Genomic DNA, 57,671 nt, shown 5'->3' with positions numbered 1-57,671 from the left:
GCTGAGCTTTCTCGGTGTGATCCGGACAGGCGGGGTAGCCCGGAGCAGGGCGGATACCGCTGTACTGTTCCTTGATCAGTGCCTCGTTATCCAGCGCTTCATCCTTGGCATAACCCCAATAGTCTTTACGCACCTGCTGGTGCAGCCACTCGGCGCAGGCTTCGGCCAGGCGGTCGGCCAGGGCCTTGACCATGATCGAGTTGTAATCGTCGCCGGCGTCCTGGTAGGCCTTGGCCACTTCTTCGGCGCCGATGCCGGCGGTGGTGATGAAACCACCCACGTAGTCAGTCACTTCACTGTCCTTGGGCGCGACGAAGTCGGCCAGGGAGAAGTTCGGTTTGCCGTCGGTCTTGATGATCTGCTGGCGCAGGTGATGCAGCTTGGTCATTGGCTTGCCGTCATCGCCATAGAGCTCGATGTCGTCGTCATGCACCTGGTTGGCCGGCCAGAAGCCGAACACCGCGCGAGCGCTGATCAGCTTTTCGTCGATCAATTTGCGCAGCATTTCCCTCGCGTCGTTGTACAGCGAGGTGGCGGCTTCACCGACCACTTCGTCCTGGAGAATGCGCGGGAACTTGCCGGCCAGGTCCCAGGATATGAAAAACGGCGTCCAGTCGATGTATTCGGCCAGCACGTCGAGGTCGATGTTGTCCAGCACCCGCGCTCCGGTGAAGGTCGGTTTGACCGGCGTGTAGGACGCCCAGTCGAATTGCGGCTTCTTGGCGATGGCTGCGCCGTAGCTCAGGCGCTCGGTGCGGGCACTGCGGTTGGACGTGCGCTCGCGAACTTCGATGTAATCCTGGCGGGTTTTCTCGACAAAACCGGCCTTCAGTTCCTTGGACAGCAACTGGGTCGCCACGCCCACGGCGCGGGAGGCGTCGGTGACGTAGATCACCGCGTCGTTGCTGTATTTCGGCTCGATCTTGACTGCCGTGTGCGCTTTGGAAGTGGTGGCGCCACCGATCATCAATGGCAGGTGGAAGTCCTGGCGCTGCATTTCGCGGGCGACGTGGACCATCTCATCCAGCGACGGGGTGATCAGGCCGGACAGGCCGATGATGTCGCACTTCTGTTCCCTGGCCACCTGCAGGATTTTTTCCGCCGGCACCATCACGCCCAGGTCGACGATGTCGTAGCCGTTGCAGCCCAGCACCACACCGACGATGTTCTTGCCGATGTCGTGCACGTCGCCTTTTACGGTCGCCATCAGGATCTTGCCCTTGGCCTCCGGCTTGTCGCCTTTTTCCAGTTCGATGAACGGGATCAGGTGGGCCACGGCCTGCTTCATCACGCGGGCGGATTTCACTACCTGAGGCAGGAACATTTTGCCGGCGCCGAACAGGTCGCCGACGATGTTCATGCCGGCCATCAACGGGCCTTCGATCACTTCGATAGGGCGGGCGAAGGACTGGCGCGATTCTTCGGTGTCTTCGATGATGTGGGTGGTGATGCCCTTGACCAGTGCATGCTCCAGACGCTTGTTGACGTCCCAGTTGCGCCACTCTTCGGTCTCGGCTTCCTTGACGCTGCCGTCGCCCTTGTACTTGTCGGCGATGGCGAGGAGGGCGTCGGTGCCTTCCGGGGTGCGGTTGAGGATCACGTCTTCCACGGCATCGCGCAGTTCCACCGGGATCTGGTCGTAGATCTCCAGTTGCCCGGCGTTGACGATACCCATGGTCAGCCCGGAGCGGATCGCGTACAGCAGGAACACCGAGTGGATCGCCTCGCGCACCGGGTTGTTGCCACGGAACGAGAACGACACGTTGGACACGCCACCGGAGGTCAGCGCATACGGCAGCTCGTCACGGATGTAGGCACAGGCGTTGATGAAGTCGACGGCGTAGTTATTGTGTTCTTCGATACCGGTGGCCACGGCGAAGATGTTCGGGTCGAAGATGATGTCTTCCGGCGGGAAGTCCACTTCGTTGACCAGAATGTCGTAGGAACGTTTGCAGATTTCCTTCTTGCGCGCTTCGGTGTCGGCCTGGCCGGCTTCGTCGAAGGCCATCACCACCACGGCGGCGCCGTAGCGCTTGCACAGCTTGGCGTGATGGATGAACTGCTCGACGCCTTCTTTCATGCTGATCGAGTTGACGATGCCCTTGCCCTGGATGCACTTGAGGCCGGCTTCGATCACTTCCCACTTGGAGGAGTCGATCATGATCGGTACGCGGGAGATGTCCGGTTCACCGGCAATCAGATTGAGGAAGGTCACCATGGCCTTCTTCGAATCGAGCATCCCTTCGTCCATGTTGATGTCGATCACCTGGGCGCCGGCTTCGACCTGCTGCAGGGCGACTTCCAGGGCCTCGGTGTAGTTGTCTTCACGGATCAGGCGGGCGAACTTGGCGGAACCGGTGATGTTGGTCCGCTCGCCGACGTTGACGAACAGCGAGTTGCGATCGATGGTGAACGGCTCCAGACCCGAGAGGCGGCAAGCCTTCGGGATGTCCGGAATCTCGCGCGGCGCATAACCGGCCACGGCCTTGGCGATGGCCTCGATGTGGCCCGGCGTGGTGCCGCAGCAGCCGCCGACGATGTTGAGGAAGCCGCTCTGGGCGAACTCTTCGATGACCTTGGCGGTTTCCGATGGCAGCTCGTCGTACTCGCCGAATTCGTTTGGCAGGCCGGCGTTCGGGTGCGCGGAAACGTGGGTGTTGGCCTTGTTCGACAACTCTTCGAGGTACGGGCGCAATTCGCGGGCGCCGAGGGCGCAGTTCAGGCCGACGGAAATCGGCTTGGCGTGGGCCACGGAGTTCCAGAAGGCTTCGGTGGTCTGGCCCGACAGGGTGCGGCCGGAGGCGTCGGTGATGGTGCCGGAAATCATGATCGGCAGTTCGACGCCCAGTTCCTCGAACACGCCTTGTACGGCGAAGATCGCGGCCTTGGCGTTGAGGGTATCGAAGATGGTTTCGATCAGGATCAGGTCGGCGCCGCCCTCGATCAGGCCTTTGGTGGCTTCGGTGTAGTTCTCCACCAGCTCATCAAAGGTGACGTTGCGGTAACCAGGGTTGTTGACGTCCGGGGACAACGAGCAGGTACGGCTGGTCGGGCCGAGCACGCCGGCAACAAAACGCGGTTTGTCCGGGTTCTCGAGGGTTTTCGCATCGGCGACCTTGCGCGCCAGGCGAGCGCCTTCTACGTTCAATTCGTACGCCAGTTTTTCCATGCCGTAATCGGCCATGGAAATCCGGGTGGCGTTGAAGGTGTTGGTTTCCAGAATGTCGGCGCCGGCATCCAGGTAGGCTTTTTCAATGCCGCCAATCACGTCCGGGCGAGTCAGTACCAACAGGTCGTTGTTGCCTTTGACATCGCTTGGCCAGTCAGCGAAGCGTTTGCCACGGTAATCCTGCTCTTCGAGCTTGTAGCTCTGGATCATCGTGCCCATACCGCCATCGAGAATCAGGATGCGCTCTTTGAGGGCGTGCTTGAGAGCTTGAAGGCGAACGCTGCGATCGGACATTTGGACTACTCGGTAAGGCCATGACGAAGGGCCGGGATGATAGCAAACCTGTGCGCTTTTGGAGCGTGACTCGAATTTGCATGAATATCGTTCATGTTGGTTAGGGTGACAGACCGGTAGAATCGCGGCGTTTTTTCAGGATTCGGGACCAGGGACATGTCGTATCGCTTCGTCATCGGCACATTGCTGCTGTTTTTAAGCTGGGGCGCCGTGGCGCAAGGCCCGGCGATTTCCTCTGCCATTTCACCTGTTATTTCCTACAGCCGCGACATTCAACCGATCTTCACTGAAAAGTGCGTGGCCTGCCACGCCTGCAATGACGCCGCCTGTCAGCTCAACCTGGGCAGCGGTGAGGGCGCGGTGCGGGGCGCGACGAAAGTCCCGGTCTACGACGGTGACCGCCGCCAGGCGGTTGCACCGACCCGACTGTTCTATGACGCTTCCGGCAAACAGGCCTGGCAGCAAAAGGGCTTCTATTCGGTGCTCGATGCCCAGGGCAACCAGGCCGCACTGATGGCGCGGATGCTGGAGCTTGGCCACAAGACTCCGTTGCAGCCCAACGCGAAGCTGCCGGAAGACATCGTCCTGGGCCTGAACCGGGAAAACATGTGTGCCATGCCCGCGGAGTTCGACGGCTATGCCGCCAAGCATCCGAAGGAGGGCATGCCGCTGGCAGTGACCGGCCTGACCGACCAGCAGTACCAGACGCTGCAACGCTGGCTGGCGGCAGGCGCGCCGATCGATCAGCAGGCGCTGGCGCCCAGCGCCAGGGAAGCCTTGCAGGTGGTGCAATGGGAAAACCTGCTCAATTCACCGGGAGCCCGGGAAAGCCTGGTGGGGCGCTGGCTGTACGAGCACTGGTTCCTGGCCCATCTCTACTTCAAGGACGGTGACCCTGGGCATTTCTTCCAGTGGGTGCGTTCGCGCACCCCGACCGGCCAGCCGATTGACCTGATCAACACCCGTCGCCCGAACGATGATCCGGGCACGCAGTTTTACTATCGCCTGTGGCCGGTACAGGGCGTGATCGTGCACAAGACCCACATCACCTATCCGCTGGGTCCGACGAAGCTGGCGCGGGTCAAGAGCCTGTTCTACAGCGGCAACTGGCAGGTCGACGCATTGCCGGGCTATGGACCGCAGAGCCGGGCCAACCCGTTTGCCACTTTCGAAGCGATTCCGGCCCAGGCGCGCTATCAGTTCATGCTCGATAACGCCGAATACTTTGTGCGCACGTTCATTCGTGGGCCAGTGTGTCGCGGCCAGATCGCCACGGACGTGATCCGCGATAATTTCTGGGCGCTGTTCCAGGCGCCCGAGCACGACCTGTATGTCACGGATCCGAACTATCGCGGGCAGGCCACGCCGTTGTTGGCGATGCCGGGGCAGAACGATGATGTCGGCAGCGTCCTCAGCCTGTGGCACGACTACCGCGACAAGCGTAACGAATATGAAGCCTTGCGCCGGGACAGCTACGCCGATGAACCAGCACCGAGCTGGTCGACCCTGTGGGCCGGCAACGACAATGCGTTGCTGAGTATCTTCCGCCATTTCGACAGTGCTTCGGTGACCAAAGGCCTGATCGGTGAGGTGCCGCAAACGATATGGCTGTTCGACTATCCGCTGCTGGAGCGCACCTACTATCAACTGGCAGTGAACTTCGATGTGTTCGGGAACCTGTCCCATCAGGCTCAGACGCGCTTGTATTTCGACTTGATCCGCAACGGTGCCGAACAGAATTTCCTGCGCCTGATGCCCGCCGACTCCCGGGATGACTACCTTGATGACTGGTATCAGAATAGTGGCAAATTCAAGATGTGGCTCGACTACGAGACCATCGACGACGACAAGCCGACCGCGCTGAAGCTTGACGCGCTGGACCCCAAGCGCGACTTTGCCATGCAGTTGCTGGCCCGTTATGGCGATCTCAATGCAAGGCCCGACCCGATCAATCGCTGCGACGGCGCTTACTGTTCGCGGCCAAACATCGATCCGGACCTGCAAAGTGCCGAGCAGGCATTGAGCCGCCTCACTTCGCGTCCGGCCGCCGGACTGAAGGTCATCGATCAGTTGCCGGAGGCTACGCTGCTGCGTATTGAAACCGGCAGCGGCAAGCGTGAGGTCTACAGCCTGTTGCGTAACCGTGCCCACAGCAACGTGGCGTTTTTGCTCGGTGAATCATTGCGCTATCAACCGGGGCTCGACACCCTGACGATTTTCCCGGGTGTGCTCAGCAGCTACCCGAACTTCATGTTCAACATCCCGGCCGGGCAAGTTCCGGCGTTTGTGGATGCGATGGAAAGCGCCAAGGACACCGACAGCTTCGAGAAAATCGTCGAACGCTGGGGAATACGCCGCAGTCATCCGCAATTCTGGGCTTATTTCCATGACCTGAGCCGCTACATCCACGAAACCGATCCGGTGGAAGAGGGCGTGCTGGACATGAATCGCTACGAGAACCTCTGAACCACCGCAGATCCCCTTGTAGGAGCGAGCTTGTGTGGCGAGGGGGCTTGCCCCCGTTGGGTCGCGAAGCGGCCCTAAAAAATGGGACCGCTGCGCAGTCCAACGGGGGCAAGCCCCCTCGCCACATAAGCCCACTCCCATAAGGGGAATTGTCGGAATCTTTCCCGACAAAAATACTAGGACTTTGTCCGGCGCGTTGATTGGCGTAAACTGCGCCCAAGCCTGCGAGGAGTTTCCATGACCGCTATTACCATCACTGACGCCGCCCACGATTATCTGGCTGATCTGCTCTCCAAGCAGAACACCCCGGGCATCGGCATCCGCGTCTTCATCACCCAGCCTGGCACCCAGTACGCCGAAACCTGCATTGCCTACTGCAAGCCGGGCGAAGAAAAACCCGAAGACACCGCGCTGGGGCTGAAAAGCTTCACTGCGTACATCGACCACTTCAGCGAAGCCTTCCTGGACGATGCCGTTGTCGACTACGCCACCGACCGCATGGGCGGCCAGCTGACCATCAAGGCGCCAAACGCCAAGGTACCGATGGTCAACGCCGACAGCCCGATCAACGAGCGCATCAACTACTACCTGCAAACCGAGATCAACCCGGGGCTGGCCAGCCACGGCGGTCAGGTCAGCCTGATCGACGTGGTCGAAGACGGCATCGCCGTCCTGCAGTTCGGTGGTGGTTGCCAGGGCTGCGGCCAGGCCGACGTGACGCTGAAGGAAGGCATCGAGCGCACCTTGCTCGAGCGCATCCCGGAGCTCAAAGGTGTTCGCGACGTGACCGACCACACGCAGAAAGAAAACGCCTACTACTAAGGTGTTCGCTGCGAAATCAAAAAACGGCGCCCCGTGAGCGCCGTTTTTTTATGGGTGATTGGAAACCTGTGGCGAGGGGGCTTGCCCCCGTTGGGCTGCGAAGCGGCCCTGGTTTTTTTTACGGGTAAACAGGATTTGCGACGGCTACGCCGCCGAACGGGGCGGTGCGGCGATCCGACAAGCCCCCTCGCCACAGGGTTGGTGGTGAATCAGGGCCTGTAAAGATGCGCATGCCCTGCGCGATACAGCGATGACTCGCTGAAGTGGTCACTGCCCAGCACCCGACCCACCAGAATCAACGCCGTACGACGAAATCCCTTCGATTCAACCTTCCCGGCAATATCTGCCAGCGTGCCCACCACCCAATCCTGATCCGGCCAGCTCGCGCGGTGGACCACCGCAATCGGGCAATCGGCGCCGTAATGGGGCAGCAGTTCCTCGACGATCTTCGCCAGGTGACTGACCCCCAAATGAATTGCCATGGTCGCGCCGTGCTGCGCCAGGCTGGAGAATTCCTCTCCGGGTGGCATGGCGGTTTTGTCGGCGTAGCGCGTCAGGATCACGCTCTGCGAAATGTCCGGCAGGGTCAGTTCCGCGCCCAAGAGCGCTGCGCAAGCGGCTGCGGCAGTCACGCCGGGTACGATTTCGAACGCAATGCCCAGTTCACGCAGATAGCGAATCTGCTCGCCAATGGCGCCATACAGGCTTGGATCGCCAGAGTGCACCCGGGCCACATCCTGGCCTTTGGCGTGGGCGGTCTTGATCAGGTCGATGATCTGTTCCAGGTGCAGTTCGGCGCTGTTGACCACCTGTTCGGCACAGTGACCTTCCAGTACGGCGGCCGGCACCAGTGAGCCGGCATATATGATCACCGGGCAACTGCGAATCAGCCGCTGGCCCTTGACGGTGATCAGTTCGGGGTCGCCGGGACCTGCGCCAATGAAGTAGACGGTCATCGTCGGTTCCTGTGGGAAAAAGGGGCTGAACAGGCCTTCAGATGAAGAATGTTCATGATCAAAGGCGGGGATTATCGGTTTTTACGCAGCACCAGCCAATGCCAGGGTTGCCTGGGCATATTTTTGTCGTGGAATCAGCAGTTTTGCCGGGGCCTGGGCCAGTTGTTCGGCCAGGGCCAGTGCGGCGCTTTCCGCAACGCCGTAGCAACCGGTGCGCTCAAACGCTATTTGCGATTGATGGCTGAGTTGCGGTTCATAAGCGGCCAGTTGCTCACTGCTGAAATACGTCAGTTCCAGGCCGAGTTGCTGAGCCAGTTCGATCAGTGCAGGTTCGTCGCGCTTCGAATCGATGCTGGCCAGCGCCTTGATTTCATGACGAGCTATCTGGTGCGCCTCCAGCGCCTGATCGAGCAGCGCCAGCAACGTGCTGACGGGGCAGCCCCGTTGGCAGCCCAGGCCGACCACCAGGGTCGGCGCTGTGCTGACGTCAGTCATGCGTTGTATTGACCATCGCTTTTGCGACGGAACAACCAGGCGCTGATCAGGCCCAGGGCCAGCCAGAATGCCACGTTGGTCAGTTGCGAAGCGATTTTGAACCGGGTTTCCAGCGCCTCTGGAGCAAGCATCGAATGCACCTCCGGTTGCGGCGCGCCAATCACATGGGGAACGGCGAGGATCGCCGCGCCGAGGACTTTCATCAGCCAGTGACGGCTGAACACGATCAGCGCAATACCGACGGCGGTGGAGGCGGCGGTACCGACCCACCACAGTTGCCGTTGTGCCAGGTCGGCGGCGGCAGTGCCTGGCAATTCAGGTGGCAGGCCTAGGGTCGGCGCGAGCACGAAAGTCGCGTAACCAGCCAGGCCCCAGAGCAGGCCTTGAGAGGTTTTGGTCGGCGCACGCAAGGTGTACAGGCCGGCCAGCATCAGGGCGAAACCGACCGCCACCACCAGGTTGCCACCAGTGGTCGACAGCACGCGCTGCCAGCCATCTTCCGGCTCCCAGGCTTGTGCATCATGAGTGTGAGCAGCCATCGCACCGTCGGCGTGTTCATGCATTTCAACAGCGGCCGGTTCGGCTTTTTCGTAGGTCTCGGCCTGCAAAATCAGCGGGGCGACCCAGAAACTTTGCAGCAGAGTCAGCAACAGGGCGGCCAGCAGCCCGGTGAAACCTGCGGTTTGCGCAATACGCTTGATCATGTCGACAGCTCTCAATGGCACGGGAACGCGGAGCTGTGGCGGGTATCGTGGGCGGCGTTGTGCACCGCTTCGATGTGCGAGAAACCGGCGAAATACACAAGGCACGCGCCCAGGATCGACGCGCAGACGGCAGCGGCCAAACGTTGGGTCAGGGTTGAGGTGGTGCTTGCGGCTGTGTGTTCGGCGCTGCTGATGATCGACATGGCGTTTCCCTCTGGTCTGTCAGCGGGGAATAAGAGCGCATGCAAAACCCCGCACGACCAGGCGCGCAAGGTTTCAAACAGCGCCCGCCCACCGCGGGTTTGTTGGTTCAGTGATCGTACTGGTCACTTTGTGTTGCGGGCCGGTCTCCGGGCTCACGAGGGGCAAAGGCTTGCGCCTGGACCTGAAAGCATCACCTTCCCATGCCGCAGTGGCACAGTGGATCTGACGCTTCGCTCGCTTACCGTTGCGGGGGCAGCACCGGACTGACATGGCTTAAGAGTAAAGCACATGATTCACCGGTTTCCCGTTTCACCCTGTGAAGGGCACCCGTAACAAGGTGTGTAGGAGAGCATGGGCGGGGGTTGGGCGTCAATTGGCAGGGGTTCTCGTTTGAGTTTCTGTGGCGAGGGGGCTTGCCCCCGTTGGGCTGCGAAGCGGCCCCCATACTTTTATCCAGACAAAGCGTGCACTCTGGATTTGCGACGGCTTCGCCGCCGAACGGGGGCAAGCCCCCTCGCCACAGGGATCGCAAGCATTGACCCGCCCCAAGACCATGCGTAGCCTTGCGCTTTCGAGGTTCTTCGGCGTTTGTCGAAGCTAAGAAGGGAACGCGGTCAATGCCGCGGCTGCCCCCGCAACTGTGAACGGTGATGTTCGTTGCCACGCCACTGCTGACTCAATCCATGAGGCCGGCGGGAAGGCGCAGCGAATGCCAGGCTCAAGCCCGGCACACCGTCAGCCAGGAGACCTGCCTCGTCACAGATTCTCACTTTCAACCGGGCGGGGTGATCCGGTGGCGAACTCTTCAGGCACGCGCGTGCGCGTTGCCGGTCGTCGTCCCGTATGCCCGCCAGCTTAGCCATAGGGCATCCGATGAAAACACTGGCCAAACTCCCCGTCACCATCGTTACAGGCTTTCTCGGCTCGGGTAAAACCACGCTGCTGCGCCACATGCTCGACAACGCCCAGGGTCGCCGCATCGCGGTGATCGTCAACGAATTTGGCGAGTTGGGCATCGACGGCGAAATCCTCAAGCAATGCTCCATCGGTTGCACCGAAGAAGAAGCCAACGGCCGTGTCTATGAACTGGCCAACGGCTGCCTGTGCTGCACCGTCCAGGAAGAATTCTTCCCGGTGATGCGCGAACTGGTGGCCCGTCGCGGCGATCTCGACCACATCCTCATCGAAACGTCCGGTCTGGCGTTGCCCAAGCCGCTGGTGCAGGCCTTCCAGTGGCCGGAAATCCGCAGTGCCTGCACGGTGGATGCGGTCATCACCGTGGTCGACAGCCCGGCCGTGGCCGCCGGCACCTTCGCCGCGTTCCCGGATCAGGTCGACGCCCAGCGCAAACTCGACCCGAACCTGGACCACGAATCGCCGCTGCACGAACTGTTCGCCGACCAATTGGCCAGCGCTGACCTGGTGATCCTCAACAAAACCGACCTGATCAACCCGACGGACCTGGCCCGTGTGCGCCTGGAAGTCGCCGAGGAATTGCCGCCAGCGGTGAAAATCATCGAAGCCAGCAGTGGTCGCCTGCCGCTGGACGTGCTGATAGGCCTCGGTGTCGGCTCCGAAGAACACATCGACAGCCGCCACAGCCACCACGACCATCATCACGATGGCGACGACGATCATGATGACCACGATCACGACGCCTTCGATTCGATCTCCATCGAACTGCCGCAAGCCGACGAAAGCCTGCTGCTGGACGCGCTGACCCAGTTGGTGGTCCAGCACGGCATCCTGCGCGTCAAGGGCTTTGCGGCGATTCCGAACAAGCCGATGCGCCTGCTGATCCAGGGCGTGGGTACGCGTTTTGACAAGCATTTCGACCGCCAGTGGGGCGCCGAAGAGGCGCGAGTCTCTCGCCTGGTGCTGATCGGCCAGAAACTGGACGCCACTGTTCTCGAAGCGCAATTGCGCGCCGCGCTCAGCGTGTAAGCCATGCACCTGCTCAGGACCCAGCCCGGCGGTTTCGTGTCGGATGACAACATTGCCGACCTTGGACAAACCCCCGCCGAGCTGGTGGTCCTTTGCAGCGGCGATTCCAGCCTGGCGCTGCTCGCCGAAGCGGCGCAGCAGTTGCCCGACGATTACCCGAGCGTGCGCCTGGCCAATCCGATGCAGGTGCAGAACCATGCCTCGGTTGACCTGTACGTCGATGAAGTCTTGCGCCACGCCAAGGTCATTCTGATTTCGCTGCACGGCGGCATCGCCTATTGGCGTTACGGCATCGAGCGTCTGGTCGAGCTGTCGCAGCGCGGCGTGCAACTGATTCTGGTGCCGGGTGATGATCGCCCGGACCCGGAGCTCAGCGACTTGAGCACCGTCGGTGCCGAGGATCGCGACCGGCTCTGGCAGTTTCTGCGTCAGGGGGGCATGGGCAACGCCCTCGACTTCTTCCGCTGCCTGGCCAACCGCTGGCTGGCGCGTGATTACACCTGGGGCGAACCGCAAACCCTGCCACGCACGGCGATTTACCATCCGCACAAACATTCTGCCGCACTGAGCGACTGGCAGGCCGACTGGCACGCCGATCAACCCGTGGCGGCGGTGCTGTTTTACCGCTCGCATTTGCAGGCGGCGAACACCGCTTTCATTGATGTTTTTTGCCAACGGTTGCAGGCAGCGGGGTTGAATCCGTTGCCGATTGCGCTGGCCAGCCTGAAAGAGCCCGGCTGCCTCTCGGTGGTCGAGGACTGGCTGGATGAAGTCGAAGCTTCAGTGATTCTGAACACCACTGGCTTCGCTCAATCCAGTCCGGAAGCACCTCATCTGCGCCCGTTTCGCCGCAATATCCCGGTGATCCAGGCGATTTGCGCCCAGGACAACGAACCCGGCTGGCGCGCCAGCGAACAGGGGCTTGGCCCCCGTGACCTGGCGATGCATATCGCGTTGCCTGAGCTGGACGGGCGCATCATCAGTCGCCCGATCAGCTTCAAGGACCTGGCGTGGCGCAGTGAGCGTAGTCAGTCGGATGTAGTCTGCTACCGGCCACAACCGGAGCGCATGGACTTCGTTGCCGAACTGGCGTGGCGCTGGATCGATCTGGCGCGGGTGCCCAATGCAGAAAAACGCATTGCCTTGATTCTCGCCAACTACCCGACCCGCGACGGTCGCATCGGCAATGGCGTCGGCCTCGATACCCCGGCAGCGGCGTTGAATATCCTGCGGGCGTTGCATGCCGACGGTTATCCATTACCGGCTGAGTTACCAGACAGCGGCACCGCGCTGATCCAGCAGTTACTGGGCGGCGTCAGCAACGACCTCGATACCCTTGACCTGCGTCCGTGCCAGCAAAGCCTGGGCATGGATGATTATCTAGTGATGTTCAACGCCCTGCCTGAAGCCAATCGCGCGGCGGTGCTCGAACGTTGGGGGGCGCCGGAAAGCGACCCGATGTGTCGCAGCGGGCGGATGATGATCGCCGGCCTGCGTTTTGGCCTGACCTTCGTCGGCATTCAGCCGGCCCGGGGTTATCAGGTCGACCCGAGCGCGGTGTATCACGACCCGGACCTGGTCCCGCCCCACGGCTACCTGGCTTTCTACTTCTGGCTGCGCAACACCTATGGCGCCCACGGCGTGATCCACGTCGGCAAACACGGCAACCTCGAATGGCTGCCGGGCAAGGGCGTGGGACTGTCGGAACATTGCTGGCCGGATGCGCTGCTCGGGCCGCTGCCGAACATCTATCCGTTCATCGTCAACGACCCGGGCGAGGGCGCCCAGGCCAAGCGGCGTACCCAGGCGGTGATCATCGATCACCTGATGCCACCGCTGACCCGCGCCGAAACCTACGGCCCGCTGCGCAACCTCGAACTGTTGGCCGACGAATATTACGAAGCGCAGCTGCTCGATCCGCGCCGCGCCCTAGAGTTGCAGCGCGACATCCTGCAACTGGTGCGTGACACCCACATCGACCGTGAACTGCAACTGGACGAACAACTCGACAGCGATGCCGATGCGGCGATCTGGTTGCCGCGACTCGACACTTACCTGTGCGACTTGAAGGAGTCGCAGATCCGCGACGGCCTGCATGTGTTCGGCGAATCGCCCATCGGGCGATTGCGCATCGATACCTTGCTGGCGCTGTTGCGCATTCCACGGGGCGATGGCCGGGGTGCGCAGTCGAGTCTGCTGCGGGCGCTGGCCAAGGCCTTCGGACTAGGATTCGATCCGCTTGATTGCGCCTTGGCCGAGCCGTGGATTGGACCACGACCTGAACAACTGCAAGTGCTCGGCGACGAACTTTGGCGCACCACAGGCGATACCCGTGAACGTCTTGAGCTGTTCGCTACACAACTGATCTCACAGACATTGAACTGTAGGAGCGAGCTTGCTCGCGATGGTGTGTCAGTCGACACCAAGGTGGCTGACACACCATCGCGAGCAAGCTCGCTCCTACAGGAGTCGGGTTGGTCTGAGGTGCAAGCCATCCTCGACAGCCTGCGCGAAGTGGTCGCGCCAAGGCTGGACGCCTGCGGTCCGGCGGAAATGCGCGGTTTGCTTGACGCGCTTAGCGGTCGCTTCGTCCCGGCCGGTCCCAGCGGCGCGCCCAGTCGTGGTCGTCTTGACGTGCTGCCCACCGGGCGCAACTTCTATTCGGTGGACGTACGCAACCTGCCGACCACCACGGCGTGGCGCATCGGGTTCCAGTCGGCCAACCTGATTCTCGAACGGCACCTGCAAGACCACGGCGATCATTTGCGCCAGCTCGGCTTGTCGGTGTGGGGTACCGCAACCATGCGCACCGGTGGCGATGACATCGCCCAGGCGATGGCGCTGATGGGCGTGCGTCCGGTCTGGGCCACCGGCAGCCAGCGGGTCGATGATTTCGAAATTCTGCCGTTGAGTTTGCTCGACCGCCCGCGGGTGGACGTGACCTTGCGTGTGTCCGGTTTCTTCCGTGATGCCTTTGCCAATCTGATTCGTTTGTTCGACGCGGCGGTGCAAGCGGTGGCCGATCTCGATGAGCCGGACGACCTGAACCCGTTGGCGGCCAAGGTACGCGCCGAGCGTGCAGCCTTGCTGCAGGCGGGGCTCGATGAAGACGCAGCGCGACGTCAGGCCGGCTGGCGGATATTCGGGGCCAAACCCGGTGCCTACGGCGCGGGTGTGCAGGGCGCCATCGACGGTCGCCTTTGGCAGAGCCGCGAGGACCTGGCCGAGGTCTACCTCAACTGGGGTGGCTACGCTTACGGCGGTTCCGACGAAGGCACCGCCGCCCGCGAACAGTTCAGCCAGCGCCTGAGCCAGGTACAGGCGGTGCTGCAAAACCAGGATAACCGCGAGCACGATCTGCTCGACTCCAACGATTACTACCAGTTCCAGGGCGGCATGCTCGCGGCGGTGGAGAGCCTGAAAGGCGAGGCGGCGGCCAGCTATCATGGCGACCACAGCCAACCGGACCTGCCGAGGATTCGCACCTTGAAGGAAGAGCTGAACCGGGTGATCCGCTCCCGGGCGGCCAACCCGAAGTGGCTCGAAGGCGTTAAACGTCACGGCTACAAAGGTGCGTTCGAAATGGCTGCGACGGTCGACAACCTTTTCGCCTTCGACGCCACCACGCAGTTGATTGACGATCACCAGTACGCGTTGCTGGCCGATGCCTATTTGCTCGATCCGGGCACCCGGGATTTTGTCCGCGAACACAATCCCCATGCCTTGCGCGACATGACCGAGCGCATGCTCGAGGCGCAACAACGGGGAATGTGGAAGGAGCCCGGCGAGTACCGCGAGGCGCTGGAGAATCTGTTGCTCGATATAGAGGAAGACAGCTAATCACCGCAAATCCTGTGGGAGCGGGCTTGCCCGCGAAGGCGTCAACACAGTCGACATCGATTTCGACTGTCAGGCCGCCATCGCGAGCAAGCTCGCTCCCACAGGGTTTGAGGTGGCTGTGACGATCACCGACCATGACCGAGATAGAACAATGACCGACACCCCGCATTTCCCGCTCTGCGCCGTGGTCGGCGCCGACGATTTGAAGCTGGCCCTGTGCCTGACCGCCATCGACCCGAAAATCGGCGGCGTCCTGATCGAAGGCCCGCGGGGCATGGCCAAGTCGACGCTGGCCCGCGGTCTGGCGGATCTGCTGGCCAGCGGTCAGTTCGTCACCTTGCCGCTGGGCGCCACTGAGGAGCGGCTGGTCGGCACCCTCGATCTCGATGCGGCACTGGGCGAAGGTCGCGCACAGTTTTCCCCCGGCGTACTGGCCAAGGCTGACGGTGGCGTGCTCTATGTCGACGAGGTCAATCTGTTGTCCGATCATCTCGTTGACCTGCTGCTCGATGTAGCCGCCAGCGGCACCAATCTGGTGGAGCGTGACGGCATTTCCCATAGGCATTCGGCAAAATTCGTGCTGATTGGCACCATGAACCCGGAAGAGGGAGAACTGCGTCCGCAATTGCTTGACCGTTTCGGTTTGAACGTCGCCCTCGGTGGTCACACCGCGCCGGTCGAGCGCGGTCAGATCATCCGTCGTCGCTTGGATTTCGACGCCGACCCGCAAGGTTTCTGCGCCGAATGGGAATCCGCACAGGCGACTCTGCGTGACCGTTGCCAGAACGCACGCAATGCACTGGCAAGCATTCCCCTCGACGACCAGGCGCTGGCACACATCACCGAACGTTGTTTCGCCGCTGGCGTCGATGGTTTGCGCGCCGATCTGGTCTGGCTGCGCGCTGCCCGGGCTCACGCTGCCTGGCGCGGGGCGAACGCCATCGCCGAGGAAGATATCGACGCAGTCGCCGAGTTCGCCTTGCGCCATCGCCGTCGCGAACATTGCGCACCGACGCCTCAGTCATCCCAGGCGACGCAACACTCGGTGCCGCAGCACGCCAACCCGGGCGAAGGGCAGGGCCAGTGGGGCGAGTTGCCTGCCCAAGCGCTGGCGGTCGGTGCACGACGTGAAGTGCCGAGCTGGCCAAAAAAGCCCTAGGCATTCGCCCACGCTCCGATGCGGGGGCGAATGCCAGACCCCGAGCCGGGCGGCTGGACCACGGCAAACAGGGTAAGCGTCATACGGCCCGTAGCGGCTCGGTCAACTGGCCTGGCACATTGCTCAATGGCCGACCGCGTCAGCGCGACGACCTGTTGTTTCAGCTGCGCACTCGCTCGCCCCACGAACTGTGGCTGGTGATCGTTGATGCCTCTGCATCGACCCGCCGTCATCAGGCATTGAGCGATGCCAAGGGCTTGCTGGCGCAGTTGTTCGACGATGCCTATCGCCAGCGTGCGCGTCTGGCGCTGCTCACAGCCAGCGGTGCTACACCGAAGTGGCAGGTGCAGGGATTGAAGGCCTCGACCGGGTTGCGCCATTGGCTCGATGGCCTTGGCGCCGGGGGCGGCACGCCGTTACTGGCCGCGTTGGGCGAAGCGGGGCGATGGCTTGGTGCACGGCAAAAGCGTTTTCCGGCAGAGCAGCAGCGGTTGTTGCTGGTGACCGATGGACGGCTGAAGGACTGGCCGTTGTTGCCCGTGCTGGAGTGCCCGGGGTTATTGATCGACATCGAGCGCGGGCCGATCCGGCTCGGGCGCAGCAGGGTGTTGGCGACGCAGTTGCAGGCCGAGTATCGGCACATTGACGAGCTGCTTCCTGGCTGAAGTTTACTTTGTCTGCACGGGCCTCATCGCGAGCAAGCTCGCTCCCACATTGGTCCGGGTGAACACAAAGTCTGTGAACACCGAATGATCCCTGTGGGAGCGAGCTTGCTCGCGAAAGCGGAGGGTCAGTCAACATCAATTTCGGATTACTCCCACATTGGTCCGGGTGAACACAAAGTCTGTGAACACCGAATGATCCCTGTGGGAGCGAGCTTGCTCGCGAAAGCGGAGGGTCAGTCAACATCAATTTCGGATTACTTGCCCATCGCCTGCCGATACTGCCGGGTGCGCTTGCCAATGTACAACCGGTCGAGAATCAACGCCCACAACGCCGAGACTTCAGGCCGGGTTTTGCGTCCACGGCTCAAGCGATGCAGCTGGAATTTGACCACCGCCATGCTCGCCAGCGCCGCCAAGGGCTTGCGTTTCCAGCGGATCGGCGGCAGTTGCGGATGGCTGTCCTGGCCTTCGCGCCAGTGCTTGACCAGGTGTGGCTCCACAGCGAGCGCGGTGCCGATGCCGGCCATGGCAAGGCCGCTGTCGAGGACCTGTTCGACGATTGCCAGACGCCGGATCCCGCCAGTCACCATCACCGGCATCCGCGCCACGCTGGCCAGTTCGCCGGCCATTTCCAGAAAGTACGCCTCCCGCGCCAGGGTTCGGCCGTCGCGCGCCTCGCCTTGCATGGCAGGTGCTTCGTAACTGCCACCGGAGAGTTCCAGCAGGTCGATCGGTTGTTCGTTGAGCCACTGGATCACTTGCCGTGCATCATCGGCATCGAAACCACCGCGCTGGAAATCTGCTGAGTTGAGTTTTACCGACACACAAAATTGCGGCGACACCGCTTGGCGAACCGCCTCGACGACGGACAACAGCAGTCGCGCACGATTTTCCAGGGATCCGCCCCATTGATCGGTGCGCCGATTGGTCAGCGGCGAAAGGAACTGGCTGATCAGGTAGCCGTGGGCGGCGTGGATTTGCACGCCGGTAAAACCGGCTTTCTCGGCCAGTGCGGCGCTGGTGGCGAAACGTCGGATCACCTCCTGGATGTCGTCCGCGTTCATGGGTTTGGGTTCGGCGAACATCCTCGAGAACGAGCCCAGATCCAGCGCAACCGCCGACGGCGCCAGAGCTTGCTGGCCAAGGTTGGCCATGGTCTGGCGGCCAGGATGGTTGAGCTGCACCCAGAAATGCGCACCGCCGGCCCGACCAGCGCTGGCCCACTGGCGGAAGCGCTCCAGGTGGCGCTCGTCTTCCAGCGCTACTCCGCCGGGACCGGTCATGGCGCGACGGTCGATCATTACATTGCCGGTCAGCAACAAGCCGGCCCCGCCCTCGGCCCAGGCCTGATACAGACGAAGCAGGGCCTTGTCGGGTACTTGATCGGTATTGGCGAGGTTCTCTTCCATCGCGGCTTTGGCAATGCGATTGCCGATGGTCTGGCCGTTGGGCAAATTCAACGCTTGAAAGGGCGACATGCTTGGCTCCTCGTAGTGATGAGCAGAGGCTAACCTTAAAGTTAACTTTAATGTCAAGCAGATAATTGGGCCCGCAATGAAGATCGGTGAATTGGCGCAGTTGAGCGGGTTGACCGCATCGCGGATGGCCCCTGGCAAGGCGCAGTTGCCGGGCTGGATCGACACCCTCCAGGCCCGGCCCGAAGGGGATTTTTACTATTGAGCGGGCAAAACAGTTTGAGTGACAGGGTAGGCAAAAGACTCAGTGTTATCGATAGTCGCAAAAACGGTTTGCTCCTCTCCCGGCTTTATGGGAGCAGAAACGTTTCGTAAGAAGCTGATGTATCGGTCTGGCCTCCAGCGGGTTGTACTTAAACCCATGAAAGACGGGAGCAAGGTAGCCCCAGTATAAAATTCCCCAGGTGAAACAGAGAAAATGGTGGTAACGGAGGTTTTGATTGGAAAAAAGATCGCGCCGGGATAAGTGCCACATAACGGATAGCCCGGAGCTCCTTGTGAACATTTTGACGGTGGCTCCTGGCCGACTACCAGTTTGGTGGGCGGTGAACTTACACCCGTTACCACAACCGAAAATGAAATGCCCTTGCCTGGCAGGTTTTGCAGATTCAATTGTGACATCGTGAAGTTACCGTTAGACAGCGTGGATACCTGCTTCAAAATGACGTCATCGCTGGTTTTCGCCGTTACCATGAACGGGCCTGTAGCCGTGGTCCCAACGATCGTGCCCGAGATGGATGTGGCACTTTTTGAAAGCGGTGTCGTGATGCAAACTTCAGGGCCATTCTGGCCGATGTACTTTCCATTGACCAAGCTGCTGCACTCTTCGCTGACCGTGGAAACAGTCGCGTCCGGATCAATATTGCAACCCGTTAAACCCATCCCCAGCGTCGCGCAAACAAATAAAGTTCTCGCCGTATTCATGTTCGATCCCCTTTGGTTTCGATAGTCAGATGCGGCGCCAGTATTTCCTTGCCTACTCAGAAGCGTCTACTGTCATATTTGACAGTAGCAAGCAGATTGGTCGGGTTTAAACAGATCTTTTTTCGATGGCACACATCGCTCGGTTAGCGATGAGGAGGCGCTTTGCAGTAGGTGGGATAGATAGCTTTATTGATGAAATGTGTAGCGATCCTTCCCGGTATGTTTTGACTCATACAAGGCCGCATCGGCCTTGATCAGCGCCTGGTTCAATGTGTCACCGTCGAGCACCCGGGCCAGGCCGATACTGATGGTCACCGGGTGTCGAGTGGGTTGCTCGCGTACCACTCGACACAGGTCGCCGGCCAGCGTCTCGACGTCTTCGCGGCTAACCCCGGCCAGGTAAATCGCGAACTCCTCGCCACCCAATCGCGCATATTCGTGGTGGGCCGTCACCGACTTGATGTCCTGCGCGATGCGCTTGAGCACCTCATCGCCAATGTCGTGGCCGTAGACGTCGTTGACCTTCTTGAAGTTGTCGATGTCGATCATCGCCAGGTAGTGGTCGTTTTCCCGCGGCACGCTGTTCAACTGCAGGCTTGCGCGGGTCATGAACGAACGGCGATTGGGGATTTCGGTGAGGGTGTCGATGTAGGCCTGGTCCAGCAGCAGCCTGGACATGATGAAGTTGTTGAGCTTGGCCTTGTGCAGCGTCAGGAAGCTGTAGAGGGTCAGGCCGCAGATAAATGTCGTGTAACTGAGGGCCATCACGCCCCCCAGTTCAAACTGTTCGATACCGGTGTTGTAGAAGGGATTGAGAAACCACCAGGTCACCAACTGCGCGGCAAAGAATGACCAGCGGCTCAGCGGCAACACCGAGGCTGTGAACAGGGTGGCCGAAGCCGCCAGCAACAGCCAGGCCGGTTGGTGGTCGTTTCCCAGGCCTTCGATGAGCAGCCGCGTGCCGAAGGCAATGGTGAGCACAAACAGCAGGTTGAGTTTCTGGAAGTGCCGGGCGTCGCGGATAAACAGCAGAATGATGACGAGAATGGTGAAGACACCGAAGAACACCAGCGAACGCCAGGTGAATGGCTGCCCGCCGATGAAACTCAGGATCAGGTCGTAAGCAACCCAGACCACAATGCTGGCGATGTAGATCAGTACGCAAAATGTGTGCAGCCGATCGAATTCATGTTGGAGGAACTCGGCCTTGAGCTCAGCCGGCGCCGATTTTTTGAGCACTTCGTCTTCAATGGTTTTGTACATCGCCGACCTTGCCCTTGTGCTGGTTGTCGAGAATCACCTTGCCCCAGGGTCGGTAGCGCAGGGAGAAAACCGATGTCGGGTGGCAACCCGGTGAAGAGGTTTGTGGCGGCATCGGTTCGGCACGGAAGGGTTGTCCGGCAGCGCTGACTTGCCGGAAGGCTTCCCTGACGATGCCGATGGAGCAGGGCAGCGCATTGGCGTAGCCGGTGCGAATCAATGGTGGCAAGCGTCCGGTGCCGGCACCGTCTTGCCACCACACCTGGATTCCGGCGTTCGCCAATTCCCCCAGCCATTGGCCATTCACTTGTGGCGCGAGTTTGCCGACGTTGAACACGCTGATGTGCAATGGTGCGTCGAGCTTGCCGGAAAAATCCTTGAGCTGGCGTTGCAATCTTTGTCGGCGATCCAGCGCCAGAAAGTGCAGGTCATCCAGTTCCATGGGCAGATACCAGCCGCTGACGGGGAGTTTCCAGTCCTTGCGCAGTTTCTGCTGCCGGGCCAGCGACTGCCCCAGTTGCGTCTGCCAGTACGTTGCCAGCCCGGCACTGTCAAGCTCATTGATACGCTGGTAATAGGCCGGGTCCATGTACAGGCCCAGCACCAGTTTCAGGCCTTGGGCCTGGGCCTGTTTCAGGCTGCGGGCAAGCCAGCCGTCGGCACCGCCGAAGTCCGAATCGCCGTAGGCCGTCCACTGTACGATCACCGTGTGCACGCCCTGGCGGGCGCTGTCCTGCCAGATCCGCTGCCATTGCGCCTGGCTCAGGTTGGCATCGACATTGAGCGGTTGATAGAAAATCCGTTCGTCGGCATGGGTCGCCGCGGCGCCCAGCAACAGGCACAAAGCCAAAAGAAGTCGCTTCATCAGAAATTCAACTCCACGCCCACCAGCACGCCGTTGCCGCCTTCATACAGATTGCCACCCAACGCTTGTTGATACTCGGTGCGCACCGTCAAGTGCGCGCGATAGGCGTTGTAGACATCGTCGTCGAACCACCATTGCCAACGCAGGCCCAGACCGGTGCGCAGATCCTGGCGCCAGTCGTTGCTCGGGTCCTGGGTCGCGAATTCGAGAAAGCCGTACGGCATGATCGTTTGTGCGCCGTTGAACGGAAGTTTCCAGGTGTGCCCTTGCTGGAAGCGCGACAACCATTGATGGTCGCCGGCCTTGGTCCACCACGCCGCGTCGAGGTAGAGGAAGCGCTCCTCCCAGTTGCTTTCATCGACCCGCCAATCGTTGCGGAATCGACCCTGATCAAGGAACGACGCGGTTGTCCGCAGCAGGTAGTCGGTGGTGGTGTGGCCATCATTGCGGTGATCCTCGGCCTGATCGGACACCTTGTCGGGGACCAGCATCTGGCCGAGGCTCAGGCCATGGTTGTCCTGATCATCGAACTGGCTTTGCTTGTAGATCTCACCATAGAAGTTGATGTTGGCGGTGCCCCAGGGCTTGTAGCGCAGGCCGACGCCGGTACCCAGGGATTCGGCATAGCTCGACCTGCCCACGCCGCCAAGCAACACGCGGCCATAGACCGACAGCGTGCTGCCGGCGCGGCTGGGTTCATCGCCCAGTGCATGGTCCCACATGGCCAGTTGCACGTTCTGTGAACTGGAGCGTCGCTGTGTGCCGATGCTGTCGTCGGGACGCAGGATGTCGTTGGTCGATATCCCGGCCGGTGACCAGGTGCTGGCGATGGTGACTGTGTCGCGACGGGACAGGCTTTCGTGGGCGCGACGCTGGCGATAGCGGCGCGCTTCCATGCTGCCATCCTCGTCATCGGCGGCCACCGGGTTCTGCTCCAGATCGATCACCCGGCGCAGTTCCTTGCGCGCCGAAGCGCTGTCTTCGACCTCGTCATAACGCCAGGCCAGGGTTTCGCCGAGGCGATAGTCTTCCGGGAAATCCTGGGTGGCGCGTTGCAGATACGGGATGGAACCGGCGCGTGCTGCCTTGGTCTCGGCACCGGCCAGGCGCACGCCGTAGTCGGCCCGATAACGGGGATTGTCCGGTTCGCGGCGCGCCGCTTCGGCAAGCCATTCGGTACTTTGTTGCAGGTCGCCGGCCTTTTGCGCCGTGACCGAGGCCGCATAGTAATGCTCGGCATCCGGTACCAGCTGCAGGGCGGACCGCTGGCGTTGCAGCGCGAGGGTGTGATCGCCCTGGGCATCGGCAATCGCCGCGCCCAAGGTCCACTCATTGGCACCACGGGTGCGGCTTAGTTGCCAGTAGCGTTCAGCTGTTTGCGTGTCGCCGATATTCAGGGCGCCGCGGCTGGCGGTGAGGCGGGCATTGTCGCTGAGTTCGGTATCTGGAATGCTGCGCCAGATGGCCAGGGCACCGGCCGAGTCTCCGGCCGCCTCCAGGGCGTAGGCGAGTGGCAGGCGAGTGTTCTGGTCACCCATTTTTTCGGCGGTCTGGTAATACACTACTGCTTCGCCGGGGCGCTCGGGCATTGCACAACGGCCGAGGGCGCGGTAGTCGCCCGCAGCTTGCGGGAGATCACCGATGGCCTGTTGAACCGCGCCGCACTGGCCGTTTTCCGCCAGTTGCGCCAGCAGTTGCCCGCGAGTGGCGGGGTCGACGCGCTTGAGCAGCGAAACAATGCGTTGCTGTTGTGCCGCGGTCGGTGTCGACGCGGCATACAACCCCGCCAACCTTTGCAGCAGGGGCGTCGGCAGCTTGCCGCCGTGGCGGTCGAAGGCGCTCTCGAGCAACTGTTGCGCATGTTCACGATGGCCGGCATTCAGCGCCAGGTAGGTAGCCTGGTTGAGCGAATCGAGGTTGCCGGTCTGCTGGTAATGCCGCTCCCAGAATGCCGCCGCTTCGGTATCGTGATCCGATGCCTGGAGCAGTTCAGCGCGGCGTTTGACCACGTCGGCGGTCTGCGGCTGGCTGGCGAGGTAGGCCATGACTTTGTCGCTGCGGCCTTCCTCCTGCCAGACGTCGAGCAGGTGTTCGCGGCGTCGCGTGTCCCAAGGCTCCGGTAGACGGGTCGTTTGCAGCAGGTCGGTGGCTTGCAGGCGCTGGGCGAGGACCAGCCAGGCCTGCGGGTTTTCTTCGGGTTGGCAACTTTTCAATTGGCTCAGCGCAGCTTGCGGATCACGACGCGACAGCCAGTCGGCGGTCTCCAGGCATGGCCGCTGCAACTCACCACTCAAGCGTTGTACCGTGGCGCTGTCGCCGGTTTGCCGCGCCAGTTCCCACAGACGCTGGCGTTGCGCCGGGTCGGCAAGATCGGCAGGCGGCAGCGATTGCATCCAGCGCTGCGCCTGCTGGACCTGGCCCATGGCAATCGCCCGGTCGACCATGGCCAGCCGGGTCTTGCGCGCGGCTTCCGGGCTTGGCGCTGTTTGTAGCAGTTGCTGCAAGGATTGCTCGTCGAGGCGTTGCACGTAGGCGTTGGCCAGGCGTTGCCAGCTTTGGGCATCGAGTTGTTGGTTAGCGGCCAGTGGCGCCAGTTCCTTGATGGTGCCATCCCAATCGCGCAGTTGCTCGGACCAGTTGGCCCGGGCCTGTTGCAGCGCTTGCTCATCACCCTTGGGTGGCAGTTGCGCCAGCCAGTCATGAGCCGAAGCCGCGCCGCCGCGCTTGGCCAGGCTCGCGCTGTAGGCCTGCCACAGGCGCACGCGATGCTCCAGATTGCTGGAGGCTATCCATTGCTCCACCTGTTTTCTGTCCGGCGGATCCTGTTCGATCCAGGCCAGGCGCAGGTTGAGCAGGCTATCGCTGTTGGACGGGGTATCCGGCAGCGCTTGCAGGGCATCTTCGTAGCGTTGCTGCTTGACCAGCGATTGCACCAGTAACGCCCGTGCTTCATCGTTTTGCGGCACTTTGCTCAGCAGGTGGCGCATCAGCCGTTCGACTTCCTTCCAGTTGCCGTTTTTCGCTTCGCGGTAACTGCGGTCCATATAGGGGTAACTGCGGAACTGATCGAAATCGGTCAAGGGTTCGGCTTGCACCCACGCCGTGGTGTTCAGACAGAGCAACAGGCTACCGGCCATCAAGGTCTGACGATGGACAGGCTTCATGCGGCCTCCCGGGCAATGCAGTACGCTGCGTGCTGCTCGCTCGTCTGATCGACCAGGGCCTGCTCGAGGATTTCCTGTGTGATCATGCCGCGTTCAATCAAGTGTTCACCGAGAGACATTTTTTCCGCATCGAAATCGATCAGCGCCTGATTGAACAGGGTTGGCGGCACCATGCCGCGTACTTGCAACAGATTGCCCAGCAACACTTGGTGATGGCTGACGCGCTCAATCAGGTCTTCGTCGTCCTGATTTTGCTCAAGCACCTCAAGCATCTGATGCACTTCCTCGCTTTGACGAGGGCTGGCGTACCAGTAGCGGATCCCCAGCGTCACCCGGCCTTGTGGTGCAAGTCGGCAACGCACCGGGCGTTTCAGTTGACGGCTGATGGCGCCCAGGGACACCTGGCTCACCGGACCTTCGGAGGCCAGCACCAGGGTTTCGTTCTCCTCGGCGACCGGCAACACGCCGTAGTGTGTAGCGATTTTGCGCGGCACGGCTTCGATCAGGCGTTTGTCGAGCTTGAACGGATTGAGTGGCGCCCATTCCAGGTCCAGTTGTTCGGCCAGGGCCTGCACCAGTTGCGTGGTGTCGATGTGCCCGCGCAGCAGCAGTTCCTGACCCAGGCGTCGGCGTACCGGGTTGGTGATCGCGGCTTCGAGTTGATCTTCAGACAGCAGGCCTTTTTCCACCAGACGATGGCCCAGCGGGGTGCGCTGGGCTTCAGCCAGGGCCGGAAACTCATGGGTGGTCTTGTCCCAGGCGACGCGACGCGAATCGCCCATTTCCATCACCTGGCGCAACGCCCGAACGTTGGCGAAAAAATTCACGAAATTGCTCCACACCATCCGGGGCGCCGACAGCAGTCCTTCGCCGAGTCCGTAAAAACGGGTGACAAACCAACCGCGCTGGAATAGCCGGTTGAGCAGCATGAAGCCATTGAGCCACAGCAGGCCCGCCAACAACGTGCTATCAGAGAGGATCGACGGGAACCGCCAGACGTTCGGCGAGATCACGGTGACCAGCCACATCGCCAGCAACACCACCAGCAGTATGTTCACCAGGAAGCTCAACAGGTACGCAATCAGGCCACGGCGGTCGCGCCACAGAAAATAATTGAGCAGGCCTTTGCTGCTCCAGCCCAGATTCTTGGTGCCCTGGAACACGATGCCGACGATCCAGCGCGACTTCTGCCGGATCGCGTACTGCAAGTCCCGGGGAAAGTGCTCGCGCACACAGATCACCTGGGAAAAGGCGCGGTCCATGCCGAACACCCATGGTTGTTCCAGTGCCAGTTTCGGGTCGGTCACCGAATAGCGGGCAAAGATGCACTTCATGCCTTTTTGCTTGAGGCGGAAACCGATGTCGTAGTCTTCGGTGAGGCTCTGCACGTCGAAGGCGATACCGTCACCGTCTTCGAGCAGGGCACTGATGGCCTTACGGCTGAAACAGGTGCCGACCCCGGCACTGGGCACTTGCCCGGTCAGTGCTTCACGCACGATGACGTCCTTGCCATGGTTCTCGGCGAACTCGTCGACGTAGTGCCCGGCAGTGAAGCCATGCCATTCCGGCGCGTAGGGATAGACCGGAATCTGGATCAGGTCCTTGGCCGGCAGCAGGTAGTTGAACAGGCGCAACTCCATGGGCGAAATCACGTCCTCGGCATCGTGCAGGATGAAGCCGGCGAACTGGATCTTTGCATCGTTTTCAAAGCGCAGGATGGCGTCGATCACGTTGTTCAGGCAGTCAGCCTTGCTGGTAGGACCGGGACGGGCGCACACCACTTTGTGCACGTTGGGATAATGCAGGCACACCGCATCGACGTCGGCCTGGGTCTCGGCGTCGTTGGGGTAGGTGCCGACGAAAATCTGATAGTTCTCGTAGTCGATGGTCGAGGCGGCCAGGCGCGCCATTTCACCAACCACGCCGACTTCGTTCCACGCCGGCACCATGATCGCCAGGGGTTTTTCGCCGATGGAATACAGCCGTTGCTCATCGGCTCGGTCGAATTTTTCATAGATCCGCCAGCGCCGGATCAGCTTGCGGGTCCAGTACACCAGGTCGATGAACAGGTCATCGAGGCCGAGTATGAACATCAGCAGGGCCAGGGTAATCGCGAGGTATTTGAGACCGAACAACACATAGGCAAAGAAGTCGACAAACACCAGGCTCATACGGCTTTACCCGCCGTGCGGTGTTTGAGCCAGATGCCGAGGCGATTGGCGATGCGTTCGCTGGCGTGTCCGTCGCCATAGGGGCTATGGACCCGGCTCATTCGCTGGAAGGTGGCTTCATCATCGAACAACAGGCTCGATTCCCTGACGATGCGGTCGGTGTCGGTGCCCACCAGCACCACGGTTCCGCCTTCGAGCGCCGATGGCCGCTCCGTGACATCGCGCAGCACCAGAAGCGGCTTGCCAATGGCTGGTGCTTCCTCCTGGATGCCACCGGAATCGGTGAGAATGAAATAGGCGCGGTCCATCAGCCAGACGAAATGCTGGTAATCCTGCGGTGCCACCAGATAGATATTGGGTTTGTCCGAGAGGACGCTGTAGACCGCCTTTTGCACCTGCGGATTGAGGTGCACCGGGTAGACGAATTGCGCATCGGGATAACGTTCGGCAAGGGTGGCCAGAGCCAGGCAGATGTTGCGAAAACCGCCGCCGAAATTCTCCCGGCGATGCCCGGTGATCAGCACCATGCGCCTGTTGTCGTCGAGCACCGCCAGCGGCGAGTCGGCGGCCGGGTGCCAGTGGATTTCCTGTTGGTGTTTGCGCATCCATACCAGCGCATCGATCACCGTGTTACCGGTGACCTCGATGTTGGCCTTGGACACACCTTCGCGCAGCAGGTTGTCCTGGCTGATGGTGGTCGGCGCGAAATGCAGGTCGGCGATGACACCGGTCAGGTGCCGGTTGGCTTCCTCAGGCCAGGGTGCACGCAAGTTACCGGTACGCAAACCTGCCTCGACGTGGCCGATGGGTATCTGGCGATTGAAGGCGGCGAGGGCGGCAATGAAGCTGGTGGTGGTGTCGCCGTGTACCAGCACGATATCCGGATGCACCCGCTCGTAGGCTTTGTCGAGATGCCCCAGCAATTGTTCGGAGAGACCGTTGAGGGTCTGGCCCTGGGTCATCACCTGCAAGTCTTCATCGACCGTCAGCTCGAACGAGTCGAGGACCTGCTTGAGCATTTCCCGGTGCTGGCCTGTGGAGCAGATGTTCAGGGTTATACCTGGCCAATTGCGCAGGACCCGTGCCAGGGGGGCCATCTTGATGGCCTCCGGACGCGTACCGAAAACCATCATGACTTTAAATGACATCAACCCTCCTGGGACCGCGCACGCCGAACACGTCACGGCTGCTAAAACCGGTAATTTCCTGAACATAGAATAAAGCAGTCGGGTGGGCGGTTGTCCAATGAAGCTGCTCTGAGTCGCGGGTGTTGCTTCGAGTGGGGTCATGTGCACCCAATTGAGAACCAGATACCCGTCCCTCTGATTCAAAACAAACTTCAATCCCTCTCACATTCCCTCCACATCCTGTGGCACACTTTCTGCCGCTTATTCCGTTATTGCACAATTAATTCCGCTATAGCGGAACAATAACTTCCAGTCAGGAGAAACACCCATGAGCATTACTCGTTACGGCACCGGCAGCACCGCCGGGGGTGGTCAGCCTCGTCCATTCGCCCGCGCTGTCGAAGCCGATGGCTGGCTGCACGTGTCCGGCCAGGTGCCGGCGCTGGATGGCGAGATCATTGTCGGTGGTATCGTCGAGCAGACTCACCAGACCATGAAGAACCTGATCGCTATCCTTGAAGAGGCCGGTTATGGCCTTGAAGACGTGGTGCGTACCGGCGTGTGGCTGGAAGACCCGCGGGATTTCTGGAGCTTCAACAAGGTGTTCTCCGAGTACTTCAAGCCAGAACATGCCCCGGCGCGGGCCTGTGTGCAGGCGAACATGATGGTCGACTGCAAGGTCGAGATCGACTGCATTGCGTACAAGAAAAAGGCTTGAACCGAGTCGCGCCCATCGCGGGCAAGCCACGCTCCCACAGGTTTGTGTGCTGCCACAGATTGCAGACACACCACCATTGCCTGTGGGAGCGGGCTTGCCCGCGAAGGCGGCCTAACGATCAGCGCGGCACACTGGGTAAACTCCCGGCGACCATGAATGGGAACCACTGAAATGACCGAAGACACCATCAAGCGCCGGGCACGCGGGCTGGACCGGGCGTTCGATATCCTCGATTTCCTCAAGGAGATCGGCCAGCCCCTGCGCCCGAACGACATCGCCAGCGGCATCGGCAGCCCCAAATCCACGGTCTACGAACTGGTGGCCTCGCTGCTGGAACGACGCATCCTGGAGCCGGTGGGCAAGGATGGTCATGTCTACCTCGGTCGCCAGTTGTACTTTCTCGGGCAGGCACACCTGCGACATTTCGACCTGACTCGCGAGGCCGATCACGCCTTGCAGGAAATCGTCAGCCAGACCCGTGAAACGGCGCAGATGTGCCTGCTCAACGGGCGCAAGTACACCGTTGCGCTGATGAAGGAGGGGGAGCGGCATTTCCGCATTTCCTCGGACATCGGTGAAAACGCGCCCATCCCCTGGACCGCATCCGGGCGCTTGCTGCTGGCGCACCTGAGCGACCAGGCAATCGTCGACCTGATCGACCACGACGACTTCATCCTGCCCAACGGCGAACGCTTGGAACTTGCGCAGTTTCTCAAGGAAATCCGTCAGGCCGGAATCGATGGTTTCTTTTCCTTCGATAGCGTCGCCGACACCTTTACCCATTGCTTCGCCGCACCGGTCAAAGACCCCAACGGCGTGGCCATCGCGACCCTGTGCATCGTCGCCCCCCGGGCCGATGCCAAGAACAACTACAACGACTACCGCCGGGTGCTGATCGAAAGCGCCAATAGCCTGGCCCGTCGCATCAACGAATAACAGCGGCTGCCTGCGGCCGCGTGAACGAGGAGTTCGACCATGTCTTCTGCCCCCAATACCGCCGCCGTGGAAAAAGGCACCGCACCCAAGGGCGCCAGCCTGGTGCGTGACGTCAGCCTGCCTGCGCTGGTACTGCACCGCGAGGCGCTGGAACACAACATTCGCTGGATGCAGGCGTTCGTCAGCGACAGCGGAGCGGAACTCGCGCCCCATGGCAAAACCAGCATGACCCCGGCGCTGTTCCGGCGCCAACTGGACGCCGGTGCCTGGGGCATCACCCTGGCCAGCGCCACCCAAACCCGTGCGGCCTACGCTCATGGTGTGCGCCGGGTGCTGATGGCCAACCAGTTGGTCGGTACGCCGAACATGGCGCTGATTGCCGACCTGCTGGCCGACCCGACGTTCGACTTCTATTGCATGGTCGATCACCCGGACAACGTCGCCGACCTCGGTGCCTATTTCGCCTCCCGTGGCGTGCGTTTGAACGTCATGATCGAATACGGCGTTGTCGGTGGTCGCTGCGGTTGCCGCAGCGAGCAGCAAGTGCTCGACCTGGCCAAAGCCATCGCCGCGCAACCGGCTCTGGCCCTGACCGGGATCGAAGGCTACGAAGGGGTGATCCACGGCGATCACGCAGTGACCGGTATCCGCGATTTCGCCGCATCACTGGTGCGCCTGGCGGTGCAGTTGCAGGACAGCGGTGCCTTCGCCATTCCCAAGCCGATCATCACCGCGTCGGGTTCGGCCTGGTATGACCTGATTGCCGAGTCGTTTGAAGCGCAGAACGCCGCCGGGCGTTTCCTCAGCGTGCTGCGTCCCGGCAGTTACGTGGCCCATGACCATGGCATCTACAAGGAAGCGCAGTGCTGCGTACTCGACCGTCGCAGTGACCTGCACGAAGGCCTGCGTCCGGCGCTGGAGGTGTGGGCGCACGTGCAGTCGCTGCCGGAGCCGGGGTTTGCGGTGATTGCCCTGGGCAAGCGCGACGTGGCCTACGACGCCGGTTTGCCGGTGCCATTGCTGCGTTACAAGGCGGGCGTCGTGCCGGCCGAAGGCGATGATGTGAGCGTCTGCAAGGTGACTGCGGTGATGGACCAGCATGCGTTCATGACCGTGGCACCGGGGGTTGATCTGCGGGTGGGCGACATCATTTCGTTTGGCACTTCGCACCCGTGCCTGACGTTCGACAAGTGGCGTGTCGGTTGCCTGGTGGATGAGCAACTGAACGTCATCGAGACGATGGAAACCTGTTTCTAAGGGTTTGAGATCGGGTTGCGGCCATCGCGAGCAAGCTCGCTCCCACATTGGATCTATGGCGTTTACAAAATCCCTGTGGGAGCGAGCTTGCTCGCGATGGCGGCCGACCAGACAACACCGAAACACCAGAGACCCCACAACAATGAACACCATCAACACCCTGGGCCCCAACACTCCACGCATCGCCCTGATCGGCGAGTGCATGATCGAGTTGCAGCATCGCGCCGACGGCAGCCTGCAACAGAGCTTCGGCGGCGATACATTGAACACGGCCGTGTACCTGTCCCGGGAACTGGGAGAGGACGGCTCCGTGGACTACGTCACCGCCCTGGGCGATGACAGTTTCAGCGACGCGATGTGCCAGAGTTGGGCGGCGGAAAATATCGGGCTCGCCATGGTCCAGCGTCTGCCCGGACGCCTGCCGGGTTTGTATTGCATCCAGACTGACGCTGCCGGTGAGCGACGCTTCCTGTACTGGCGCAACGAAGCGGCCGTCCGCGATTGCTTCACCACCCCGGCCGCCGCGCCGATTCTCGCCGCGCTGCCGGATTATGATGTGCTGTACTTCAGCGGCATCACCCTGGCGGTACTCGGTGCGCAAGGTCGGGAAAAACTGCTGGAAACCCTGATCGAAGCCCGCCAGCGCGATGCGCGGATCGTGTTCGACAACAACTACCGGCCACGGCTGTGGGCATCGGTCGAGGACGCCCGGGCGGCATATCGCAGTGTGCTGGCGTATGTCGACCTGGCGTTGCTGACGGTGGATGACGAACAGGCGTTGTTTGGTTATGCCGATGGTGACGCGGTGTTTGCCGCGTATGAGCAGATCGGTACGCCGGAAGTGGTGCTCAAGCGCGGCGCACAAGCGTGCCTGATTTGTTGTGATGGAGAGTCGTTCGAAGTGCCGGCGCAGAAGGTCGAGCGGGTGGTGGACACCACGGCGGCGGGGGATTCGTTCAGCGCGGCGTATCTGGCTTCGCGGCTCAAGGGCGGCAGCCCTTCGCAAGCCGCCGAGGCCGGGCATCGGTTGGCGAGCCGGGTGATTCAGGTGCCGGGGGCGCTGATTCCCAAGTAAAAGTTGAATGGCCGCTGGCTGCGCCATCGGATCGCGAGCAAGCTCGCTCCCACAGTGGTAGTCGGTGTGGCTGCAACCTATTGCAACTCACAAATCCCTGTGGGAGCGAGCTTGCTCGCGATGGGGCCCGAAAGCCAACAGAGCATCAATCCCGGTAAAACACCTGCACCAGGTGATACCCGAACTTGCTCTTGATCGGCCCATGCACCACCCGCAGCGGTTTCTTGAAGATCACCGCATCAATCACGCCGACCATCTGTCCCGGCCGCACTTCACCGAGATCGCCGCCGCGCTTGCCCGATGGGCAGGTCGAATACTTCTTGGCCAGTACGTCGAACGCTTCGCCCTTGGCGATGCGTTGTTTGAGCTGCTCGGCTTCTTCCGAGGTTTTCACCAGAATATGGCGGGCTTGAGCTTTCATGTGGCGGTTACCTTGCAACGGTGGTGGCTATGTGGGTGGCAGCGGGGGGCGCGCGATTATGCCTCAACTCAGTCCGGTTGACTGATCATCGTGCGAATCTTGTTGGCCAGCAGATCGATGGAAAACGGCTTGGCTACCATGTCCATGCCCTCTTCGAGAAAACCCTGGCGCTCGGCGGCGATCTCGGCGTAACCGGTCATGAACAGCACTTTCAGTTCGGGACGATGCTGACGGGCGATTTCCGCCAGTTGGCGGCCGTTCATGCCCGGCAACCCGACGTCGGTCACCAGCAGGTCCACCCGCAGGTCCGACTCCAGCAGCGGCAGGGCGCCCTTGGCATCTTCGGCTTCATGGGCTCGGTAACCGAGCTCATTGAGCAGGTCCAATACCAGCATGCGCACCGCCGCATCGTCCTCGACCAGCATCACGGTTTCGCCGGCAATGGCCGCCGGTGCCTCGCCGATGACGGGCGACAAAACTTTTTCCGACTCGGTCGAATGCAGGCGCGGCAGGTACAAACGCACGCTGGTGCCCCGTCCCGGCAGGCTGAACAGACTGACGTGCCCCCCCGATTGCTGGGCGAAACCGTAAATCATCGACAAGCCCAAACCGGTGCCCTGGCCGATGGGCTTGGTGGTGAAGAAGGGGTCGAATGCCTTGGCCAGCACCGAGGGCGTCATGCCGGTGCCGTTGTCGCTGACGGCAATCATCACGTAGTCACCGGCCTTGACCGGTTCCAGGGTCGTCATGTCACTGCCGTCGAGGAACACATTGGCCGTTTCGATCTGCAACTCGCCGCCATCGGGCATGGCGTCCCGGGCGTTGATCACCAGGTTGAGCAGGGCGTTTTCCAGTTGGCTGACATCGGTGTTGACCCGCCAGATGTTCAAGGCCAGTTGCAGGTTGAGCTCGATATGGTCGCCCTTGGTACGCCTGAACAAGTCTTCCAGAGAGTGGATCAGCTCGTTGGGGTTGAGCGGCTTGCGATTGAGTGATTGGCGGCGGGAGAACGCCAGCAAGCGATGGGTGAGGGCGGCGGCGCGGTTGGCCGAGGACACGGCCGCTTCGGTGAATCGACCGATCTCGCTGGCGCGGCCGTCGGCAATGTAGCGTTGCATCAGGTCGAGGCTGCCGATGATGCCGGTGAGCATGTTGTTGAAGTCATGGGCGATGCCGCCGGTAAGCTGGCCGACCGCTTCCATTTTCTGCGCATGGCGCAAGGCGTCTTCGGCACGTTCGCGCTCGAACATCTCGTTTTGCAGGCGCTCGTTGGCTTCGGCCAGTTGGCGGGTGCGGGCGGCAACCCGTTCTTCAAGGGTTTCGTTGAGGTTACGCAGGGCTTCTTCGGTCTTTTTGCGCTCGGTTTCGTCGATCACGAAGATGTAGAAACCGTTCACGGCGCCATCCGCGCCGTGGCGTGGCAGGTAATTCATCAAGGCCTGGCGGATGCTGCCGTCGCGGTGTGGCGTGCTGATGCTGAAACAGCAGGGCCGGCCAGACAGCGCCTCCTTGATGTGCGGAGCGCGCAGCGCATAGGCTTCTTCGCCGAGCACTTCAAGAATGGTTCGCCCGTAAAGCTCTTGCGGCGTCAGCCCGTACCAGTCGAGGTACGCCGCATTGTTCAGGCGAAAGCGCTCTTCGCGGTCGACGTAGCTGATCAGGACCGGCATGGCGTTGATGATCAGTTGCAGCTCGGTCTGGCTTTGGCGCAGGGCCTGTTCGGTGTGTTTGCGCTCGGTCAGGTCCAGGGCTGCGCCGAGGAAGCGCACCGGCCGGCCATGGTGATCCTTGTAGCAGCGGCCGCGGGCAAATACCCAGCGCATCTGGCCGTCGGTTTGCAGCAGGCGATACTCCTCGGCGTATTCGGTGCCATGGGTGATGCAATGCTTGATGCTGCGGGCGATCAGGGCGCGGTCTTCGGGGTGTACGCCGTGCAGGTATTCACTGATCGGCAATTGACTGGCCATGGCCGGGTCGATGCCATGCAGTTGGGCAAAATGCGCATCGGCGATGAAACGGTCCTCGCTGATGTCCCAGTCCCAGGTACCGACCGCATCGGTGGCGGCGAGGGCCAGTTGCAGGCGTTCCTCGGTTTCACGCTGGGCCTTGAGGCTGGCCGCCGAGCGCTGTTCGAGTTCGAGGGCGATGCGCCGGCGTTCGTTGGTTTCGATGGCGGTGACCAGGATCCCGGACACCTGGGCACCTTCGTCGCGGATCGGGCTGTAGGTCAGGTCGAGCCAGAAGTCAGACTCCCGGTCCCCGCGTTGCAGGGTAAAGCGCTGCTCACTGTAGGTGCGCACCTGACCTTGCAGGACGGCGCTGTAGATCGGGTCGGTGAAGTCTTGCAACTCGGGCCAGATCAGGTGTGTCGGTTGTCCGAAAGCGTGCGGATGCTTGCTCCCGGCGAGCAGGGCGAAGCCGTCGTTGTAGATTTGCGTCAGTTGCGGGCCCCATAACAGCAGCATCGGCATCGGTGAATGAATGACGATGTCCACGGCGGTTCGCAGGCTTTGTGGCCAAGTGCTGGCAGCGCCCAGCGGGCTGCTTGCCCAGTCGATTCTGGCGATCAAGGCCTGGGCATCGCTGGCGGTTGGTATTGCGTTCATCTGGGAGTCCTGCACATGAGTCGCTTTGGCTGGGACTATTCTTGCACAGGTGATAGGTGCAGGTTGATTCGAAGGCTTGAGCGGTTACTGTGGGAGCGAGCTTGCTCGCGATGGCGTCGGGTCACGTTGCATTGATGTCAACTGACACTCCGCTATCGCGAGCAAGCTCGCTCCCACAGGTAATCCCATTTCAATCCATCAGTTCGGGCCGGTCACGAAATTGCTCCAGCGCCTCGGGATTGGCCAAGGCATCAGTGTTCTTCACTTTCTGCCCATGCACCACATTGCGCACCGCCAGCTCAACGACCTTGCCGCTGATGGTCCGGGGAATGTCCGTCACTGCCACAATCTTCGCCGGCACATGACGCGGCGTGGTATTGGCGCGAATCACCTGGCGGATCTGCTGTTGCAGGGCCTCGTCCAGTTCGAGCCCGTCGCGCAAGCGCACGAACAGCACCACCCGCACGTCATCCTGCCACTGCTGACCGATCGCCACGCAGTCGAGCACCTGGGGAACTTTCTCCACCTGACGGTAGATTTCCGCCGTGCCGATGCGCACGCCGCCGGGGTTGAGCACGGCATCGGAGCGTCCGTGGATCATCATCCCGCCATGGGGCAGTTGTTCGGCGTAATCACCTTGGGCCCAGACGCCGGGGAACAGGCTGAAATAGGATTTGCGCAGTTTTTCGCCATCAGGATCGTTCCACAGGCCAATGGGCATCGCCGGGAAATGCCGGGTGCAGACCAGTTCGCCTTTTTCACCGATCACCGGGTGGCCTTCGTCGTTCCACACTTCAACGGCCATGCCCAGGCTCTTGCCCATGATTTCGCCGCGCCGCACGGGCGACATCGGGTTGCCGTTGACGAAGCACGAGACGATGTCGGTGCCGCCGGACATCGAAGCCAGGCACACGTCAGCCTTGAAGTCGCGATAGACGAAGTCGTAACTGTGCGGCGACAGCGCCGAGCCGGTGCAAAGCAATGTCTTGAGGCTGCTCAGGTCATGACTTTCGCGGGGCTTGATACCGCTGCTTTCCAAGGTTGCGAGGTATTTGGGACTGGTGCCGAAGACGCTGATGCGTTCGTCGTCGATCAGGTCGATCAAGCGTTGTGGCTCGGGCTGGAACGGTGAGCCATCGTACAGCACCACGGAGCTGCCTGTGGCCAGTGCCGACACCAACCAGTTCCACATCATCCAGCCGCAGGTGGTGTAGTAGAACAACCGTTCACCGGGGCCTAGATCGCCATGTAGGCCGTGTTCCTTGACGTGTTGCAGCAACACGCCGCCGGTGCTGTGGATGATGCATTTGGGCACGCCGGTGGTGCCGCTGGAGTAGAGGATGTACAGCGGATGGGCGAAGGGCACGGGGACGAAATCCGGCTCGCCGCCGGGTTCGTAGAAATCGTCCCACAGCGTCACGTTGGCCTGGGTGTGGAATTCTTCGATGTGCGCCTGTGGCCGAGCGTAAGGCACGACGATCAGCTGTTGCAGCGAAGGCAGACGCTGGAGGATCTCGTTGACCTTGGCGGTCTGGTCGATCTCCTTGCCGGCATAGCGGTAGCCGGCGCAGGTCACCAGTACTTTCGGTTCGATCTGACCGAAACGGTCAACCACCCCCTGGGTGCCGAAGTCCGGTGAGGAGCAGGACCAGATAGCGCCAAGGCTGGTGGTGGCGAGCATGGCCACCAGTGTCTGCCAGGTGTTGGGCATGCACGCGGCGACCCGGTCACCCACACCGACGCCGGCGGCGATCAAGCCATTCTGAAAACCGGCGACCTGTTCGGCGAGTTCAGCCCAGGTCAAATGTTCACGCTGACCGTTTTCGCCGACGGCTATCACGGCGATCGCATCGTCGCGACGCTGTAGCAGGTGTTCGGCAAAGTTCAGCGTTGCACCGGGGAACCATTGGGCGCTGGGCATCCGGGGGCCTTCGAGCAGCACGGCGTCGGGCTGCTCGTGGAAGCGGATGTCGAAGAAGTCGACGATGGCCTGCCAGAAGTCCGGGCGCTGATCGATGGACCACTGGTGCAGGGCAGGGTAGTCGTCGATCTTGAGGTGGTGTCGCTGATTGATGAAGCGCCGAAAGGCTTCCATGCGGGTCTTGCCAATGCGTTTGGCGTCGGGTTGCCAGAGGATGTCGGACATGGTTTGCCTCTTCTTTTTTATGCCTTCACACAGGCTGATGTGGCGCCGGCTTTTGTGGCGAGGGAGCTTGTGTGGCGAGGGGGCTTGCCCCCGTTCGGCTGCGAAGCAGTCGTGAATCAGACAACCTGAATCGTCTGTGAGTTTTTGGGGCGGCTTCGCCACCCAACGGGGGCAAGCCCCCTCGCCACAAGGGTCTATCAGCCAGTCACTGCGCCAACCACCCACCATCAACATTCCACGCCGCGCCCCGCACCTGGCTGCCGGCTTCGCTGCACAGGAACAAAACCAGTTCCCCCAGTTGCGGCGGTGTCACGAATTCCAGCGATGGCTGCTTTTCAGCGAGCAAATCGTGCTGCGCCTGCTGCGGGTCAACTCCACTGGCGGCACGATCATCAATCTGCTTTTGCACCAGCGGCGTCAATACCCAGCCTGGGCAGATCGCGTTGCAGGTGACCTGGGTGGTTGCGGTTTCCAGCGCGACCACTTTGGTCAAGCCGATCACCCCATGCTTGGCGGCGACATAGGCTGACTTGCCCGCCGAACCGACCAGACCATGCACTGACGCAATGTTGATCACCCGGCCCCAGCCCTTGGCGCGCATGCCCGGCAGGCTCAAGCGGGTGCTGTGGAACACCGACGACAGGTTGATGGCGATGATCGAATCCCAGCGCTCCACCGGAAACTCATCCACTGCTGCCACGTGTTGAATGCCAGCGTTGTTGACCAGGATGTCGACGCCGCCGAACTCGCGCTCGGTGTAGGCAATCATGTCGGCAATTTGCACCGGATCGCTGACATCGGCCGGGTGATGGCCGACCTTGCCCCCGAACTGTTGCACCTGGGCGATCACTTGGGAGGCGTCGCCAAAGCCGTTGAGGATCAGGTTGGCCCCGGCCTTGGCCAGACTGAGGGCGATCCCCAGGCCGATGCCGCTGGTGGAGCCGGTGACCAGTGCGGTCTTGCCCGAAAGAGTCGTCATGAATACCTCACACAATGCCAGTGGCGTAGAAAGTGCCGATCACCACAAAAACCGCCAGGGTCTTGATCAGCGTAATACAGAAAATATCTTTGTAAGCCTCGCGGTGGGTCAGCCCGGTGACCGCCAGCAGGGTAATCACCGCGCCGTTGTGTGGCAGGGTGTCCATGCCGCCGCTGGCCATCGCGGCGACCCGGTGCAACACTTCCAGCGGAATGTTCGCCGCGTGGGCTGCGCTGATGAACTGCTCGGACATTGCCGCCAGAGCGATGCTCATGCCGCCCGAGGCGGAACCGGTGATGCCGGCCAGCAGAGTCACGGTAATCGCTTCGTTGACCAGTGGGTTGGGAATGCTCTTGAGCCAGTCGGCCAGTACCAGGAAACCCGGCAGGGACGCGATCACCGCGCCGAAACCGTATTCCGAGGCCGTGTTCATCGCCGCCAGCAAGGCACCGCTGACCGCACTTTTACTGCCTTCGGCCAGCTTGCGGCTGATCGCCTTGTAGCCGAACACCAGCACCATGAGGATGCCGACCAGCAAGGCTGCCTGTACCGCCCAGATCGCCGTGAGCTTGGCGATTTCCGTGGTCACCGGCGTGGCCATGCCCGGCAGCGCGAGGCTGTGGGTCGTGCCGTACACCTGTGGAATCCAGTGGGTGAACAGCAGGTTCATGATGCCCACCGCCAGCAGTGGCGACAGCGCCAGCCACGGGTTGGGCAGCTTCAGGTCGGGGGCGGTTTCCGGCTCGTTGCGCAGGTCCGAACCATAGCCTTCACCGGTACGCTGGGCCTTGTTGCGCTGGCGCTGGAGAAACAGCATGCCGGCGCAGAACACGAAGATCGTGCCGATCACGCCCAGCCACGGCGCTGCCCAGGCGGTGGTGTTGAAGAAGGTGCTGGGGATGATGTTCTGGATTTGTGGCGTGCCGGGCAGGGCGTCCATGGTGAACGAGAAGGCGCCCAGCGCAATGGTCGCCGGGATCAGTCGCTTGGGGATGTTGCTCTGGCGGAACATTTCAGCGGCAAACGGATAGACCGCGAACACCACCACAAACAACGATACGCCGCCGTAGGTCAGCAAGGCGCAGACCAGCACGATCACCAGCATCGCCTGGCGAGTGCCGAGCAGGCGAATGGCTGCCGCGACGATAGAGCGCGAGAAACCGGACAGTTCGATCAGCTTGCCGAACACCGCGCCGAGCAGGAACACCGGGAAATACAGCTTGATGAAGCCGACCATTTTTTCCATGAACACCCCGGTGAAAGCGGGGGCGACGGCAGACGGGTCAGTCAGCAGGACAGCGCCGAGGGCGGCAATCGGGGCAAAAAGGATAACGCTGTAGCCACGGTAGGCAGCCAGCATCAGCAGCGCGAGGGCTGCCAAGGCAATGATCACACTCATGGTGTGTCTCCTGGGTTGTTATTTTTGTTGGGTGAAGCCTGGTGGGAGAGGCGTATAGCGAGTTTTGTGCCATCTTGTTAAGTTGTTGAAATATAAGGGTATATTTGATTTGCGAGGGTTGAGTTCGGATGCGTTGTCTCTAATTCGAGACTTTTGGCGATGGTGCCGGCCTCATCGCGAGCAAGCTCGCTCCCACAGGGGGACGGAGTAGTTCAGTAGAACGCGGTCTACTGTAGGAGCGAGCTTGCTCGCGATGGTTTGTCTAACAATGGAGACTAATGTCTCTTTATTGAGACTCGACAATCCCCAGCGCCACCATTTTCTTGTACAACGTCGACCGCCCCAGCCCCAGCCGCGCCGCAGCATCAACCACCTTACCCCCGCATTGCGCGAGGGTGGTTTCGATCAATTGCCGATCAAATCGCTCCCGCGCCACACTGAACGTCTCGTGGGCAAGCGGTTCGATGGTCAAGGGCGCCACGCGTTCCACCGGTATGAATGTACCGATCGCCCCGCGGATGTCCGCCACCGTCAGGCGCAAATCATCACTGAGCAGCGCGGCCCGCTCCAGCACATTGCGCAGCTCCCGGATGTTCCCCGGCCAGGCGTGTTGCCCCAGCAGTTCCAGGGCTTCGTGGTGCAATTCATGCTGGCTGCGCAGTTCTTCGAGAATGGCCTCACTGAGCGCCGGCACGTCATCGAGGCGGTCACGCAGGGGCGGAACCTGGATCGGCAGCACGTTGAGCCGGTAGTACAAGTCGGCGCGGAATTCGCCGCGCTTGATCGCGGCTTCCAGGTCCGTAGAGGTCGCGGCGATCACCCGCACATCGCTCTGGATCACTTCGTTGGAGCCCACCGGCTCGAATTCCTTTTCCTGCAGCACACGCAGCAGTTTGCTTTGCAGGGGCAGCGGCATGTCGCCGATTTCGTCGAGGAACAGCGTGCCGCCCTGAGCGATCTGCAATTTGCCGGCGCGGCCCTTGCGGTCGGCACCGGTAAACGCGCCGGGGGCAGTGCCGAAGAATTCGGCTTCCAGCAGCGATTCAGGAATCGCCGCGCTGTTGATACTGACAAACGCCTTGTGCGCGCGGGGCGAGGCGTTGTGGATGGCCTGGGCCAGCAACTCTTTGCCGGTACCGGTTTCTCCGAGCAGCAATACCGGCGATTCGGTACTCGCACTGCGCCGGGCGCGGCGTTTGACTTCCAGGCTGGCGGCGCTGGTGCCGATGAAGTGGGCGAAGTTGTATCTGGTCTGCCGCGCCCGCAGCAGCGAGCGGGTGGAGGCAAGTTCTTCCTGCATGCTCATATAGCGCTTGAGCATCGGCGACAGGCTACGCAACTCGTCGAACAGGGCGAAACCGATGGCGCCGATGACTACGCCGGCATCGTCGTGAATCGGCAGGCGCATGACCACCAGCGGTTCTTTGGAGGTGTCTTGCATATCCAGCAGAATCGGCCGGCCGGTGCGCACCACCTCACGCAGCAGGCTGCCGGGGATCACGCTTTCGCAGGGCTTGCCGATCGCGACTTCGGCCGATTGCAGGCCGAAGCGCCGGGCATAGCGCTCATTCATCCAGACGATGTTGGCATCGCGGTCGACAATCACCGTGCCCTCGCTTGATTGTTCGATGATTTCGAACAGCGAACGGATCGCCAGCAAGCGAACGCGCTGGTAGTCCTTGAGGCTTTCGGTGGTGTTCATGGACACTGATCCTGATTGTGTATTGCCTGTGGTGGCCTCATCGCGAGCAAGCTCGCTCCCACAGTTGATCTGTGTCGTTCACAAATCCCCTGTGGGAGCGAGCTTGCTCCGGGCGGCGTTCCGACGATGGCCGCGATGCGGTCTAACAGTCAGATTATGCCTGCCCCAACATCGCCGCCGCCAATAGCTCCTTGGTGTACGGATGCTGCGGTGAGTCAAACACCTCATGGCTGGCGCCGCGTTCCACCACTTTTCCGTCCTTGATCACGATCATGTCGTGGGCCAGGGCGCGCACCACTGCCAGATCATGACTGATGAACAGATAGGTCAATCCGTACTTTTCCTGAAGCTGACGGAGCAGGGCGACCACTTGTTTTTGCACCGTGCGGTCCAGCGCCGAGGTTGGTTCGTCGAGCAGGATCAGTGCCGGTTTCAGCACCAGCGCCCGGGCGATGGCGATACGTTGACGCTGCCCGCCAGAGAACTCGTGGGGATAGCGATGGCGACTTTGGGGGTCAAGGCCGACTTCGTTCAGTGCCCGGATCACTTCGGCATTGCACTCTTCAGTGCTCAACTGGCTGTGCACTTCCAGGCCTTCGCTGATGATCTGTGCGACCGACATCCGCGGGCTGAGGCTGCCGAAAGGGTCCTGGAACACCACCTGCATCTTTTTGCGCCACGGCCGTAGCTGTTTTTGCGTCAGGCCGTCCAGCGCCTGGCCTTGAAAGCGAATACCGCCTTCGGAGTCGAGCAAACGCAGGATCGCCTGGCCAAGGGTGGACTTTCCCGAACCGGACTCGCCGACGATACCCAGGGTCTTGCCGCGTTGGATATTCAGGCTGATGCCATCCACTGCACGCAGCCAGGTCTTGCGCTGAAACAGGCCACCACCGACAGGAAACCGCACCTGTAGGTTGTCCACCTCCAGTACGTTTTCGCGCTCGTCCCGGGGCAAGGCTTCGCCCTCGGGTTCGGCGTGCAGCAGTATGCAGCTATAAGGGTGCCTGGGTTCGGTGAACAGGGTTTCGCACGGCGCCTGCTCGACGATTTCCCCGGCCTTCATCACGCACACGCGCTGGGCGATGCTGCGCACCAGATTGAGGTCATGGCTGATCAGTAGCAGCGACATGCCCAGCCGCTGTTGCAGGGATTTGAGCAGCAGCAGGATTTTGCGCTGCACCGTCACATCCAGCGCGGTGGTCGGTTCGTCGGCAATCAGCAGTTCCGGTTCACACGCCAGGGCCATGGCGATCATCACCCGCTGGCGCTGTCCGCCAGACAATTGATGGGGATAGGCCTTGAGGCGCTCTTCGGGTTTCTGGATGCCTACCAGATGCAACAATTCGAGGATCCGCGCTTGCGCCGCCTTGCCCGCCAGGCCTTTGTGCACCAGCAAGGTTTCACCGATCTGTTTTTCGATGCTGTGCAGCGGGTTGAGGGAGGTCATCGGTTCCTGGAAGATCATCGCGATGCGATTGCCGCGCAGTTTGCGCAACTTGCCGGCATCGGCGCCCACCAGTTCCTGGCCGCGATAGCGGATGCTGCCTGTCGTCTCGGTATCGGTTTGCGGCAGCAGTTGCAGGATTGAGTGGGCCGTCACCGACTTGCCCGAGCCCGATTCGCCCACCAGCGCCAGGCATTCGCCGGGGCGGATGTCCAGGCACAGATTGCGCACCACGGTCTGGCCACTGAAGGCCACGCTGAGGTCACGGATTTCGATCAGGTTGGTCATATCAACATCCGCATCAAGATCGGGGGTCAAAAGCGTCGCGCAGTGCTTCGCCAATGAACACCAGTAAAGAAAGAATCAGCGCCAGGGTGAAGAACGCCGTCAGGCCCAGCCATGGCGCTTGCAGGTTTTGCTTGCCCTGACCGATCAGTTCACCCAGGGAAGCGCTGCCGGCAGGCATGCCGAAGCCGAGGAAGTCCAGCGCCGTCAGGGTGGAAATCGCCCCGGTCAGAATGAACGGCAAGTAGCTCAAGGTCGCGTTCATGGCGTTGGGCAGAATGTGCCGCACGATGACTTTGCGGTCGGTCAGGCCCAGCGCGCGCGCGGCCTTGACGTATTCCAGGTTGCGCCCGCGCAGGAACTCGGCGCGCACCACGTCCACCAGGGCCAGCCATGAAAACAGCGCCATGATTCCCAGCAGCCACCAGAAATTCGGCTCGACGAAGCCCGACAGGATGATCAGCAGGTACAGCACCGGCAACCCGGACCACACCTCCAGCAGACGCTGGCCGAGCAAATCCACCCAGCCGCCGTAATAGCCTTGCAGGGCTCCGGCCGCGATGCCGATCAGGGCACTGACAAAGGTCAGCATCAAGGCAAACAGGATCGACACCCGTGCCCCGAAGATCACCCGGGCCAGGACATCCCGTGCCTGGTCGTCGGTGCCCAGCCAATTGACGCTGGAGGGTGGGCTGGGGGCAGGCTTGTTCAGGTCGTAGTTGGGGGTGTCGTCACTGAACGGAATCGGTGGAAACAGCAACCAGCCGCCGTCCTTCTTGATCAGTTTCTGCACGTAGTCGCTGCGGTAGTCGGCCTGGAACGGCAGTTGCCCGCCGAAGGCCTGTTCGGTGTGGCGCTTGAAGACCGGGAAATACCACTGGCCCTGATAGCTGACCACTAACGGTTTGTCGTTGGCGATCAGTTCGCCGCCCAGGGTCATCAGGAACAGGCCGACAAACAACCAGAGCGACCACCAGCCCCGACGGTTTTTCTTGAAGCGCTCGAAGCGGCGACGCGCCAGCGGTGAAAGCTTGAGCATCAGGCGTTCCTCGCGGCGAAGTCGATACGCGGGTCGACCAGGGTGTAGCAGAGGTCGCCGACCAGTTTTATCAGAAGGCCAAACAAGGTGAAGATGAACAGCGAGCCGAACACCACCGGATAGTCCCGGGATACTGCCGCTTCGTAGCTCATGCGGCCGAGACCGTCGAGGGAGAAGATCACCTCGATCAGCAGGGAACCGGCAAAAAACACACTGATGAACGCCTGGGGAATGCCCGACACCACCAGTAACATGGCGTTGCGGAACACGTGCCCGTAGAGCACCCGTCGTTCACTCAAGCCCTTGGCCCTGGCGGTGACTACGTACTGGCGGGTGATTTCATTGAGGAACGAGTTCTTGGTCAGGATGGTCAGCGTGGCGAATCCGCCGATCACCAGGGCGGTCACGGGCAACACCAGATGCCAGAAGTAGTCGGCCACCTTGCCAAGGGTCGACAGCGATTCGAAGTTGTCCGAGACCAGCCCGCGGACCGGAAACCAGTTCAGCGAAGTGCCACCGGCAAAGATCACGATCAGAAACATCGCAAACAGGAACGCCGGCATGGCATAGCCAATGATGATCGCGGTACTGCTCCAGATGTCGAATTGGCTGCCATGGTGCACGGCCTTGCGGATACCCAGGGGAATCGACACCAGGTAGGTGATCAGCGTCGCCCAGAGTCCGAGGGAAATGGTCACGGGCATTTTTTCGAGGATCAGGTCGGTGACGGTGGCACCGCGGAAGAAACTTTTGCCGAAGTCCAGGCGCGCGTAGCTGGTGAGCATTAGCCAGAGGCGTTCGTGGGCCGGTTTGTCGAAGCCGTACTGTTTTTCAATGTCCTTGATCAGCTGCGGGTCGAGCCCGCGACTGGCCCGGGACTTGCCGCTCACGGATTCGCCGGAACCGCCGCCGACCGCGGCGCCGCCAATGCCTTGCAGGTGCGCGATGGCCTGTTCGACCGGCCCGCCCGGCGCGGCCTGGACGATGACAAAGTTGACCAGGAGAATAATCACCAGCGTCGGAATGATCAGCAGCAGACGCCGCAATATGTAAGCCCACATCAGTGCGGCCCTCCGGGTTTGCCTCGGCTGATACGCTCGGCCGTCATCTGTTGGTTGGTCAATGGCGTGGTGCTCATCTCCCACCAACTCTCGATGGCTTCGTCATTACTCGCTTGCACGTTCGGGATGCCGAAGCGGTTCCACCACACCGTTGAGGTGCCCGGCGGGTAATAGTTGGGAATCCAGTAGTAATTCCATTGCAGCACCCGGTCCAGGGCATGGGCGTAATGCAACATGTCAGCCTGGGTATTGGCGCGGATCAGCCCGGTGATCAGGGTGTCCACCGCCGGGTTCTGCAACACCATGTAGTTGTTGGAGCCAGGGTCGGTGGCCGCCTCCGAACCGAAGTAATTGACCAGTTCGCCCCCCGGAGAGGTGGTGACCGGGTAGCCGGTGACGATCATGTCGTAGTCGCGGCTCATCAGACGATTGACGTACTGGGACGAGTCGATGCGGCGGATGTTCAGGTCGATGCCGATCTGTTTCAGCGTGCGTTTATAGGGCAACAGCAGGCGGTCCATGCCGTTTTGACTGACCAGGAACGTGAAGCTCAGCGGTTCGCCGTGGGCATTGACCAGTTGGTCGCCATCGGGTTTCCAGCCGGCCTGTTCGAGCAAGTCCAGGGCCTGCAACTGCTTGTCACGAATCACGCCGCTGCCATCGGTCTTCGGCGCCTCGAACACCTGGGTGAAGACCTCGTCGGGAATCTGCCCGCGCAGCGGTTCGAGAATCGCCCGCTCACCGGCATCCGGCAGTTGCCGGGCCGCGAGATCGGTATTGGAAAAAAAGCTCTGCTGGCGGATGTACATGTCGCGCATCATCTGCCGGTTGCTCCACTCGAAGTCCCACAGCATCACCAGCGCCTGGCGCACGCGACGGTCCTGGAATATGGGCTTTTGCAGATTGAACACAAAACCCTGGGCTGGCTGCGGCGCCTCGGTGGCAAGGTGGGCTTTTTGCAGGCGACCATCGCTCAGGGCCGGGCTTTCGTAGCCGATGGAGTAAGCGGTGGCGGAAAATTCCCGGTTGTAGTCATAGGCGCCCCCGCGCAGGACCTGGCGCGCCACGTCGGTATCGCCGAAGTACTCGATGCTGAAATGATCGAAGTTGTACAGGCCACGGCTGACCGGCAGATCCTTGCCCCACCAGTCGGGATTGCGTTCGAACGTGATGCTGCGCCCCGAATCGATCTTGCCTACTTTGTAGGGGCCGCTGCCCAACGGCGCTTCATAGCCGCCGCCACCGGCGAAATCGCGGCTCTTCCACCAGTGTTCGGGAAACACCGGCAAGGTTGCGATATCGAGGGGCAGGGTGCGATTTTCGTTGTTCTTGAAATCAAAGCGGATGGTCAGTGGCGATTCCACTTCGACGCTTTTGACGTCGGCGAATTGGGTTCGGTAGCGCAGGCTGCCCTGGGTCATCAGCAGGTCGAAGGTGTAGCGCACGTCTTGGGCGGTAATCGGTTTGCCATCGGCAAAACGCGCCTTGGGGTTGAGGTAAAAGCGCAGGGACAGGCCGTCCTCTGAACGCTCCATCTTCTCAGCCACCAGACCGTAAACGGTATAAGGTTCGTCCAGCGAGCGTTGGGCCAGTGGCGAGTAGATCAAGCCGTCAATCTGTGTAACGCCGATGCCTTTGTCGATGTAAGGCAAAACATGGTCGAACTGACCGATTTCGATCGCCGAGCGCCGCATCGTGCCACCCTTGGGGGCCTGCGGGTTGGTGTAGGCGAAATGACTGAAGCCGGGAGGGTATTTCGCCGGTTCGCCGTACACGGTCATTGCCGGTTGCGGTGCCGCATGCACGCCCGCGGCACCCATCAGCAGGGCCACGGCCGTGAACAGCAAAGTAGGGAAAGCCAGTCGCATTGTCAGCCTTAGAGCCGGAGGTCGTTAACGACAATTTGTACGCTAGCGGCGCGTCCCTCGCCAGCCGTATTGCGCGTTGAAAACACAACGGCCCACCAATAGGCGGGCCGTTGAGTGAATAGCTCAAGCGTCGATCAGTCCTGACGGCTGGTCACTTCCAGCAGGTGGAAACCGAACTGGGTCTTGACTGGGCCCTGGACCACGTTGAGCGGTGCGCTGAAGACCACGGTGTCGAATTCCTTGACCATCTGGCCCGGACCGAACGAACCCAGGTCACCGCCCTGGCGGCTGGAAGGGCAGGTGGAGTTTGCCTTGGCAACTTCGGCGAAATCGGCGCCAGCCTCGATTTGGGCCTTGAGTTCGTTGCACTTGGCTTCGGAGGCAACAAGGATGTGACGGGCAGTGGCTTTAGCCATGGGAAAATACTCCTTTCAATACTCGATAAAGTGCTGAGCCTACCGGATTCAGTGAGCTATTTCTCCTCAAAGTTCCGTTCCACGCGGGATCCGCGGCAGTCGCACCTCAAAGGCCGGCGTCCCTCAAGCGCCTGGCGTGCTGGACATACAGTTCAATCGGGTTGACACCTTTACGCAGTTGACCGGCCGGCTGGCCAATGGTGTCCAGATGATCCAGTGAATAGTCGGACCGGATAACCGTTCCCAGATGGGAGCTGAAACGACCGACCAAACCGTCGTTCTGCTCGCTTTCCGTGACGAAATAACCGGAAAGGGCTCGACAGAAGACGTTGAACGGATCGAGCGCATAAAGCCCTTCTTGGAGCGCATTCGGCGGCAGCACGCCGCTCCACGAGTAGTAATGAACACCGTTGACCCGTTCGCACCCCTTGCCACCCCAGGTGGCAGGCAGTCCTTGTGGGTATTTGTCGTTGAATGCGCCTACGCCTTCGGTGGTCAGCGCGTTGAGGGCGGCAATGGCGTTCCGCGGTAGATACTGATTGTCGCTTAATGCCGCGAGGAAGTCGGCGAACAGGGTCACCACTGTCTCGGCCACATGTTCCGGCAGGCAGCCCGGTGTCAATGCCTTGCGCAGGAAGTCGGCCAGTTCCGAACCATGGTTCGGCCCGCTGACAGAGGTGACCGATGCCACGCTGTGTGGCGCAATCGCCGCGGCATAACGTGCGGTCAGTGCGCCCTGGCTATGACCTATGAGGTTGACTTTGTGTGCACCGGTTCCTTCCAGTACCCGCTCGATCTGTGCGAGCAATTGGTCTCCGCGTACCTCGTTGTCATGGATGGCCGACAAGTGGGGAACGAACACCCTGGCTCCGGCGTTCCTCAGCGCCTGTCTGATGTCGTGAAAGAGCTCGAACTTGCCGATTCTTTCGAAGCCGAAAAGGCCGTGGACCAGCAGTATTGGGTAACAAGTGCTTGCATTCCTTTGCATGTTCATACCTTTACGCAGAAGTTCATTGGGACTGCATGGCGCTTCACTCTAAAACACTCGAGGTTGGCGCGATGTATGAAAAGTCCGGCGAAACTTGCGGAAAACGGAATAGAACAAGTGCGAATACCCAAGAGTGGCTGAAGCCTTGTTCGGAATCCTTTGAGGACTTTTCGCGGCAATCAGCTTGCTGCTGATCAAAGACCTACTTTGCGTGTATCGACTTTCCGAGCGGGTCAGCGTTTGAGGCCGACATCGCGGTTGTTTGCCATGGGGTTAAATAGCCGTCCAGAGCCGGCCACCTGTCCGGTGTCTATTCCAGGGAATGGAGCGAATGAATGACTGTTTATGAACCCGATACCTTGAATCTCGCGCAGCAACCATTACCACCTCCCATGCTGGAGCAGGCGCAAAACGGTGTTCTGAACCCTTCTGACAAAAAAGCCGTCATCAGGGTCCAGCCGTATCCAGGCATGACCTGCGGCGACAAATTACTATTGAGTTGGGCGGGGCTGGATGCCGATGGCCTCGCCTGCAGGCATCAGGTGGCGCGTTTTGTCAGTGAGGAAAGGGTCGGCGAGGACATCATCTTTGCCGTAGGTGGTGCACATATCGCGGCGCTTGAGGGTGGCTCACTGGAAATCGGTTACTCACTCACGAGCACTCGATTTTCCGAGCCCGTGCATTCCCATCGTCTGCAGCTGAGTGTCGGTGACGTGCAATGCAACCTGTTGCCCGCGACGGTGAACGATGCGGTGGGTACAACGCTTGATCCGGATAGGGTGAAAGAAGGGGCGATCGTTACGATCAAACCCTATGCGCGCATGGCGGCGGGCGACTGGGTGTTGCTGACCTGGGCGGGCGTTTCGGTCGACTCAAGTTTCAGTGATGCACTCAAGGTCGAGTCCTTCGCGGTGGGGGACGAACTGTCGTTTTGGGTCAGTCCGGAGTGCATTACGCGGGATCTGGGCTCCTCAGTGTCCGTCGATTATTGCGTCAAGCAAGCAGGGCAGGGGCCTCGTTATTCTGAAGTAACGGCACTGATGATTGGCATCCTGGAGCGCCGACCACTGCAAGCACCCACTGTGCTGGAAGCCGACGAAGGTTGGGTGGACCTGCAGGATGCGCAGGATGGCGTGACCGTCGTCATCGAGAACGCCAGCGCTGAAAAAGGAGAACGGATTTACCTGGAGTGCGATGGGGAGAAACTCAATCACCATGACGACCGCGAAGTAACCAGAGACACCGCTGGCGAGCCGTTGGTGTTCATCATTCCCTACCCGTTCTGGAGGGAGCATCGAGATTCGGCGATCCGTGTTTCCTATTCAGTCGAGCGCCTTGACGGTACCCGACAGCAATCGGGGGTTACGCTGGTTCAAGTGCAGTCCCTGATGGGACATTGATTGCCATTTGCCCTCCAGTCTTCCCATGAAGGCCGGAGGGCGCACGGATGATGCCGATTATCACGCGTCGTTTGACGCTCGCAGCCGATCTGCCGCATCAAGCAACAGTTGTTCTGTCCCGACCCAACCGAGGCAACCATCGGTCACCGACACACCGTATTTCAATGACGAACTCAATGGCTGGCAGCCTTCGAACAAATGGCTCTCGATCATCATGCCGATCAGCGAACGATCACCTTGCAGGCGTTGTTCAAGTACATCGTTGAAAACGGCTGGCTGGCGCAACGGGTCTTTGCCGCTGTTGGCATGACTGCAATCGACCATGATTCGAGCCGGAATCCTGAGCCTGGTCAGGTCGCTGTTCACCTGGGCGATGCTGGCGCTGTCGTAGTTCGGGCCGCGATGGCCGCCGCGCAGTACCAGGTGCGTGTCCGCATTACCCGGGGTTTGAATGATCGCCGGATGCCCCTGGCTATCGACACCGAAATGGCGATGGGGATGGGCGGCGGAGCGCATGGCATCGCTGGCGACGCCGACACCGCCGTCTGTCCCGTTCTTGAACCCTACAGGCATAGCCAGCCCGCTGGCCATTTCCCGATGGATCTGCGACTCCGTGGTCCGGGCGCCAATTGCGACCCAGCTCAACAGATCATCGAAGTAGCCGGCCGCCATCGGTTGCAGCAGTTCAGTGGCAACGGGCAGACCCAGGCGGAGCATTTCGCGCATCAGCTCCCGGGACAGCGTCAGGCCGGCGGCCATGTCATCGCTGCCATCGAGGTGCGGGTCGTAGGCCAGGCCTTTCCAGCCAACCGTGGTACGGGGTTTTTCGACGTAGGCACGCATCACCAGCAGCATTTCGTCGCTGACTTCGGCGGCGAGGCGGGCAAGGTTGCCAGCGTATTCGAGGGCTGATTCGGGATCGTGTATCGAGCAGGGGCCGACGATGACCAGCAGGCGGGAATCTTCACCGTTGAGGATCGCGCGAACTGCCTGGCGGTGGGCGGTGACTTGCCGGGTCAGGGCGTTGCCGAGGGGCAATTGCTGTTTGAGTTGCAATGAGCTGGGCAGGCGCAAGGTCAGCGCTTCATTGGCAGGGCTCAAGGTGGACAGCGGCAGTGCAGAGACGGACGAGTTCATATTCAAGGCTTCCTGGGCTGGTGGCGGGTTCGTGCCCGCGCGCTCGGCCCTACTGGGGTGTTCGACAATTGGCCGGATTGGCTGCGTGTGTGTGCTTGCCACCTGTGGGTGACCGATCGGAGGCGGCAGGCTGTCCCGAGCGGAGGGTGGTAAATCGCCAGGCGGTAAAACTGTCGTAACGGTAATAAGTGGCGTAGTTCATGTTCTTAATCCTCTGAATGTCTGGTGTGTCGCTAAAAGTGTTGGGGCCGAAAAAACAAAACCCCCGGTCGGGAGGCCGACCGGGGGTTGAGAATTCTCTGGTGGCGACCCGTTTAAAGTGGGCGCCGTGTGGGTATCAGGCGCGCCAGTGGCTAAACCAATACCCAAAATAAAAGCTGACCGGAGCACAACCGTCGTTCACCGGGGCAGCAGCAACCGAGCGCGGGGCGCTGGCGGTACCAAGCTGTAAGAGGGCGTTGAACATGGTCTGTCTCCGATGGATGGGTCGAGCTTACTAGAGGCCGGTACGCAGATTCAATCAGAAAATGCTATCGGCCAACGACGTCCCTTTCTATCGCTTGAGTGCCCCGAAGGTTGTGACACACTCTGTGCTTCAATAAAAAACAAATCGTCACAAGGACGCACCTGACCCTCGCCGTGGAGCTGGAATGATGGAATGCCAATGGCGTCCGGCAACACCGGATGACCTGGAATTTGCCCGCGAACTGACCTGTAGGGGCATGCTGCGTTACTACATTGAGCATGACCTGTTGTGGCTGGACGAAGCGTTTGACGTGGCCTGGGCCGGGCGGGACAACCGCTTGATTGCATGGGGCGACAAAGTGCTGGGTTATGTCAGCCTGAGCCGTGATGCCAGGGCCTTGTATATCCGTGAATTGCATATCGTCGAAGCATTTCGTGGGCAGGGCGCTGGATCCTGGGCGATCGATCAGGTACTGGTTCTGGCGCGCCGGGAACGGCGCCGGGCGTTGCGCCTGACGGTTTTCGAAAACAACCCGGCGCAAGCGTTGTACGAGCGCAAGGGATTGAGGGTGGTGGGCAAGGACGAATGTTTCCTGAGGATGCAGCTGGATATCCCCGGCCTGGATCTCTGCAACACGCTTGCGACAAGCCTTTCAAGATGAATTGAAACTTTTAATCTGACGCTTTCCGCTAGGTCTGCCAGATGCTTTTTGCTAAGGTGTCTGACAACCCAATAAGACCAAATCGCGAGGTGTCTGCTTGATTAGGGTGCTAGTAGTCGATGACCATGATCTCGTTCGTACAGGCATTACACGAATGCTGGCTGACATCGATGGCCTGCAAGTAGTCGGCCAGGCCGAGTCGGGTGAGGAATCCCTGATCAAGGCGCGCGAGCTGAAACCCGATGTGGTGTTGATGGACGTCAAGATGCCGGGTATCGGCGGTCTTGAAGCCACTCGAAAATTATTGCGCAGTCATCCGGATATCAAGGTCGTCGCGGTGACCGTGTGTGAAGAGGACCCGTTTCCTACGCGGCTGTTGCAGGCCGGTGCGGCAGGTTACCTGACCAAGGGGGCAGGTTTGCCGGAAATGGTCCAGGCCATTCGCCTGGTATTTGCCGGGCAACGCTACATCAGTCCGCAAATTGCCCAGCAATTGGCGATCAAGTCCTTCCAGCCGACCAACGATTCGCCTTTCGATGCCTTGTCGGAGCGGGAAATCCAGATCGCGCTGATGATCGTCGGCTGCCAGAAAGTACAGATCATTTCCGATAAACTGTGCCTGTCCCCGAAAACCGTGAACACCTACCGTTACCGCATCTTCGAAAAGCTTTCGATCAGCAGTGATGTCGAGTTGACGCTGTTGGCGGTTCGTCATGGCATGGTCGACGCCAGCCTCTGAAAATGAACGACACCTTTGATCCGAGCGCCTTTCTGTCGACCGTTAGCGGGCGCCCTGGTGTGTACCGCATGTTCGACAGCGAAGCGCGGTTGCTCTACGTCGGCAAGGCGAAGAACCTCAAGAATCGCCTGTCGAGCTACTTTCGCAAGACCGGGCTTGCCCCCAAGACCGCCGCGCTGGTGGCGCGTATCGCCCAGGTCGAGACGACGATCACCGCCAACGAAACCGAAGCCTTGCTGCTTGAGCAGACGTTGATCAAGGAATGGCGCCCGCCCTATAACATCCTGCTGCGCGACGATAAATCCTACCCCTACGTCTTTCTCTCCGACGGAGAGTTTCCGCGCCTGAGCATTCATCGCGGCGCGAAAAAGGCCAAGGGCAAGTATTTCGGGCCTTATCCGAGTGCCGGCGCGATCCGCGAAAGCCTGAGCCTGCTGCAAAAGACGTTTTTCGTTCGGCAATGCGAAGACAGTTATTACAAGAACCGCACGCGCCCTTGCCTGCAATACCAGATCAAGCGCTGCAAGGCGCCCTGTGTCGGGCTGGTGGAGCCGCAGGTATACGCCGAGGATGTCCGCCATTCGGTGATGTTTCTTGAAGGGCGCAGCAATGCACTGACTGACGAGTTGTCCGCCGGGATGGAAGAGGCGGCGATCAATCTCGAATTCGAACGAGCAGCCGAGTTGCGGGACCAGATTGCGTTACTGCGCCGGGTCCAGGATCAACAGAGCATGGAGGGCGGGACCGGGGACGTCGATGTGATTGCCGCCTTCGTCAACCCGGGCGGCGCCTGTGTTCACTTGATCAGCGTGCGGGGCGGGCGGGTACTGGGAAGCAAGAACTTTTTCCCTCAAGTCGGTATTGAAGAAGACGTTTCCGAAGTCATGGCCGCATTTCTAGGCCAGTACTTCATCAGCAGTCCTGAACGCGACTTGCCAAGCGAACTGATCGTCAATGTGGTCCACGATGACTTTCCCACGCTGATCGCCGCCATCGACGAGTTGCGCGGTCGTGAACTGACCATCAGCCATCGCGTGCGGGGCACGCGGGCGCGCTGGCAGCAATTGGCGGTGACCAATGCCGAGCAGGCACTGAGTGCGCGCCTGGCGAATCGTCAGCACATTACGGCGCGCTTCGATGCACTGGCCGAGGTGCTGAAGCTGGATGAACCTCCACAGCGCCTTGAGTGCTACGACATCAGTCACTCCAGCGGCGAGGCGACGGTGGCGTCCTGCGTGGTCTTCGGTCCCGAAGGTCCGATCAAGGCCGATTACCGCCGGTACAACATTGAGGGCGTTACGGCCGGCGATGATTACGCGGCGATGCATCAGGCGCTGACCCGACGCTTCAGCAAACTGAAGGACGGGGAGGGCAAGCTGCCGGATATCCTGCTGGTGGACGGCGGTAAAGGTCAGTTGTCCATGGCCCGTGACGTGCTCGATGAACTGGCCGTGCCTGACCTGATTCTGCTGGGCGTGGCAAAAGGTGCGACGCGCAAGGCCGGTTTCGAAACCCTGTACCTGAACGACGCTGCACATGAGTTCACCTTGCGCGGGGATTCGCCCGCGCTGCACCTGATCCAGCAGATTCGCGACGAAGCCCACCGGTTTGCCATTACCGGGCACCGCGCCCGACGTGGAAAAACCCGTCGGACGTCTACACTGGAAGGCGTCGCCGGCGTCGGACCCACACGTCGGCGTGATTTGTTGAAACATTTTGGTGGATTGCAGGAGCTGTCTCGTGCAAGCATCGAAGAAATTGCCAAAGCCCCCGGGATCAGTAAAAAGCTCGCAGAGTTGATTTATGCAAATCTGCACAGCGAGTAGAATGCCCCCTCACCTCGCAGCCAGTTGTGCCGATGAATATCCCTAATCTGATTACCGTTCTACGCGTTCTGCTCATACCGATCTTCATTTTGCTGTTCTACCTGCCTTACCAGTGGAGCTACATGGCCTCCGCTTCGGTCTTCGCATTTGCTGCCGCGACCGACTGGCTGGACGGGTATCTGGCCCGCCGGCTGGAACAAAGCACACCGTTCGGGGCTTTCCTCGATCCGGTTGCCGACAAGCTGATGGTTGCGGTTGCATTGGTCCTGTTGGTGCAGGAACACGGAAACCTGTGGCTCACGCTGCCGGCTGCCGTGATCATCGGTCGCGAGATTGTCGTCTCGGCACTGCGCGAGTGGATGGCCGAACTGGGCGCTCGTGCCCACGTCGCCGTATCGAACCTGGGCAAATGGAAAACCGCCGCGCAAATGTTGGCGCTGGTGATCCTGCTGGCCAATTCCAAGGATTTCAGTTTCTGGGTCTTGCTGGGCTACACCTTGCTGATGGTGTCGGCTGGCCTGACTTTGTGGTCGATGGTCCAGTACCTGCGGGCTGCCTGGCCACATCTGAAGACCGACGTTGAAAAGAAATAAAACTTTTTTGAATCAAAGGGTTGACGGGGCTTCTGGATTCTATAGAATGCGCCACACCAAGACGCGGGAATAGCTCAGTTGGTAGAGCACGACCTTGCCAAGGTCGGGGTCGCGAGTTCGAGTCTCGTTTCCCGCTCCAAGTTTGTACGCATTTGATGTCGCGCTACTGACAACAAATGTTTTGAGGCCGAGTAGCAAAATGGTTATGCAGCGGATTGCAAATCCGCCTACGCCGGTTCGATTCCGACCTCGGCCTCCACTAATAAACAAGCTCCGTAGATCTATGATTTACGGAGCTTTTTTATTTGCAGTAGCCTGCAAGATTTAGTCTTGAAAAGGGTATTTGCGAACTTGCTTCACTGGGGCGGGATGTATATATTTCCACCTCTGCTGCACAAGCGTCAGAACTGCCAGAGCGTTATTTGGCAAAAGCTTGACGCTTCACCGCGCTACCGCCCGAATGGCGAAACTGGTAGACGCATGGGACTTAAAATCCCCCGCTCGTAAGGGCGTGCCGGTTCGATTCCGGCTTCGGGCACCATATAAATCAAGGGTTTGCGAGCGAAAGCTGGGCAAGCCCTTGTTTGTTTCTGGTCCGCAATTATTGGATTGGTCCGCAATTCACTTGGTTGGTGAGACTTTTTTCCCTTTCCTGTTGCGGATGTACTGCTCGGTCATTACAACGGTCGTATGCCCAAGTTGATCCCTGGCCTGCAAAATGTCACCGCTTGATTCGGCCTTGTCCGTGCCGGCTTTGGAGCGTAAATCGCGCATTTGAAACTCGGACTTTGCGACACAAGCCGCTTCCTTGGCCAAGTCAAATCTTCCTCGTAACATCGCCACCGACATTGGTGTGCCATCCTCGAAAGCTTTTCCGATGACCAATTTTGATGATGTCCGAACTGTGGCTACTACTCAGTCAATCGGCAGTTGATTGAGGAGATGACGGTAGCAAGACAGATCTTTCACACCGAGCGCACCCAACAATGCTTGTTGATCCATTCTTGGTCGGGCCAAGTGCCTGCGACTAAGCGTGTCGACACTACAAAGCATCGATTGATTGTGGAGAGCACGCGAAAAGGGGTAGGGTGGCTCAAGCGCCGTACTCCGTGACCGGATGCGACAGGGGGTAGTGGCAATTTGGTTGTGGGTGAGCGATTAATCTTTCAGGCCGGCATGGGGTCGGTTTAAGGAGATGCAGTGGTTAGTGATCGCGAAATTGCACTGGAACAAGCGCTTGTAGCAATTATTGGAGCGGCCGTCGCCAGCGGGCTTGATGTAAAAAGCCTGATGGACAACGCGACAGCCGGCTTACTTGGAAATGCTGCATACCGCTGGGCTGAACATCCGCATGTGTTAAACGCCATTAAAGTGATGAATGATGCATATGATCAAGTCAAGTAGTGGAGACTGCGCCAGCGCAGTAGCTAGACCGCCACATTTCGACACCGGTCTTGGCGAGCCCTACTAGCTTTCGCGACCACTTTTCAGAAACTACGATTTCAGGTCGCGACATGTTGGCGAAGCGGGCAGACTGATCGGCAGGTGCTTTGGCCAGATTGATGAGGAGCGTGGACACCGTCTCCTGCCACTCCTCGAAGTCGTGGCGCTCACCCAGCACGTGGTTGTTGATAAGCGCTTCCAGAGTTTCTTGTTGGATGGTTTTTTATGACTCATCCCACCGGAACGCGGCGATCTTTTCCATCCCGCTAAAGACCAAGTTCATCGTCGAATGATAGCCGCAGCTGATGCTTTCCAGCAGCATGACGGTCAGGTAGGCCGCTATGAAATCGACTTCATTCTGCTGATCTCTGGCTTCGTTCATTTGCGAAATGATGGGAATCATGTAGTTGACTTTTCCCTCAACCGACAACGCCATAAACCCAGGTAGTCCGCCTATGTCGTTTTCCAGGGCCCGTTGATACTTCCGCAGCCTGTGAGACGTCATCAGCTTGATGGTGGTACTGAGGGGTTTGAGACGGAGCGAGAGTCCCTCGAGGTCTAGTTCAAGCGCTAGTTGTCGCTCGGGTTTGAAAAACAGCATGCCGAACTCCCATCCTGATTAGCGCCTTCACTCTTAAGGCGCAAATGTATGCGCTGCTGCGCCAGAAGTTGGGGGCTTGGGTCGCCATCAGTGGCGCAGTTTTCAACCAGCAGGGCCTTGTCGGTACTGGGCAATTGAACATAGCCCCCGTTACTCGTAACGCGCGGGCTACCTTTTTGTTGCGGCCCGCGCTTCAGCGTGTTGCACCGCTCCTTGAATGTAGTCAAAGCCCATCGATCACCGGCAAGGCTTGCAGCGGATCTCGATCAACCCCTGAACTGTCTCCCATACTCAAGCATGATCCATGCCCGTTCGTTGTTCACGTCGGCCACCCACTGCGTCGCTTCCTCGGCTCTGATCTCCCCGGCCAGGCATTCGTTTCTTGCACCAGATGCCGCGCCTTGGCGTACTTGGGGTGGAGGAGGGTTTTTTGACCTGGCGCGCGCCGTCGTCCCCCAGCCACGCCTGCGGTCTGAATGTGTCGTTTTTTCTGCATACCTGCACCCGGCTAAAACAGGCCCAGGTTGGGGGCTGTGTACGCGAATGTGGGGCGGAAAAAGCCTGCAGATCGATGGCTCAACATGAAAAGCCTGAAGCACCCAGGGGGAGGGTGCAGGCAGAGGTCCATCTGCTGTTTGTGCGTGTAAACACACAAACGGACCCCAATATGCACGCAGCGGCGTTCTTCAAGCCTTGTGCTGCTCGCCAGTTCACAGCGCATGGGATCAAGGGGATCTCGTATCTGAACTGCAAAAAAAATG

The 57,671-nt window shown here is 60.5% G+C and carries 44 protein-coding genes, 3 tRNA genes, 1 pseudogene and 2 riboswitches (1 of these 50 running past the window's edge); of the genes and pseudogenes, 21 read left to right on the top strand and 27 right to left on the bottom strand.

The window, feature by feature from the left end; genetic code table 11:
• Window positions 1–3,463 carry the 5' portion of a methionine synthase gene (metH, locus tag J4D25_RS14390; protein ID WP_057714556.1) on the bottom strand. The gene continues 248 nt to the left of window position 1, outside the view, so only the first 3,463 of its 3,711 coding nucleotides appear in the window; it begins with the start codon at window positions 3,461–3,463; its stop codon lies off the left edge, out of view.
• 156 nt (window positions 3,464–3,619) lie between these two features.
• On the opposite strand from metH, the gene J4D25_RS14385 reads away from it, so the two are divergent.
• Window positions 3,620–5,929, top strand: a complete 2,310-nt coding sequence (locus J4D25_RS14385) for a fatty acid cis/trans isomerase (protein WP_057714558.1) — start codon at window positions 3,620–3,622, stop codon at window positions 5,927–5,929.
• A gap of 237 nt (window positions 5,930–6,166) precedes the next feature.
• A complete protein-coding gene (nfuA, locus tag J4D25_RS14380) occupies window positions 6,167–6,751 on the top strand; it encodes a Fe-S biogenesis protein NfuA (protein WP_008059275.1) in 585 nt (194 codons plus the stop codon).
• Between the two features lie 209 nt (window positions 6,752–6,960).
• Here the strand turns inward: nfuA and cobM are convergent, their stop codons facing one another.
• The 4 genes from cobM to J4D25_RS14360 form a co-directional block, all read right to left on the bottom strand.
• Window positions 6,961–7,707, bottom strand: coding sequence for a precorrin-4 C(11)-methyltransferase (cobM, locus tag J4D25_RS14375; RefSeq protein ID WP_057714560.1), 747 nt, complete (start codon window positions 7,705–7,707; stop codon window positions 6,961–6,963).
• Between the two features lie 81 nt (window positions 7,708–7,788).
• Entirely contained in the window at window positions 7,789–8,202 is a 414-nt protein-coding gene (locus tag J4D25_RS14370) for a cobalamin biosynthesis protein (RefSeq protein WP_057714561.1), read from the bottom strand.
• Window positions 8,199–8,906, bottom strand: coding sequence for a CbtA family protein (locus tag J4D25_RS14365; RefSeq protein WP_057714563.1), 708 nt, complete (start codon window positions 8,904–8,906; stop codon window positions 8,199–8,201). The genes J4D25_RS14370 and J4D25_RS14365 overlap by 4 nt, the downstream gene beginning before the upstream one ends.
• An 11-nt stretch (window positions 8,907–8,917) precedes the next feature.
• On the bottom strand, window positions 8,918–9,109 hold the full coding sequence (locus J4D25_RS14360; protein WP_057714565.1) for a CbtB-domain containing protein: 192 nt from the start codon (window positions 9,107–9,109) through the stop codon (window positions 8,918–8,920).
• A 120-nt stretch (window positions 9,110–9,229) separates the two neighbouring features.
• A riboswitch (cobalamin riboswitch) is annotated at window positions 9,230–9,456 on the bottom strand.
• Window positions 9,457–9,667: 211 nt separating this feature from the next.
• A riboswitch (cobalamin riboswitch) is annotated at window positions 9,668–9,881 on the top strand.
• Window positions 9,882–9,983: 102 nt separating this feature from the next.
• On the opposite strand from J4D25_RS14360, the gene cobW reads away from it, so the two are divergent.
• The 4 genes from cobW (at window position 9,984) to J4D25_RS14340 (ending at window position 16,718) form a co-directional block, all read left to right on the top strand.
• On the top strand, window positions 9,984–11,054 hold the full coding sequence (cobW, locus tag J4D25_RS14355; protein ID WP_057714567.1) for a cobalamin biosynthesis protein CobW: 1,071 nt from the start codon (window positions 9,984–9,986) through the stop codon (window positions 11,052–11,054).
• A gap of 3 nt (window positions 11,055–11,057) precedes the next feature.
• Window positions 11,058–14,894 carry a cobaltochelatase subunit CobN gene (gene cobN / locus J4D25_RS14350; protein WP_057714569.1) on the top strand — a complete coding sequence of 1,279 codons (3,837 nt, stop codon included), beginning with the start codon at window positions 11,058–11,060 and terminating at the stop codon, window positions 14,892–14,894.
• 151 nt (window positions 14,895–15,045) lie between these two features.
• Window positions 15,046–16,053, top strand: coding sequence for an ATP-binding protein (locus J4D25_RS14345; protein ID WP_057714571.1), 1,008 nt, complete (start codon window positions 15,046–15,048; stop codon window positions 16,051–16,053).
• 119 nt (window positions 16,054–16,172) lie between these two features.
• Complete coding sequence (locus J4D25_RS14340) at window positions 16,173–16,718, top strand: VWA domain-containing protein (RefSeq protein ID WP_057714573.1); 546 nt, start codon at window positions 16,173–16,175, stop codon at window positions 16,716–16,718.
• Between the two features lie 254 nt (window positions 16,719–16,972).
• On the opposite strand, the gene J4D25_RS14335 is transcribed toward J4D25_RS14340, so the two are convergent.
• Window positions 16,973–18,196, bottom strand: coding sequence for an NADH:flavin oxidoreductase/NADH oxidase family protein (locus J4D25_RS14335; RefSeq protein WP_057714575.1), 1,224 nt, complete (start codon window positions 18,194–18,196; stop codon window positions 16,973–16,975).
• A gap of 76 nt (window positions 18,197–18,272) precedes the next feature.
• Here J4D25_RS14335 and J4D25_RS27000 point away from each other — a divergent pair, with 76 nt between their 5' ends.
• A complete protein-coding gene (locus J4D25_RS27000) occupies window positions 18,273–18,398 on the top strand; it encodes a hypothetical protein (protein ID WP_258536544.1) in 126 nt (41 codons plus the stop codon).
• On the opposite strand, the gene J4D25_RS14330 is transcribed toward J4D25_RS27000, so the two are convergent.
• The 6 genes from J4D25_RS14330 to wecB all read right to left on the bottom strand — a co-directional run bounded on the left by J4D25_RS14330 (window position 18,392) and on the right by wecB (window position 27,725).
• On the bottom strand, window positions 18,392–19,117 hold the full coding sequence (locus J4D25_RS14330) for a hypothetical protein (RefSeq protein WP_079246742.1): 726 nt from the start codon (window positions 19,115–19,117) through the stop codon (window positions 18,392–18,394). The genes J4D25_RS27000 and J4D25_RS14330 overlap by 7 nt on opposite strands.
• A 186-nt stretch (window positions 19,118–19,303) precedes the next feature.
• Window positions 19,304–20,380, bottom strand: a complete 1,077-nt coding sequence (locus tag J4D25_RS14325) for a diguanylate cyclase (protein ID WP_057714580.1) — start codon at window positions 20,378–20,380, stop codon at window positions 19,304–19,306.
• On the bottom strand, window positions 20,364–21,242 hold the full coding sequence (locus J4D25_RS14320; RefSeq protein WP_057714582.1) for a DUF4434 family protein: 879 nt from the start codon (window positions 21,240–21,242) through the stop codon (window positions 20,364–20,366). The genes J4D25_RS14325 and J4D25_RS14320 overlap by 17 nt, the downstream gene beginning before the upstream one ends.
• Window positions 21,242–24,406, bottom strand: a complete 3,165-nt coding sequence (locus J4D25_RS14315; RefSeq protein WP_057714584.1) for a tetratricopeptide repeat protein — start codon at window positions 24,404–24,406, stop codon at window positions 21,242–21,244. Before J4D25_RS14315 ends, J4D25_RS14320 begins: the two co-directional genes overlap by 1 nt.
• Window positions 24,403–26,577 (bottom strand): cyclic di-3',5'-guanylate-activated glycosyltransferase NrfB, encoded by a 2,175-nt coding sequence (nrfB, locus tag J4D25_RS14310; RefSeq protein WP_057714586.1) that lies wholly within the window; start codon window positions 26,575–26,577, stop codon window positions 24,403–24,405. Before nrfB ends, J4D25_RS14315 begins: the two co-directional genes overlap by 4 nt.
• Window positions 26,574–27,725: a non-hydrolyzing UDP-N-acetylglucosamine 2-epimerase gene (gene wecB, locus J4D25_RS14305; RefSeq protein ID WP_057714588.1), complete on the bottom strand. Its 1,152-nt coding sequence runs from the start codon at window positions 27,723–27,725 to the stop codon at window positions 26,574–26,576. The genes nrfB and wecB overlap by 4 nt, the downstream gene beginning before the upstream one ends.
• Before the next feature lie 307 nt (window positions 27,726–28,032).
• Between wecB and J4D25_RS14300 the strand changes: the two genes are divergently transcribed.
• The 4 genes from J4D25_RS14300 (at window position 28,033) to J4D25_RS14285 (ending at window position 31,690) form a co-directional block, all read left to right on the top strand.
• On the top strand, window positions 28,033–28,422 hold the full coding sequence (locus J4D25_RS14300) for a RidA family protein (protein WP_057714589.1): 390 nt from the start codon (window positions 28,033–28,035) through the stop codon (window positions 28,420–28,422).
• Window positions 28,423–28,593: 171 nt separating this feature from the next.
• Window positions 28,594–29,358, top strand: coding sequence for an IclR family transcriptional regulator (locus J4D25_RS14295; protein WP_057714591.1), 765 nt, complete (start codon window positions 28,594–28,596; stop codon window positions 29,356–29,358).
• A 39-nt stretch (window positions 29,359–29,397) separates the two neighbouring features.
• Entirely contained in the window at window positions 29,398–30,615 is a 1,218-nt protein-coding gene (locus J4D25_RS14290) for an amino acid deaminase (RefSeq protein ID WP_057714593.1), read from the top strand.
• Between the two features lie 142 nt (window positions 30,616–30,757).
• Window positions 30,758–31,690 (top strand): sugar kinase, encoded by a 933-nt coding sequence (locus J4D25_RS14285; protein WP_057714595.1) that lies wholly within the window; start codon window positions 30,758–30,760, stop codon window positions 31,688–31,690.
• A gap of 145 nt (window positions 31,691–31,835) precedes the next feature.
• Here J4D25_RS14285 and J4D25_RS14280 read toward each other — a convergent pair whose 3' ends face one another.
• The 12 genes from J4D25_RS14280 to J4D25_RS14225 form a co-directional block, all read right to left on the bottom strand.
• The gene (locus J4D25_RS14280; RefSeq protein WP_007898282.1) at window positions 31,836–32,111 is read right to left on the bottom strand and encodes a peptidylprolyl isomerase; all 276 of its coding nucleotides are present in this window, start codon (window positions 32,109–32,111) and stop codon (window positions 31,836–31,838) included.
• Between the two features lie 68 nt (window positions 32,112–32,179).
• Entirely contained in the window at window positions 32,180–34,717 is a 2,538-nt protein-coding gene (locus tag J4D25_RS14275; RefSeq protein WP_057714597.1) for a PAS domain-containing sensor histidine kinase, read from the bottom strand.
• A 190-nt stretch (window positions 34,718–34,907) separates the two neighbouring features.
• A complete protein-coding gene (locus J4D25_RS14270; protein ID WP_057714599.1) occupies window positions 34,908–36,863 on the bottom strand; it encodes an acetoacetate--CoA ligase in 1,956 nt (651 codons plus the stop codon).
• A 205-nt stretch (window positions 36,864–37,068) separates the two neighbouring features.
• Window positions 37,069–37,842 (bottom strand): 3-hydroxybutyrate dehydrogenase, encoded by a 774-nt coding sequence (locus tag J4D25_RS14265; protein WP_057714601.1) that lies wholly within the window; start codon window positions 37,840–37,842, stop codon window positions 37,069–37,071.
• Between the two features lie 7 nt (window positions 37,843–37,849).
• Entirely contained in the window at window positions 37,850–39,241 is a 1,392-nt protein-coding gene (locus J4D25_RS14260; protein ID WP_057714603.1) for a GntP family permease, read from the bottom strand.
• A 286-nt stretch (window positions 39,242–39,527) separates the two neighbouring features.
• Window positions 39,528–40,943 carry a sigma-54-dependent Fis family transcriptional regulator gene (locus tag J4D25_RS14255; protein WP_057714605.1) on the bottom strand — a complete coding sequence of 472 codons (1,416 nt, stop codon included), beginning with the start codon at window positions 40,941–40,943 and terminating at the stop codon, window positions 39,528–39,530.
• Window positions 40,944–41,097: 154 nt separating this feature from the next.
• On the bottom strand, window positions 41,098–42,675 hold the full coding sequence (locus tag J4D25_RS14250) for an ABC transporter ATP-binding protein (RefSeq protein ID WP_057714606.1): 1,578 nt from the start codon (window positions 42,673–42,675) through the stop codon (window positions 41,098–41,100).
• A gap of 13 nt (window positions 42,676–42,688) precedes the next feature.
• A complete protein-coding gene (locus tag J4D25_RS14245) occupies window positions 42,689–43,711 on the bottom strand; it encodes an ABC transporter permease (protein ID WP_057714609.1) in 1,023 nt (340 codons plus the stop codon).
• The gene (locus J4D25_RS14240) at window positions 43,711–44,772 is read right to left on the bottom strand and encodes a microcin C ABC transporter permease YejB (RefSeq protein WP_057714611.1); all 1,062 of its coding nucleotides are present in this window, start codon (window positions 44,770–44,772) and stop codon (window positions 43,711–43,713) included. Before J4D25_RS14240 ends, J4D25_RS14245 begins: the two co-directional genes overlap by 1 nt.
• On the bottom strand, window positions 44,772–46,640 hold the full coding sequence (locus J4D25_RS14235) for an extracellular solute-binding protein (RefSeq protein ID WP_057714613.1): 1,869 nt from the start codon (window positions 46,638–46,640) through the stop codon (window positions 44,772–44,774). The genes J4D25_RS14240 and J4D25_RS14235 overlap by 1 nt, the downstream gene beginning before the upstream one ends.
• A 134-nt stretch (window positions 46,641–46,774) precedes the next feature.
• Complete coding sequence (locus J4D25_RS14230; protein ID WP_008051985.1) at window positions 46,775–47,056, bottom strand: peptidylprolyl isomerase; 282 nt, start codon at window positions 47,054–47,056, stop codon at window positions 46,775–46,777.
• A gap of 106 nt (window positions 47,057–47,162) precedes the next feature.
• Window positions 47,163–48,044, bottom strand: coding sequence for a triacylglycerol lipase (locus tag J4D25_RS14225; protein ID WP_057716595.1), 882 nt, complete (start codon window positions 48,042–48,044; stop codon window positions 47,163–47,165).
• A 335-nt stretch (window positions 48,045–48,379) separates the two neighbouring features.
• Here J4D25_RS14225 and J4D25_RS14220 point away from each other — a divergent pair, with 335 nt between their 5' ends.
• The gene (locus J4D25_RS14220) at window positions 48,380–49,444 is read left to right on the top strand and encodes a hypothetical protein (RefSeq protein ID WP_057714614.1); all 1,065 of its coding nucleotides are present in this window, start codon (window positions 48,380–48,382) and stop codon (window positions 49,442–49,444) included.
• Window positions 49,445–49,504: 60 nt separating this feature from the next.
• On the opposite strand, the gene J4D25_RS14215 is transcribed toward J4D25_RS14220, so the two are convergent.
• Window positions 49,505–50,581 carry a 3-deoxy-7-phosphoheptulonate synthase gene (locus J4D25_RS14215; RefSeq protein ID WP_057714616.1) on the bottom strand — a complete coding sequence of 359 codons (1,077 nt, stop codon included), beginning with the start codon at window positions 50,579–50,581 and terminating at the stop codon, window positions 49,505–49,507.
• Between the two features lie 653 nt (window positions 50,582–51,234).
• Here J4D25_RS14215 and J4D25_RS14210 point away from each other — a divergent pair.
• The 7 genes from J4D25_RS14210 to J4D25_RS14180 all read left to right on the top strand — a co-directional run bounded on the left by J4D25_RS14210 (window position 51,235) and on the right by J4D25_RS14180 (window position 55,407).
• Window positions 51,235–51,708, top strand: coding sequence for an N-acetyltransferase (locus J4D25_RS14210; RefSeq protein WP_057716596.1), 474 nt, complete (start codon window positions 51,235–51,237; stop codon window positions 51,706–51,708).
• A gap of 97 nt (window positions 51,709–51,805) precedes the next feature.
• A complete protein-coding gene (gene uvrY, locus J4D25_RS14205; protein WP_032829778.1) occupies window positions 51,806–52,447 on the top strand; it encodes a UvrY/SirA/GacA family response regulator transcription factor in 642 nt (213 codons plus the stop codon).
• 2 nt (window positions 52,448–52,449) lie between these two features.
• On the top strand, window positions 52,450–54,273 hold the full coding sequence (gene uvrC / locus J4D25_RS14200) for an excinuclease ABC subunit UvrC (RefSeq protein WP_057714618.1): 1,824 nt from the start codon (window positions 52,450–52,452) through the stop codon (window positions 54,271–54,273).
• 32 nt (window positions 54,274–54,305) lie between these two features.
• Window positions 54,306–54,866 (top strand): CDP-diacylglycerol--glycerol-3-phosphate 3-phosphatidyltransferase, encoded by a 561-nt coding sequence (gene pgsA / locus J4D25_RS14195; RefSeq protein WP_057714620.1) that lies wholly within the window; start codon window positions 54,306–54,308, stop codon window positions 54,864–54,866.
• Window positions 54,867–54,929: 63 nt separating this feature from the next.
• Window positions 54,930–55,005 (top strand) — tRNA-Gly (locus tag J4D25_RS14190).
• Window positions 55,006–55,051: 46 nt separating this feature from the next.
• Window positions 55,052–55,125 (top strand) — tRNA-Cys (locus J4D25_RS14185).
• 195 nt (window positions 55,126–55,320) lie between these two features.
• Window positions 55,321–55,407: transfer RNA gene (locus J4D25_RS14180), tRNA-Leu, on the top strand.
• A gap of 80 nt (window positions 55,408–55,487) precedes the next feature.
• On the opposite strand, the pseudogene J4D25_RS14175 reads toward J4D25_RS14180, so the two are convergent.
• Window positions 55,488–55,727 (bottom strand): annotated as a pseudogene (locus tag J4D25_RS14175) (integrase); the annotation flags it as partial.
• 339 nt (window positions 55,728–56,066) lie between these two features.
• Here J4D25_RS14175 and J4D25_RS14170 point away from each other — a divergent pair.
• Window positions 56,067–56,270 carry a hypothetical protein gene (locus J4D25_RS14170; RefSeq protein WP_057714624.1) on the top strand — a complete coding sequence of 68 codons (204 nt, stop codon included), beginning with the start codon at window positions 56,067–56,069 and terminating at the stop codon, window positions 56,268–56,270.
• A gap of 262 nt (window positions 56,271–56,532) precedes the next feature.
• Here J4D25_RS14170 and J4D25_RS14165 read toward each other — a convergent pair whose 3' ends face one another.
• The gene (locus tag J4D25_RS14165) at window positions 56,533–56,910 is read right to left on the bottom strand and encodes a hypothetical protein (RefSeq protein WP_090455531.1); all 378 of its coding nucleotides are present in this window, start codon (window positions 56,908–56,910) and stop codon (window positions 56,533–56,535) included.
• A 382-nt stretch (window positions 56,911–57,292) separates the two neighbouring features.
• Between J4D25_RS14165 and J4D25_RS14160 the strand changes: the two genes are divergently transcribed.
• Window positions 57,293–57,671: hypothetical protein (locus J4D25_RS14160; protein ID WP_207253306.1), on the top strand; the 379-nt coding region annotated here is incomplete at its 3' end.

It is taken from the genome of Pseudomonas sp. GW456-L13 (assembly GCF_017350115.1).
GTDB classification, from domain to species: domain Bacteria; phylum Pseudomonadota; class Gammaproteobacteria; order Pseudomonadales; family Pseudomonadaceae; genus Aquipseudomonas; species Aquipseudomonas jessenii.
The sequence above is the reverse complement of the archived record's forward strand: the minus strand, read 5'-3'. Positions and strand labels throughout refer to the sequence as shown.

Bases quoted from the DNA above. Each gene is read 5' to 3' on its own strand.
- J4D25_RS14385 (WP_057714558.1), top strand. From the start codon at position 3,620: ATGTCGTATCGCTTCGTCATCGGCACATTGCTGCTGTTTTTAAGCTGG.
- nfuA (WP_008059275.1), top strand. From the start codon at position 6,167: ATGACCGCTATTACCATCACTGACGCCGCCCACGATTATCTGGCTGAT.
- cobM (WP_057714560.1), bottom strand. From the start codon at position 7,707: ATGACCGTCTACTTCATTGGCGCAGGTCCCGGCGACCCCGAACTGATC.
- J4D25_RS14370 (WP_057714561.1), bottom strand. From the start codon at position 8,202: ATGACTGACGTCAGCACAGCGCCGACCCTGGTGGTCGGCCTGGGCTGC.
- J4D25_RS14365 (WP_057714563.1), bottom strand. From the start codon at position 8,906: ATGATCAAGCGTATTGCGCAAACCGCAGGTTTCACCGGGCTGCTGGCC.
- J4D25_RS14360 (WP_057714565.1), bottom strand. From the start codon at position 9,109: ATGTCGATCATCAGCAGCGCCGAACACACAGCCGCAAGCACCACCTCA.
- cobW (WP_057714567.1), top strand. From the start codon at position 9,984: ATGAAAACACTGGCCAAACTCCCCGTCACCATCGTTACAGGCTTTCTC.
- cobN (WP_057714569.1), top strand. From the start codon at position 11,058: ATGCACCTGCTCAGGACCCAGCCCGGCGGTTTCGTGTCGGATGACAAC.
- J4D25_RS14345 (WP_057714571.1), top strand. From the start codon at position 15,046: ATGACCGACACCCCGCATTTCCCGCTCTGCGCCGTGGTCGGCGCCGAC.
- J4D25_RS14335 (WP_057714575.1), bottom strand. From the start codon at position 18,196: ATGTCGCCCTTTCAAGCGTTGAATTTGCCCAACGGCCAGACCATCGGC.
- J4D25_RS27000 (WP_258536544.1), top strand. From the start codon at position 18,273: ATGAAGATCGGTGAATTGGCGCAGTTGAGCGGGTTGACCGCATCGCGG.
- J4D25_RS14330 (WP_079246742.1), bottom strand. From the start codon at position 19,117: ATGAATACGGCGAGAACTTTATTTGTTTGCGCGACGCTGGGGATGGGT.
- J4D25_RS14325 (WP_057714580.1), bottom strand. From the start codon at position 20,380: ATGTACAAAACCATTGAAGACGAAGTGCTCAAAAAATCGGCGCCGGCT.
- J4D25_RS14320 (WP_057714582.1), bottom strand. From the start codon at position 21,242: ATGAAGCGACTTCTTTTGGCTTTGTGCCTGTTGCTGGGCGCCGCGGCG.
- J4D25_RS14315 (WP_057714584.1), bottom strand. From the start codon at position 24,406: ATGAAGCCTGTCCATCGTCAGACCTTGATGGCCGGTAGCCTGTTGCTC.
- nrfB (WP_057714586.1), bottom strand. From the start codon at position 26,577: ATGAGCCTGGTGTTTGTCGACTTCTTTGCCTATGTGTTGTTCGGTCTC.
- wecB (WP_057714588.1), bottom strand. From the start codon at position 27,725: ATGTCATTTAAAGTCATGATGGTTTTCGGTACGCGTCCGGAGGCCATC.
- J4D25_RS14300 (WP_057714589.1), top strand. From the start codon at position 28,033: ATGAGCATTACTCGTTACGGCACCGGCAGCACCGCCGGGGGTGGTCAG.
- J4D25_RS14295 (WP_057714591.1), top strand. From the start codon at position 28,594: ATGACCGAAGACACCATCAAGCGCCGGGCACGCGGGCTGGACCGGGCG.
- J4D25_RS14290 (WP_057714593.1), top strand. From the start codon at position 29,398: ATGTCTTCTGCCCCCAATACCGCCGCCGTGGAAAAAGGCACCGCACCC.
- J4D25_RS14285 (WP_057714595.1), top strand. From the start codon at position 30,758: ATGAACACCATCAACACCCTGGGCCCCAACACTCCACGCATCGCCCTG.
- J4D25_RS14280 (WP_007898282.1), bottom strand. From the start codon at position 32,111: ATGAAAGCTCAAGCCCGCCATATTCTGGTGAAAACCTCGGAAGAAGCC.
- J4D25_RS14275 (WP_057714597.1), bottom strand. From the start codon at position 34,717: ATGAACGCAATACCAACCGCCAGCGATGCCCAGGCCTTGATCGCCAGA.
- J4D25_RS14270 (WP_057714599.1), bottom strand. From the start codon at position 36,863: ATGTCCGACATCCTCTGGCAACCCGACGCCAAACGCATTGGCAAGACC.
- J4D25_RS14265 (WP_057714601.1), bottom strand. From the start codon at position 37,842: ATGACGACTCTTTCGGGCAAGACCGCACTGGTCACCGGCTCCACCAGC.
- J4D25_RS14260 (WP_057714603.1), bottom strand. From the start codon at position 39,241: ATGAGTGTGATCATTGCCTTGGCAGCCCTCGCGCTGCTGATGCTGGCT.
- J4D25_RS14255 (WP_057714605.1), bottom strand. From the start codon at position 40,943: ATGAACACCACCGAAAGCCTCAAGGACTACCAGCGCGTTCGCTTGCTG.
- J4D25_RS14250 (WP_057714606.1), bottom strand. From the start codon at position 42,675: ATGACCAACCTGATCGAAATCCGTGACCTCAGCGTGGCCTTCAGTGGC.
- J4D25_RS14245 (WP_057714609.1), bottom strand. From the start codon at position 43,711: ATGCTCAAGCTTTCACCGCTGGCGCGTCGCCGCTTCGAGCGCTTCAAG.
- J4D25_RS14240 (WP_057714611.1), bottom strand. From the start codon at position 44,772: ATGTGGGCTTACATATTGCGGCGTCTGCTGCTGATCATTCCGACGCTG.
- J4D25_RS14235 (WP_057714613.1), bottom strand. From the start codon at position 46,640: ATGCGACTGGCTTTCCCTACTTTGCTGTTCACGGCCGTGGCCCTGCTG.
- J4D25_RS14230 (WP_008051985.1), bottom strand. From the start codon at position 47,056: ATGGCTAAAGCCACTGCCCGTCACATCCTTGTTGCCTCCGAAGCCAAG.
- J4D25_RS14225 (WP_057716595.1), bottom strand. From the start codon at position 48,044: ATGCAAAGGAATGCAAGCACTTGTTACCCAATACTGCTGGTCCACGGC.
- J4D25_RS14220 (WP_057714614.1), top strand. From the start codon at position 48,380: ATGACTGTTTATGAACCCGATACCTTGAATCTCGCGCAGCAACCATTA.
- J4D25_RS14215 (WP_057714616.1), bottom strand. From the start codon at position 50,581: ATGAACTCGTCCGTCTCTGCACTGCCGCTGTCCACCTTGAGCCCTGCC.
- J4D25_RS14210 (WP_057716596.1), top strand. From the start codon at position 51,235: ATGGAATGCCAATGGCGTCCGGCAACACCGGATGACCTGGAATTTGCC.
- uvrC (WP_057714618.1), top strand. From the start codon at position 52,450: ATGAACGACACCTTTGATCCGAGCGCCTTTCTGTCGACCGTTAGCGGG.
- pgsA (WP_057714620.1), top strand. From the start codon at position 54,306: ATGAATATCCCTAATCTGATTACCGTTCTACGCGTTCTGCTCATACCG.
- J4D25_RS14165 (WP_090455531.1), bottom strand. From the start codon at position 56,910: ATGCTGTTTTTCAAACCCGAGCGACAACTAGCGCTTGAACTAGACCTC.